This is a genomic window from uncultured Capnocytophaga sp. (genome assembly GCF_938029845.1).
In the GTDB taxonomy this organism is placed as follows: domain Bacteria; phylum Bacteroidota; class Bacteroidia; order Flavobacteriales; family Flavobacteriaceae; genus Capnocytophaga.
The window spans coordinates 1-42,962 of the sequence record NZ_CALHGG010000018.1; the positions used below are offsets into that span (position 1 = coordinate 1).

The window sequence follows — 42,962 nt, forward strand, 5'->3', positions numbered from 1 at the left end:
CTACCCCTGAATCAAACAAACCAATAGGACTTGTCAATTGTTATTTGTTAATTTTTTAATTCATCTATTTCATTACAAACATTTTGAATATGATCTAATCCATAAAGTAATTCTCCTGAATTAATATTCATCCAAGTAAACAACTGTAGAATTAGATTATATCTTTGCCTTGTGTAATTAGTATCAATAATTGAATTATTACTTAGAAAGCAAATAGGCTCATGATGTGCTATTCTATTTCTAAGGTCATTAATCTTAGCTAATTCATTAAAAATGTATGTATGATTATATTGCATTGAGGCTGAACTTCTTGGTTTGGAAGGAAATATCCGCAACAAATTTTGCCCTCCTGCTACAAACTGAGGTTGAGCAAATAAATATCTCCATAAACCAAAATCTAATTCTGCTATTAGTTTTGAATGAGTGTATATTACTCTTTGCCGTTAGAGAATTTGTTTATAACTTTGCACCAGTTTTATTCCCGATAGGTCTCTGAGTAATCAAACTATCGGGTTTTGTTTTTACCTTCCTCTAACAAAAAATCATTATTCTCTTTTCTTATTATTTTCCTTTCGTATGATCTCCCCTATTTGATTGGAAGCTGCGAAAGAAGCTATCATATTGTTCAGCATCTCAGCACCAGCTTGTGGGGAGTTAGGCAAGAGAATGAGGTTGCTCTTAGTATCTTGTCCTACCGCCTGTAGGGTATCATAGTGTTGTGTTACCACAATCAGCGCAGAGGCCTCTTGAGAGGAGATACCTACTTTGTTAAGCACATCCACACTTTCCACTAATCCGCGCGCAATCTCACGACGCTGATCGGCAATACCTTGTCCTTGTAAGCGCTTGCTCTCGGCCTCTGCCTTGGCCTTCTCTACAATAAGAATGCGCTGAGCATCTCCCTCATACTGAGCAGCTACTTTTTCCCTTTCAGCAGCATTAATACGGTTCATGGCTGCTTTTACCTGTGCATCAGGGTCTATATCGGTAACTAAGGTCTTGATAATATCATAACCATAAGTCTCCATGGATTCCTGTACTTCGCGCTTTACCGCAATAGCAATATCATCTTTCTTAACAAAGACATCATCCAACTTCATCTTAGGTACTTCCGCTCGTACTACATCGAACACATAACTAGTAATCTGGTCATGTGGGTATTCGAGCTTATAGATGGCATCATACACTTTATCCTTAATAACCACAAACTGTACTGAAACCTTGATCTTGACAAATACATCGTCCAATGTCTTGGTTTCCACAATCACATCCAGCTGTTGGATCTTCAGGCTGATACGCGCTGCAATCTTGTCTATCACAGGAATTTTCAATTGCAATCCTGAATGACGAATACTTTGAAACTTTCCAAAGCGCTCAATAGAAACGGCTGTTTGCTGCTTCACTGTAAAGAACAAAGAGAAGAGTATGAACAAACCTGCCAATACAAAAATGAAAATGCTATAATCCATAAAAAACTTAGTTTTATTTCGCGCAAAGTTATAACTTTTCTACGAAAAAAACAAGTAAAAATTCATATCCTTAAAGGTTGTACAAATGAAGAAAATTACCTATTTTTGCACTCAATTACACGTACCCATGGAATGGACACAAATGTACATAAAATCATTAGGTGAGATGTCTGCCAGAAGCTATGTCCTCCTTCTGAAAGAAAGTGATGGCATGCGACAAGTACCTATTGTGATAGGTGAGAGGGAAGCCATGGCTATACAATACAGCAATTATGGAAGGTTATTCATAAGCCAACCTCCTATATATAGCGTATTATTCAATATACTGAAAGCCAACAAAATACAAATCACCCAGATACAAATCACTGAGTTCAAGGAAGGAACTTTCTATGCCCATATAATCTACAAAGGTGAAGAGGCAGGTATGCAAACTATATCTATAGGTGATGCCATGGCAATGGCTATTGTTGCCAAAGCACCCCTTTTCATGGCTACTGAATTGGTTGAAAAGTATGGTACAGAAGAGATGCCAAAGGAGGACACCCCTCCCATGGAAGAGACGCCTAACCTTCGTACAAGTGGCAACAAGAACCTAAAACGCTACCTCACCACTGAATTAGAGAAGCTCATGGATTCGGCCATAGCAGAAGAGAACTACGAGTTAGCCGCAGAAATCCAAGAAGAACTCGCCCGAAGAAAAAAAATATAACACTCTATATGAAACTTATATATACTCTTATAGTCCTATTGCTCCCTGCCATAGGCATGGCACAATCCCAGACCGGCATTATCCCAAGTACGGGTATGAGCGTGGAGAGCGTCCTCAGAGGTGTAATGGGCATGTGTGTCCTCCTTATGATTGCTTTCCTCTTTAGCCACAATCGCAAAGCCATTGCTTGGAAAACCGTAGGTATAGGATTGGGTATACAACTCCTTTTAGCCTTTGGTGTACTGAGAGTGGAATGGGTCAGAAAACTCTTTGAAATTGCAGGAGGATTCTTCCTACTTATCTTGGACTTTACCAAAGCAGGAAGTGACTTCCTCTTCGGCAACCTAATGGATATAAATAGCATTGGATATATCTTTGTCTTTCAGATACTTCCTACCATTATCTTCTTTTCTGCTCTTACTTCTATTCTTTTCTATTATGGTATTATTCAAGTATTTACCCGCGCACTAGCTTGGGGATTGAGCAAATCCTTAAAGATATCTGGAGCAGAAAGTCTCTCCGTTACGGGAAATATCTTCTTAGGACAAACAGAAGCCCCACTAATGATCAAGTCCTATCTGGAAAAAATGACTAAGAGCGAAATTCTTCTTGTCATGGTAGGCGGTATGGCGACAGTTGCAGGAGGGGTATTGGCATCGTATATTAACTTCTTAGGAGGAAATGACCCTGTCGCAAAGTTGGAGTTTGCCAAGCACCTCTTGGCAGCTTCCGTAATGGCTGCCCCAGGAGCGGTAGTTATCTCCAAGATGCTCTACCCACAAGAGGAGACTATTCCTACATTATATGAAACCTCCAATGAAAAATTCGGAAGCAACGTTCTTGATGTAATCAGTACAGGTACCAGTGAGGGACTTAAGCTAGCTGCCAATGTGGGGGCTATGCTCTTAGTATTTGTAGCTCTTATTGCTATGGTGAATTATTTCCTCGGTTGGGTAGGTGATATCACTTACCTGAATCCAATTATCAAAGATAGCGGTGTATTACCCTATGAGCGCTTCTCCTTGGAGATGATTTTGGGTTCTATCTTCTCCCCTATCATGTGGCTTATAGGAGTAGCCAAAGAGGATATGATGCTCGTTGGGCAACTCCTAGGAATCAAGCTCGCTGCTTCGGAATTTGTAGGCTATACCCAATTGGCTACACTTAAAAACCCTGATGCTCCTATACACCTCATGTACCAAAAATCCGTAATTATGTCCACTTACCTACTATGTGGATTTGCCAACTTTGCTTCTATCGGGATACAAATAGGGGGAATAGGTTCACTCGCTCCCAATCAGCGTAAGACACTCTCTGAATTTGGTCTTAAGGCGGTATTAGGCGGTACACTTGCCTCACTCATGTCGGCTACTATTGCAGGAATGATTTTAGGATAGTAAGCCATGACTCTCTCAAAGATTCTTATCATATTCTTAGGCGGAGGCTTAGGAAGTGTATTGCGTTATTTGCTGAGTGATAGTATTGCGAGAGGACTTACCCTCAAGCCCTTTTGGGCAACCCTTTTTGTCAATATCATTGGTTGCTTCCTTATTGGAGTGGCTAGCGGGCTTATTAGGCAAGATTCCTTAGCCAAATATCTTTTTATCACAGGGTTTTGCGGAGGGTTCACCACTTTTTCTACTTTTTCAGCAGAAAACGTACACCTTTGGCAACAAGGACAGTATTTTCAACTATTACTATATATTTTCTTAAGTCTTTTCGTGGGATTTTTGGCTGTCATTGCAGGAAAACTAATTATTAGTTACTAATTATCAACGATATAGTTCACTAAAAATATAACAACTAACGACTCATAACAAACAATTAATTATAAAAAATGGAAAGAATTGCAAGTTTTTGTGTAGATCACCTCAAGTTACAACGAGGGATTTACCTCTCTCGCCGAGATGTAGTAGGTAATGAAGTGATTACCTCCTTTGATATTCGTATGAAAGCTCCCTATCGTGAGCCTGTATTGGGAGGGGCTGAGATACACACTATGGAACACTTAGCGGCTACTTGGCTACGCAATAGTGATTGGAAAGACAAAATCATCTATTGGGGGCCTATGGGCTGTATGACAGGAAATTACCTAATCCTCGCAGGCGACTATACCTCCAAGGATATAGCGCCACTGATTACCCGCCTTTTTGAATATATGGCTAATTTCGAAGGTGATATCCCAGGAGCATCAGCGGTAGAATGTGGTAATTACTACAACAACAACCTCCCTATGGCTAAATATGAAGCCAAAAAATACTTGGAAGAGGTGCTATACCACCTCAAAGAGGAAAATTTAAATTATCCTCAGTAGTATATACCAGAAAAGCATCTTAAAGGAGACATTCTTTCACAGAGTGCCTCCTTTAGTTTTTATATACGTAAGTTAGATATAAAAAAGTCTCCCACATATTTAATAGATTTCCTATATTCCCTACAAATAACAGATTTACAATTAGTTAACACAAATCTCTATGCAAAAACCCGTATTTCACGTACCTTGCTATAAGCTCTCGCTGGCCTTTTGGATATAAAGACAGAATGAACTTTAATTTGCTTATGCCGAACTTAGGTTACATTAAGCTAGCAAATTTAGAATACAATAAAAAAGACTATCTAATTTTAACATTAAAAATTTTTTCAGTTTAAGAAAAAATCGTAGTTTTGCCCGATTTATTAGGTGTTTTTTCATAATTAGAAAAATATAGCAAAATAATTTTTTAAAGATATTATAGAATAATTATTATTTAGCTTAATAAAAATCATCTTTTTTTATAACTATCACAGAAAACATTTTTTTAAAAATAGTTCTTATGAATCAAAACAAATTTCTTCGGATTTTTTCCTTCTTTGCTTTTATAGCTTTTATGCTAATTAGCTGTTGGGCAACTGTAGAGAGTTTACACTTATTACTCCCTGACTGGCCTATACCTATCTTTTGGATACTTACAGTTGGAGTATTCGTACTTGCTTCAATGGGTTCAAAGCTCATTGTAGATAGTTTCAATCCTAACGACTATGTCCCTAACAAAGGTTGGCGACTCATAGGAGGAGTCGTGTTGCTTGGCCTTTTCTGGATTCTTTTCAGCTTACCTACCAATACTCATACTTTTTTCTATAAATCGGTAGTTAAAGAGGTACTACAAACAGAATTGGTTTTTGTTAAAGACAAATTAGAAGAATTAGCCGATGGAGGACGAGCCAAAAAAATGGTAGAAACTGAGAAAAATGAGCTTATCTCTAAGGTAGAGGATGCTTTCCAAAGTTTAGAACGTGAGATCTTAGACCCCAATAATAGCGGCTATGGTCCTAAAGCGGAAAAAGCACTACTTGACTTACAAGCTATCTTAGGAAAAAGTTTCCAAAAACCTAAATATGTATCCTCTCGTGAAGGACGTTTAAATTGTTTAGAATCTCTGAAAAAACAAAAAGATGATCTTCTAAAAATTGAGCTTGACAGAAAAGACAGAGAATTAGAAAACAGACTCTCTACCAAAAATATACAAAATGAAATCAAAAGCAATATTGTATATATAAGTCAAGCCTTACAACTCCTTCAGAAAGATTCTAAAGCTTTCTTTACCCCTCAGAAAAACAGCAAAGGAGTAGTTGTTGATAACTTTGAAATAACCAAAAATATTCTTACCAACAGCTTGTCCACTATCCGAAATTATAGTGATTCTTTCGTAGATGTCTATAGTAATGAAAAATCCATATTAGGTGATGACTATCAAACCAATGGAAAGAAAGGACAAGATATCATCTCTAAAACAAAAAGATTGGAGAGTGTAATTGATGTTTGGAAGGATTTCTTTGCTGGGAAATATGCAGGCCGAGGATTTATCTTCTGGATTATTATTGCAGCCCTTGTCGATCTAGGAGGCTTTATTTTCTTTGATATTGCTTTCAAAAAAAGAACTGATTATTAACCCTAACTTATTAAACACAGAATTATGGATGAAGATAAAAACATAGATCTATCAGCCGGTAGCGCAGAGAAAAAAATTGATATAGATCCTGTAGCCCCTCCAGTAAATCCTTCTGCAGGTGCAGCAGGCACCTCCACTAATGCAAATGTAGACGGCAAAGGCTATTCAAACGAAGAACTGCGAGACCCCAACAACATTGTGGTAACAGTCTCTGATCCCTCTCCTGTAGTAGTGCTCTTTGGAGCTGGTTCTTCAGGAAAAACAATGACCCTAGTAAGGCTCACACGCTATCTCAGAAGCAAAGGCTATACCTTAGAACCCGATCGTGCTTTCCGCCCTAGCAGAGATGAACATTACAAGCAGATGTGTGACCAGTTTCATAGCCTTGTCAACGATAGCTATGCTCCCGATCGTACCCGTGTACTGAACTTTATGCTGGTAAAGGTCATGGATTCTTACGGAAATCCCCGTTGCCAAATCTTAGAAGCCCCTGGAGAACATTTCTTTAACGCCGAAGACCCTAACACCCCTTTCCCTACCTATATCAATAATATTACCCAATTACCCAATCGTAAAATTTGGATATTTATTGTAGAGAGAAACTGGAAAGACCAAAAAGATAGGGCTAACTATGCCAAGAAAATAGAAGACCTACAGTCCATTATTAGTACACGAGACCATATCATCTTCGCCTGTCATAAGGCGGATCTGTTCTCTGCCGCTATCAATAATGGTATTCCTAATGAAAAAAGATTCTTTCAGGAAATAAAAAACCAATATCCTGGCATCTTTAGTAGATATAAGAACAAAAACCCTATTACAAGTCTCTTTAACAGCTACAATTTCGAATTTGTTGTCTTCTCGGCTGGTACTTTTAATCCTACTACTGATAAAAGACAGGTATATACCCAAGGAAAAGACTTCTATCCAGAACGCCTATGGAAAGCCATTTCCAAAGGTATCTCAGGCAATATATTTTAACTGTTGAAACCTCAAGAAAATGAACTTCGTATTTAAAATATTTGGCGCTCCTTATACCTTTGATATCTATGGGAGCAACAGAGAGGACACCAATTACTTCCAGCTCTATGATGACGGAAGTAATGAGGAAGTAAAACTCACCGTTCACCGCAAGGCGAACGGTGAAGTTTCCTATTCCTATTTGCGTTATAATATGATTTCAAGTAGCGGACGTACAGGTGCTTTTTTCGGCATGGCTGTCGTCTTTCACAATGAGTATTGTAGGGATGTAGAGAATCTCTACAAGCTCTTCGATGCTGTGTACCAAAACATATTGGAAACAGGAATCCTATTACAAAAAATAGAAAATAGTGGACACCAGGCCAAATATCTTATTGCTCATTTTTCTGATGCCCCTGCGGAGGTTACTCGAATAGAGAATATTATCTACAATAACCTCCAGAAAAACTATAGCCAAGATATACTCCCTATCAACAGCTCGTTTAGTACCAACTCCAAAGAGCTCATAATGCTTCCTATGAACAAAGAAGCCAATGTCTCTTTGCTTACAGAACTACGCAAACGCGCTTGGATCTCTTTCTCTCCGATATACAACTCTCAAGTAATCCTTAGCCGTGAATATATCAATACATTAAAAACAAATACCCGAATAATACGAGATAAGGAACTCTCTGAAATAACCAATTTATTAGTCCGTATCAATCTCCTTTCTGAAGATAAAAAGAAAGAGAAATTACCTAAAGATATTCTTTTACAGATAACTAACTGGAGAGATTCCCTTAAGGAGACACAGAAGACTATCAATGATTATATAAATATACAGCCCGAACCAGGACGCTCTCAGTTAGAAAAGATTAACAACGAAATCATCCCTATTCTTGAAAGCTGTGAAACTAATTACACTGTTGTTAAGAACATTATAGATAAGCCTAAATCTGAACCGTCTAAACAACCTAGACCTGAACCACCCAAACCTGAACCACCTAAACCTGAACCACCTAAACCTAATAATAAAAAAACCTATCTCGTAATAACGCATTGTGGAGATGATGGAGGCGCTGCCACAGGTGGAGGGTATTATTCTGTAGATAGTCTTGTAAAAGTAGTCGCTATCCCCAACCCTGGTTACCGCTTTATCTCTTGGACAGAGAAAGGAAAGATCCTTTCCGAAAACAAGGATTTCTCTTTTCCTATGTACAATAGGACTATTGAACTTGTTGCCCATTTTGAAGCAAAGCAAACCACCGCTTGGGATATCTTTTGGGAACGCCTTCCTAAAAAAGCTATTTTAGCCATAGGCGCTGTCGTGGCTCTTATCCTGCTACTGATATTCCTATTTCCTTCTGAAGACACCTCTAAGGAAGAAGGAAAAAAAGGAGACACCCTAGCACAAATCACCCCAAAAGAAACTCCAAGTCCTAACCTACCGCAGCTGCTTTCTGAAGAAAATGGAAGTGAATTAATCGGAGATTGTGATCTAACTGAACTTAATAATTATGGAAATATAAAGAATATAGATAATTTAGATACAATCAAAGCATATATTAATGAAGCAGAAAAATTAAAGAATAAGAATTGTCCCAATATAGAGAAACTATATATTACTCCCGCTAAAGAACGTGCTGAAAAAATATTGGAAAATGAATTGAAAAATTTATATGATACTAAAGGAAAAAAATGGAAAGAAAAGTATAAAATGGTAGAAGATAAAATAACAAAATATAAACTTTTATTCTCTAATTTAAGTTTTGATGATTATGAAAAATATTATAAAAAAGAAACCATTAAAAATCTTGAGCTTGAATTAGAAAATACAAAATGGTCACCTAGAAAAAAGCTAGAAATTGCTAATGATTTACTTTCCATTGATCCAGATAATAAAAAAGCTAAGGAGGAGATCAGCAAACTCCAAGGAACCCAAGGCAGTGGAACCAAAGGTAGTGAAACCAAAGGTAGTGGAACCAAAGGTAGTGGAAATCAAGGTAATGGAAATCAAGGTAATGGTGTTCAACTAAATGATGGTGTAAACGACGAAAAAAAAGAAGGAAAAAAATAACTAAAAATGAAAAACTTAAAAATAATTTTAGTAAGTTTATTTTGTGTTACAATCCATAATGCACAAGATAAAAAAGACTTTATCACTGATACCTTAACTCTCCGTTGGGACGAAGGACTCTTAAAAGAGTCTCTACAAAAGATAGGTATTAATGACTTTACGATAGATAATGAAAAGCAAATACTGATCCTTAGTTATCCCGATGTGCCTAAGACGATAGCTAAGGTAGCGCGGCTTAAAGGAAAAGTCAATGGGATATTAGTTCCTTATATAGCGCCTAAGGTAGAGACGGCTAAAACAGCTGTGGTAACAGAGGTGATGGTTGAGAAAAAAAAACAGCCCAAATATGACCCTAAGATAGATGAGTGGCTCAATATAGAAGACAGCTCTATTTTCTTAGAGAACTTTATGCCTGAGGTAACCGAAACACAAGTAAACCCTAACCGAAGAGCACAATTTAACCTTATAAAGGATCTTCACACCTGTACTCTACTGCTTGAAGAGGTAGAAAAGACTGCCAATGAGGAGGATAAAAAGAAAAAACTCTCAGAGGCTAAAGAAATATTTAATAAAATATACAATCTTAACAGCAACATTGTAGCACCACTTTCAAGAGAACAAAAAGATTTCTACATACAACAAGCTAAAAAATATGAAACTCTTGCCAACACTATCTACAAATAGCTTCTATAAGCGCTTGCTGCTTCTTCCGCTCTGCTGGACTATGGCTTGCGGAAGTGGGAGTACCTCCTACCAAGAAGAGGAAGATCCCCCTGCGCTCTCCTTAGGAGAAGGGGTAGAGGACTTGTCGTCTTTCTACAATGGAGCGTATGCAGATACACTCTATAATACCGACCCAACCGCTTACAATAGTACAAACGACGGAAGTATCAATGTCCCTTATAACCAAAAGGGGAACGACCTGATCACCCTACCTATAAAGGTCAATAATGTAGGCTTTGAAATGATCTTTGATACAGGGGCTTCTACCACTTGTATTACCCTTGCGGAAGCTCAGTATCTATTCCAAAAAGGAAGTCTTACCAGTGACGACTTGCTCGAAGATGGTCCTGCTCTCTTCCAAACCGCCGATGGAAATATCTCCGTAGGCCTGCGTGTCAATCTCCGTGAAGTAAAAATAGGAGACCAAATCACCCTATACAATGTGGAGGCACTCGTGGTTGATAATATGGATGCCCCCCTACTCTTAGGCCAATCTGTCTTCAAAAAATTCAAAGAAATTTCAGTTGATATGAAAAACAAATGGATCAAATTCTTTAAGGAATAATGAATGTAGACTTCTATATATTTGGCACCCCCAGCGGATACAAGCAATATCCAGCGGGGGGCAAAAGCACTCTTTTTCAAAACTTCTCTCCCAAGGGAAAAGGTAATGCGCAACTAACCATCTCAAGAGAGGGATTACTGGTGTATTACATCTACCATAGGTTTATTCCTTTAGGAAAGAACAACAGCTATATAGGATTCTGCTTGGTGTTCAACAATTGCTATTGCAAAAAAACACAAGAGCTTTTCGACATATTCGAGTTAGCTTATCAGGAAACTGCTCTTAGGGGGGAACTACTACACTTTGAGGATAATGGAAGCATGTCTTTCGTTGTCAATGAGTTCGGAGAGAAAGAAATAGAAATCGCTTATATCAAAAAGTTCTTCCAATCCGAAATAGATAAGTTAAAAGACGATTTTGCCCCTATACTTCCTTCCTTCAGAGTTGGCTATGGAAGCAATATCCTTTCTATAAAACAAGGAAATGATTATATAGAGACGGCCATAGAACAATATGATGAAGTAGTTATTACCAATGGCACCAAAAAGGCTTCTGCTTTAGAGCAAATCCAGAAAAAATACACACAACTCTACAGAGAAAAGAAAGAGCTTGATGGTGAATATGCCAAACTCCTAAGACAAAAGAAACAATATCGTGCCATATTCTTTCTCTGCCTACTATTGATAGCTTGTGGTATTGGACTGTTTATCTTTAACGACAATCTGAAAAGCCGTGATAGTATGATCCATGGTTTAACGGATGACCTATGGGAAAAAAGAGAAACGATAGATAGTTTATCCCAGCAAAATATATACCTAACCTCAGAGCAAGAAAAACTTAAGAACACCAATTCTGAGATATCTGAACAACTAAAAGGAGTTAAGAAAGAAAGAGAGTACTTTATAAGGTATAGCGATAGCTTATACAGAGAATATACTCTCTTACAGGAGGAAAAAGAACAAGTAGAGAGATCCTACAAAGAATATTCCCGTCCCGAAAATTGCTATACTCTTTATAAAGTAATTGCAGAAGAGGCTTATTGTTATACTAAGTGTGGAGATAATTATAACAAACAGAACTGTGTCTATAGGTATAATCAATTAGTTCGTGTATACATAGTTACTGATGGCTATGGGCTAACACTTGGTGGTTATGTAAAAATGAGCGATTTGAAACGATAAAAATCAATCCCCTTTGAAAAGAATAATCAAAGGGGATTTGCTTTATTTCTCGATCTTTTATTAACTAGTTAGGTGTAATTCTAATAGCACAATAGTTCCTTTCATTAGTGCCGCCTTGTGCTCTAGTAAGTAGGTATATAACCTTTCCTTGAGCGTCTATATCTGCGCTACTTAGGGTAATTGTCTCTGTAATTTCATATATCCCTGACTGATAAGGCTTTCCTTCTTCATCTATAGGCCTATTGCAGAAATTATCATATTTAACAAAGAATCTTCCGCCTCGTAAGAATGTACTACCATCTGTTTTGCGTACTCTGAGGGTTATACGCAGATTCCCCCCGTTATCCACTTGTACAGTTGTTGCTGCACCTGTAATTTTATCTATAACCGTTTCTTGATTTACACGACAAGTCCCAGCAGGGAGATAAGGTACCTCTTCAGGACTTACAGAATAAGTCTGCTGTGGCTCAGGATCAGGTGTTGGATTGGGATCAGGTGTTGGATTGGGATTAGGTTTGGGATCTGGCTGAGGCGATGGGTCGGGCGTAGGATCGGGTGTTGGTGATGGATCCGGCGTAGGATCCGGCTGAGGCGATGGGTCGGGTGTTGGCGCAGGATCTGGTTTCGGGTCAGGGTTAGGATCAGGTGCTGGGTCAGGCTTGGGTGCTGGATCTGGCGCTGGCTTAGGGTCTGGTGCAGGATCAGGCGTAGGTTTTGGATCAGGATCAGGTATAGGATTAGGATCGGGCTTGGGTTCTTCGTCAAAGGGAGCATATTTGTCATAAAGCCCATCGATGACAAAGGCCTCATCTATCATGCTTCCTATAAGAGCTGCATCTATCTCTACATAGCCTGTGCCCTTGTAACCACCTCTACCCCAACTGTTCAACACTTTTATCACTCCGTTTTCTCCTTTAGTAGCGTCATAGCCCACCACAACCATGGCATGCCTACCCAATATCTTGTGATCCTCCCTATAATCACGCACGGTATAGATATACTCCCCTGCCTGCTTGAAAAGGCTCATAAAGGTAGCGGGTATATTAGCCCCTATAATGATAGGCATATCTTCCTTAATAGCAGCTCTAAAACTATAATAATCTAGCTTAATGGTAGCAAAAGAACGTATCTTGCTGCGTGCTGCTATTGTATAATGCGCCTTAGAGGGCTGGGTGTTACAACCACTTTCTGTATTATATGGAAAGAGGGAAATAGGAGGTACTCCTTTACTTTCTACTAATGCAAGTGTGTGCCCTATGGTAGCCCCTCCCTTGAGGCAGTCCTTAGGATCCAATCGCGTCTGGTTAAAGAGATAGCTGGGAGAAAAGAAAAAATCAGCATCAGAGAAAGACATGCCTCTTTTATTAAAATTGATAGCATAAGAAAGCACTACCGAACAGGCAAAGGCAGGAGCGCTGCCCATGTTCAACTGGTTATAATAAGGGATCGCGCTTACATCCTGTGGGAAATTTAGCGTGAGAGAGAAAGGCAATTGGTTTCCCCTCTCAAAAAGATGTTCAGGGTAGGAAGCATTTGCCTTGCTATTGGTTATCAGTCCCATCGGATATTGTGGTGATTCAGGGACTACGGGCGTGTCTTCAGGCTTCTCTTGCTTCTGACAAGAGAGAAACACCCCTATACTCATAAGAACTAAAATTAGAAATCTTTTCATATATAAAAGTTATTAATTGTTTCATGGCTATAGTCATTCTCTAACTACTGATCACTGAACCCTGATTTTATTTTCCTCAGCTCTTCTTTCGCATCAAACCTATTTTCTATAAGGTTATCCTTGATGATATTACCATCCTTAAGTACTACGGTACGTTTGCTGAATTGGGCAATGTCATCCTCATGGGTTACAAAGCCTATGGTGCTACCCTTATCATTAAGTTCTTGGAATAACTCCATGACCTCATAGGAAGTGCGGGTATCAAGGTTTCCCGTAGCCTCATCGGCCAAGAGAATCACAGGGTCATTCACCAAGGAACGTGCGATGGCCACACGTTGCTGTTGCCCTCCTGAGAGTTCACTAGGCATATGGTGCAGGCGGGATTCCAAACCTACTTTCTTGAGCGCTTCTATGGCGCGCTCACGGCGTTCTTTGGCGGATATCTTAGGGTTGTACATCAGCGGTAGCTCTACATTCTCTATAGCAGAGGTGCGCGCCAAGAGGTTATAAGCCTGAAAGATAAAGCCTATCTTGGTATTACGCACATGGGCTAATTCATTCTTAGACATATTCCTAACGGATATACCGTCCAATATATAATCTCCGGAAGTAGGCCTATCCAAGCAGCCTAATATGTTGAGCAAGGTCGACTTGCCCGAACCACTAGGCCCCATGATGGTAACAAACTCTCCCTCATAAATATTCAAGTGTATTCCCTTGAGTACCTGTAGGATCTCCCCTCCCATCTTAAACTCCCTTCTTAGGTCATTTATCTCAATGATTGTTTTTGCCATGATTCCCCTATTTTGCTTTAGAGTTCTGTCTTCTATGAGGTGGCTTAGGCATAAATGGACTACTACCATCTTGTTGATTATCCGTTGCCTTAGCCGAAGGATTGAAGCTATTGAGTGAAGTGACTACCTCTTCTCCTTGGCTAATGCCACTGACGACCTCTACATGGATACCGTCATTGCTACCTATCACAATAGCTTTTTGAGAGAGACTACCATCGGGATTTTCTACCCATACATGTTTGTTCTTTCCTTTGCTACGCTCCACCTGTGGCATGGAAGCATTGATTCCCTTCTGCACGTAATATTCAGCCAAGAGCGCAAGGTCTGGGGAGAAATTAATTGCTTTATTATTAACTATGGTAACGCCCTTGAGTTCATTGGTATAGATAACAATCGTTGCGGTAAGACCTGGTTTTAGTTTCTCTTCTGGATTCTGAGCATCTACTATTACGGTATAGGTAACCACATTGGAAGTGGTAGTCGGTGAAAGCCTTACTTGGGAGACCTCTCCTTGGAACTCTTCCAAAGGATACGCATCCACGGTAAAGGTAACTCGCTGACCTACTTTCACTTGTCCTATATCTGCCTCATCTACATTGGCCTCCACTTGCATTTTCTTAATATCCTTAGCTATCTTAAAAAGGGTTGGTGCACTGATGGAAGCAGCTACAGTCTGTCCTACCTCTACCTCCCTACTCAAGACCACCCCATCGATAGGCGCATAGATATTGGCATAACCCAGATTGGTCTTTGCCTGATTGAGCAACGTAAGGCGCTGAGTTACTGCTGCCTTGGCGTTATGCAGTTGGTAATACGCTTGTTCGTAATCCGCTTTGCTAATGATTTGGTTATCATACATATTTTTCTTCCTATCATAGTTTTGTTGGTAATAGGAAACTTCGTTCAGTGCTGCGTTGTAATTAGCCTGAGCGTTGATGACATTCTCCTGCAGATTGGTTTTGTCCAACTCGGCAATAAGCTCCCCCTTTTTCACTTGGGAATTGTAATCCACATATATTTTGCTGACCAAACCAGATACTTGTGTACCTACCTCTATTTCATCAACAGGTTGCACACTTCCTGTGGCTGTTACCTCTGTGGTTACATCCCCTTTTTCTACCTTTTCTTTTTGTAGGACTATTATGGCAGGTTTCTCCTTAAAGAAAAAGTGATATCCTGCATAGCCTATACCCACAAGCAATACGGCAAATATAGTTGTTCTTAATATCTTCTTCATTCTTTTATTTTTCTATGATAATACGTATTTTAATATTTTCTATAATTAGGTACAAGCCAGTGTCGTTGAATACTTGCAAGCGAGTATATGATTCTCACCAACGAGGGTTTTATCACTAAGGGCGAATGACCATTCGCCCCTACTGGTCATTGGTCTCTAGTCATTAATCGCTATCTCTTTTCCTTGATAGAAATTCAACAATTGTTGGTAGAGCAACACCATATATTTGTTCTGCAAATAGGTCTGTTCTGCATTGAGATAGGTATTCCTACTAACTAGGAGTTCGGTATTGGTTAGGTTACCAAACTCATGTTTTTTCTCAGCCAACTCGTAAGCCAACTTAGCATTATCACGTGCTTTTTTGGAGGCTACTTCCTGTGCCTGACGGGTAGTAGCATTGTGCCAAGCGGTCTCTATCTTGGTATAGAGATCCTTCTCGGCTTGCTTGCGATCTAGCTCTGCTTGGGATTCAGAGAGTCGAGCCAAGGCTACATTGTTCTTGTTTTGGTAACGGGAAAAGATAGGAATATTAAGAGAAAGCCCTATGGTCTGTCCAAAGTTATTTTTCAGCTGTGTCATATATTTCTCTGTATCTCTATCCGAATAGCCCGTATTGATTCCCCCACTGAGGGAGAGTGAAGGGCGAAAACCTGCCTTAGCAATTTGGATGTCTTTCTGAGCGAGTTCCTTTTGCTTGTCATATATTTTGGTAGTCGGTAGCTGCTCCAATGCCTGTCTGTATACCTCTTCCTTATTGGCTATAGGAGCGCTAACGTCCTCTTTTCGGATAATCTCAATACCAAATTCCGTGCCTGGAGGAAGTTCCAAGAGCTGCTTAAGGGTCAGTACTTGGTTCTCGTATTGGTTTTTAGCCAATACTACATTGTACTGATTATTTGCATGTTGCGTTTCTATCTCAATAAGATCAATCTTAGCTATAGCACCATTCTCATATTTCTGTTGTGCTTGAGTCAATTGTTCTTCAGAGGAAAGAGCCGTATTCTTAGCCACTGTGATATTTTCATATTGGTAGAGTGCTTGCAGGTAAGCCTCCAAGACACTTAGGGTGATGTTATTCTGTGCCTCTTTTACATATAAGTCATTTTGTTCTAGGGCAAGCGTAGCACGCTCTATTTGTAGATTGAGTTTGTTTCCTTCATAGAGTGGCATGGAGGCACTCACTCCCATACTATTGGTTATAGTGGTTTGGTTCACCCTATTGTTGGTAATCTGATTAATTACGGAACCATTATTAGCATTGGCCGAGATATTCCCACTAACAGCAGGTAGGCGATTGCTCTTGGCTTGGTCTAAGTTAATAGCAGCGGTCTGCTGTCCCAACTGCGTTTTCTTAACGGTTATATTGTTATTTACAGCATAGTTGATACAGTCAGCAAGTGACCACAACTTTTGTTGTCCCCACATAGGCAAAGATAGGAGGGAAGCAAAGAGTATTTTGTATTTCATTTTCAATAATTGGTTTTAAGCCACAAAAATACTCATTTTTTTTCAATCAAAGAAATAATAATCGAGAAAATACACAACTTTTTCTATATGCTTTCTTTTTGTTAAAGAAATATCTGTTTTAAAAATATATTGCTTTTCTAAATTATTTTCCTTATCTTTGTCAAGCAAATTACCCCATTCCATCAAAATCACATGAAGAACTTTGCCTGTATTCTTTTTTGTAGCTTAGTAATCAATCTGTATGCACAGGCAGATAGCACAAGTGTTAGCTATACGAAAGATAGCATATTTATCAAAAGCTATGTACACGACAGCCTCTATCAGACATTAAAGATAAAAAAACACCAGCATCGCTTCTATATGAATGTGGGGCTGAGCTTTATAAACAAAGAGGCGTTATACGTACAAGGGTACTATCGTTACCTATCTCTACCAAAAAAGTGGCATTACCAACTTTCATTGGGAGGATATGCCCTATTTAAGAATGGGCTACACACGGTTATTCCTGAGATCGGCGGAGAGATGGGTTGGAGAGGCGTGTCATTAGGCGGATATCTTACTCCTCAATCGGTAGAGCCTCGCCTAAGTGCAAGGATAAAAGAAATGGGAAGCACCTCCCTATACATAGGATATGCTTTTGCTAAAGACAAAAATCAGGAATACCTCAATGGGATTACTACAGGGGTTCACATGGGGTTACCTTTGCTTTATTCTATACAATTTGGGTATAACTATATAGGGAGAAATACATTCTACTCTGAGTTGAATTTCCCCAATAATTACTTATGTCCTTACTTGGGCTTACATCTTACCTCTTACCAAGGTGATTTCAAGGCAATTGTGGAGCCTGGGCTGAAGTGTTTCCTAACACGAGATGGAAGAAGATACTTAGCGGTAGGATACACTTCTTATGGCATTTTGGGCAAGGTAGGGTTATTGAACACTGATTATATAGATATTTATGCAGGTTATGCTTTCTCTACTGATGATAGGGATATTGTAAAAGGCGTTTCAGGAGGTATATGCTTAAAGGGAGAATTTTTTGAGATCTTTTTGGGCTTGCTTTCCACAGGAGGAAGAATCTTTTAGAAACAGCCTATAGAATCTGACTTAACATGAGCTTTCGTTATATCGAACGCTCTTTAAATGAGGTATTGACAGAAGAAACTATTATGAAAAAAGTTATAGATACCTATAAAAGTAAAAAAATCTTCAAAGATAGAACGGTGCAAATACCTTTCTTATTATTAATATTATTTGCCATAAAAGGCTGTAACCCAACTGTAAAAGACCCAACCGATAGGGAAATGATAAATCATTTTAACAGCCATAAGACTGATTTTGAGATGATTCAGCAAATCATGGCAGAGGATACTATTTCCGCTTTTGATTATCCTCCTGTTTTGTTGAATGGAAAATTTAAAAATGTAAAGGATTCTATTTATTTCAATCAATTGAGTATTGACAAAAGAAGAAAGTTGGATTCTTTACTACAAAACATACAATGCAGCGGAATATTTGTACGCTCCAATGATGAAATTACTTTTAATTATTATTCCTATGGGGGAATAGGTTGGGGCGTTGATAAAAATTTCATTTATACAAAAAGAAATTTCAACAAGACAAGCGATGTGGAAGTCTGTCCACCAGAGACAGATATGTCCGAAAAGCGTTATAACTCAATGAAAAATTGTCATTTAGTCAAGGAATTAGGCAATCATTGGTACATAGAACTAAACTATGACAGATAATGACCCAATAGAAGTGTTTCTCCCCACTGAATTTAAGTGACCACTCTTTTTTACAAAGACAATTCTGTTCTCCATTGGGCTTTTTGAGATATTCTTATCTAATGATACTTTGGGAATCACCCCCAAATAACTACCTCGTTAAAAACTTAATGGCTAAGATTTGCACATTTGAAAAATTATATTTAACTTTGCGCCCGCTAAGTAACCTCTGGCGAGGGACGTGTATGTTGCTTAGGTAATACTTAATTTTTATACTTTTATGGAGTCTTTATTAAAGTACGTACAAGACAATTTCATCGCTAAGAAAGATTTCCCTGAATTCTCCACAGGGGACACTATTACAGTGTATTATGAAATCAAGGAAGGAGAAAAATCCCGCGTTCAGTTCTTCAGAGGTGTGGTAATCCAACGCCGTGGTACAGGAGCTACTGAGACTTTTACCATTCGTAAAATGTCCGGTGAGGTAGGTGTAGAGCGTATCTTCCCTATCAACATGCCTGCTATCCAAAAAATCGAAGTGAACAAATACGGTAAAGTACGTCGTGCGCGTATCTTCTACTACCGTGAATTGCGTGGTAAGAAAGCTCGTATCAAAGAAATACGAAAATAATTTTTTAGCTTACACAAAGTATGAAGAAAGGTTGTCTTGGGACAGCCTTTTTTTATAAAACCACTCTCCAAAAACGTCCGCTTATGAGCAGAACTTTTATCAACGGCCTCTCATGTATCTCCGCCCAACCTTCCTTCTCAGGAGAATTCCCCAACAGTTTTTGCGAAAATGCTAAGGAAAATATCCTCTATGCTATGGAACCTCCATACAAAGACTATATTCCTCCTGCAGCCATTAGGCGTATGTCCAAAAGTGTGAAAATGGGCATGGTTGCCGCTTCTGAAGCCTTAAAGCAAGCACAACTTCCCTTGCCCCAAGCTATTCTCGTAGGCACAGGTATGGGCTGCTTACAGGACTCTGAAAAATTCCTAAAAACACTCTTGGATAACCAAGAGCAGCACCTCACTCCAACAGCTTTTATCCAATCCACCCACAATACAGTAGCAGGACAAATTGCCATCAACTTGCAGTGCAAGGGCATGAACCTGACGTATGTCAATGGAGCTTGTTCCTTCGAAAGCGCGCTATTGGAAGCCAAGATGCACATGGAGCAAGACCAACTACAACATATCTTAGTCGGAGGGATTGATGAGCATAGCCCACATACCACCTACCTATATGAATTAGCAGGGATTATCAAGGACAAAGCAACGCTCCCCTGCCCTATCTTGCAACCCAACACTTCTGGGATTCGCCTAGGGGAAGGGGCTACTTTCTTTGCACTCTCTGATACCTGTTCGGAGCAAACGGTAGCAGAACTGCTCAATGTGGAGATTCGTTACAGCCTAGCTCCCAACGAGATCGAAGCCTTCGTTAGCCACTTCCTTACCCAAAGCGGCCGTACCTTGACGGACATTGACCTTGTTATCTCTGGACGAAGTGAAAACCAAGAGGACAGACCTTTTTTTGATAGCTTTGATAACCTTTTCCCTTCCACTCCTATACTCATCTACAAGCACTTAAGCGGAGAGTTCTTCACAGCTTCTGCCATAGGAATGTATTTAGCTTGTAAGTATAACACCCTTGAGGGATTACCCTTTATATTACAGAGCTATCCTGAAAGGCAGCTACCAAGACCAGTCCAATATATATTACTATACAACCAATACTTAGGGAAAGAACACAGCTTAGTGTTATTAAGAAAAAAATAACAGCCCTTGTTGAAGAAATTCTTCGTTTGTATTGCTTTTTTTTATACTTTTGTACTTTATTACTAAAAAATAAATTTTTATGTCATTTAATTTACCTCAACTTCCTTACGCCTATGATGCTTTGGAGCCTCATATAGATGCGCGTACTATGGAAATTCACTACACCAAACACCACAAAGCCTATACTGATAATCTAAATAATGCTATCAAGGGGACTCCCCTTGAAGGAAAAACAATTGAGGAGATTTTACAGAACTTAGACCCAGAGAACAAAGCGGTTCGCAATAATGGGGGCGGGTATTACAACCACAATTTGTTCTGGCAAATCCTTACACCTAAGAAAACTACCCCTTCTGAAGAGCTCTCCAAAGCCATAGAAGCTGCCTTTGGTTCCTTTGAGGCTTTCAAGGAGGCTTTCTCCAAAGCTGCTGCTACCCAATTTGGTTCAGGTTGGGCATGGCTTGCGGTAGAAAAAGGAGGGAAAGTAGCTGTTTGTGCTACCCCTAACCAAGATAATCCGCTTATGTCCCACATCAAGTGTGGTACTCCTATCTTAGGATTGGACGTATGGGAACATGCCTATTACCTAAATTACCAAAATCGCCGTGCTGACTATATTGAAGCCTTCTTCAATGTTATCAATTGGGATAAAGTAAGTGAGCTGTATCACCAATATAAATAATTTTTTGCCAAAAAAATAAAATTGGCACAATTATTGATTATCACTTAAACACACGAAACCCCTAAAAAACTACCTATGAAACCCAAAAAAAACCCCAATGTAGACCTCAAGAAACGCGTAGGTTTATTTTTCTCTATCGGGCTTGCCATAGCTACTTTTGCCAGCCTCTATGCGATTAACTACAAATCCGTAGAAGAGGGCAAAAAGAAAATAGAATTTGACAAGCTGGAAGACCTTTCTGAAAACGTGCAAGACGTTGTCATGGAAGAGAATACACCTCCGCCACCACCTCCTCCTGAACCTGAAAAAAAAGTAGAAATTCCACCCGATGTGCTTAAGCGAGTAGATGATGATCAAAAGGTAGATACTGATTTCAAGTCCACCGATACTAATAAGGAAGAAGCTAGCAATGTAGCACCACCTAAAATCAACACCACGGGTGTACCAGGAGGTACAGGTACTGGTGATGACGATATTCAGGATGATGTACAGTTCTTCGCTATTGAGCAAAAACCTATGTTCGAGGAATGCAAGAATGTACCTAAGGAAGAACAAGAAAGATGCTTCAAAAAAGCCTTAGACGCTTTTGTAAGTAAAACCCTTGTATATCCTGAGACAGCTATGCAAATGGGCTCTCAAGGACGTGTTGTGGTACAGTTCCGTATCAAAAAGGACGGAAATGTAGAGGTAATCAATGCCCAAGGTAAAGATAAAATCTTAGAGAAAGAAGCCCGACGTGTGATTGAGAAGCTCCCAAGACTTATCCCTGGAAAACAACGTGAAAGACCCGTTGCGGTAATCTTCTCTTATCCTATCGTATTTAGACTAAACTAAGTAATAATTTCATCAGATAAGTGAATAGTGGAGGGCTCGCCTTTCACTATTCGCTTTTCATTTTTTTCAGTCATGGGGAAAAAACTAACCACTGTTTTATACATCTGCCTTACCATAGCCCTTTTAGCAGGTAGTGCATGGGGAATCCACGCTTTGAGAAAGCAAGAGACTCATGGGTTGTTTGTTGTGGGAAAAGCGCCTTCTTTCTGCTTCACTGACCAGCATAATCAGCCTTTCTGCGATCGAGATTTTAAGGGGAAAATATGGGTAGCGGACTTCTTCTTTACCTCCTGCCCCACCATTTGTCCTATCATGACCACGCACATGGTAGCCGTACAGAACGCCTTCCCTGACAACTCCATCGGTATTGCTTCTTTCTCCATAGACCCTGAAACTGATACCCCTGAAGTATTACAAGCCTATGCCCAAGAAAAAGGTGTACATTCGCCTCATTGGCATCTGCTTACAGGGAAAGAAGAAGACATCTATCGTACAGCCAATGAGGGGTTCAATATCTACGCCAAAGCAGGCAATACCCCCGAAAATTTTGAACATTCTGGACTCTTTGCCTTAGTAGATACCAAAGGGAATATCGTTTGCCGAAAAGAAAACGGCAAACCCATTCTTTTCTATAATGGCATGACCCAAGAAGGTATCACTATGCTCATAGAAGATATACACAAATTAATGACTAAAGACTAATGGATTAATGAAAAATATTTACTATCTTTGCCTACTAATAGCGGATTAACCCTCAATTTTTATTCGTATGGAAACTTTAGCCTTTATTTTTAAAAATGACTACACGCCTAAAACGACAGATGAAACACGTTTGCGCCTAAAAAATATCTTGCAGCATGACACTGCCATCACTTACGAAGATGGAGAGAAAGTATATGCGCTCATTTTTCAAGCCCTTACTGAGGAAAAGAAAGTTATCTTAGACTTCCAAGGCATTACTTTGGTGATTCCTGCTTTCCTACATGCTGCTATTGGTGAGCTTTATAAGGATTTTGATAGTGATTTTCTAAACAATCATTTGATATTAAAAAACATAGAAGGCACAAACAAAGTCCTTCTTGATATGGTAATAAAATATACAAAACAATATATCGCTGATCCTGAAGCCTTCGAAAGAGCTATTAAAAATACTTTTTAGCAATGTCTAATACTATTTACACTCAATTTGAATTTGAATCTGAATTCAAAAGTAACCAAACTTATTTCTTTGATAATAATATTTGGATTTCCTTATGTTCTCCCATTAACAATAACCCTAAGAAGCAAAGAAAAGTAAGTAATTTTCTATCAAAAATAGAACATCATAATTCTCAAATAGCTTTAGTCAGTCTTGTCATTAGTGAATTTACCAATACAACTATACGCTTTTACTTCAATTTATGGAAAGACCGTACTCAGAACTATGGGGCTGATTATAAGAGAGATTATAAACCAACTACAGATTTTCAGGATAAACTAACAGAGGTAAAATCATTGGTTAGATTTATATACCAACTGGATATTGTTGAAAAATACCCCGATAGCTTCAATGCTATAGCCCTTGATCCTATTATGGAGAACTTTCATATTGACTTCAATGACGCTTACTACCTTGAACTCTGTGCCAGAAATAATTGGATTTTAGTAACTTCAGATAATGATTTTGATAGTATAGACAAAGGGATTACCATTGTCAAAATTTAAAGCAGAAATAATATATGTCCCAAAAATCCTCCGTACAGCCCAAAAAACACTTAGGACAACACTTCCTCACAGACCTAAATATTGCCCAACAAATAGCGCAAACCCTCTCTCTGAATGGTTATGAGCGGATATTGGAGATAGGGCCAGGTACGGGAGTACTTACCCAATTCCTTTTAGAGAAAGATACAGAAACTTTTGTTATTGAGATTGATAAGGAATCGGTAGCTTACCTAGAAGCTTATTTCCCTAAGTTAAGAGGACATATCCTCTCCGAAGACTTTCTAAAGTTTGACATTGTCAATTATTTTGACAAGAAACCCTTTGCCATTATAGGGAATTTCCCTTACAATATTTCTTCTCAGATTGTATTTAAGCTTTTGGAGATTCGTTTTTTTGTACCTGAGTTTGCAGGTATGTTCCAGAAAGAAGTAGCAGAACGTATCTGTGAGGGACCTGGAAGCAAGTCCTATGGTATCCTCTCTGTCCTTACTCAGGCCTTTTATGAGACAGAATACCTATTCACCGTACCTGAACATGTATTTAACCCTCCTCCAAAAGTAAAAAGTGGGGTTATTCGCCTCAGGCGCAAGGAGGATTATAGCCTCCCTTGTGATGAAAAGACCTTTTTCTTAGTAGTAAAAACAGCCTTCGGTCAGCGCCGCAAGACTTTGCGCAACAGTCTCAAATCCTTCCTCTTGGAGCGCGAAGCCCTCAAGACAGAACCTCTGTTTGACAAGCGTCCTGAGATGCTCTCTGTTGCTGAATTTATCACCCTCACCCAGTGGTTGAGTGCGCCCCTTTCTTAAGAATAAATGCCTCCGTTGATATGGATTACCTCCCCTGTGATGTAACTTGCTTTCTCTGAGGCCAAGAAACTTACCAATTCGGCGACTTCTTGTGCCTTGCCAAAGCGCCCCATAGGAATAAGTTTACAGAGTTCTTTTTCATCCAATTCAGCGGTCATATCCGTCTGTATAAAACCAGGAGCTACAGCATTCACTGTGATATTGCGCTTGGCTACCTCTTGTGCCAGCGCCTTAGTTGCCGCCACTAAAGCTCCCTTCGCTGCAGAATAATTCACCTGCCCTGCTGTTCCTTTCACTCCTGATACGGAAGCCACATTGATGATTCGCCCTGTGCGTTGGCGTAGCATTTTTTGTAAGAAAAAGTGAGTTACATGGTAAAACCCGTCTAAGGTAGTTTTCAGTACTTTATCCCACTCCTCATAAGGCATCCACATAAATAACCCATCTCGGGTAATTCCCGCATTATTGACAATCACCTCTACTTGTGCTTCCTTATTAGCCTCTTGCCACTGGGAAAGTACTTGTTCGGTTTGCTCTTTATCTGTCACATCAAAACGAAGCAACTCACCTGTTCCTCCCAAGCGTTGAACACTTTCAAGCGTCTCTTGGGCGGCTTGCTCATTGCTTTGGTAGTTAATCAATATATGATAGGGGCTATCTACGGCTAATTTCTCACAAATAGCTCGTCCTATCCCTCTGGAACCTCCTGTAATAATTGCACACTTCATAAATAATTAATGATTAATGATTAATGCCAATAAAATTAATGGCATTAATCATTAATCATTATTGGCATTAACTGTTACCTTTTACTTTTTAACTGTTACCTATTACCTAAATTCAGGGTATTTAATAGGATTGATCTCATTCATAATCGCATATACCTTTTCAAACACATCCTCTACATTGGGTTTAGAGAAATAATCCCCATCGGAGGCATAGGCAGGTCGGTGCGATTTAGCAGTAAGTGTTTGTGGCTTGCTATCCAAATAGCGATAAGCATTCTGTTTTTCCACAATCTCCTGCATCAGATAAGCCGAAGCCCCTCCTTCCACATCTTCATCTACGATGAGTAGGTTATTCGTTTTCTGAACACTCTTCACTGTATCGTGGTTGATGTCGAAAGGAATCAGTGATTGAGCATCTATAATCTCAACGCTGATATCTACTTTATCAAGTTCTTTGGCTGCTTGCTCTACTATACGCAAAGTAGACCCATAGGAAACTACCGTTATATCACGTCCTTCACGGATGGTCTCCACTACCCCTATAGGTGTAGTGAATTCGCCCAAATTGCTAGGCATAAGCTCTTTTGTACGATAACCATTGAGACATTCCACTACGAAAGCAGGTTGGTTCCCCTTGAGCAAAGTATTATAGAAACCTGCTGCCTTAGTCATATTACGAGGCACTAGGAAATACACCCCGCGAAGGAAGTTAAGCAATCCTGCCATAGGTGATCCGGAGTGCCAGATACCTTCCAAACGATGACCTCGCGTACGTACAATCAAAGGGGCTTTCTGGTAGCCGCAAGTACGGTAGCTTAGTGTGGCCAAATCATCCGTAAGAGTCTGCAAGGCATAGGGGGTATAGTCTAGATATTGGATTTCTGCAATAGGTCTTAGCCCACGCATAGCCATACCTACTCCTTGCCCTATGATAGAGGACTCTCGGATACTGGTGTCATCTATACGGGTTACCCCATATTTTTCTTGCAGGCCTTCCAATCCTTGATTCACATCTCCTATCTTTCCTGTATCTTCACCAAAGGTAAGTAGGTTAGGATATTTGGCAAAAAGGGCGTCAAAGTTATCCCTAAGCACAATACGAGCATCTACCTCTGGAGCATCAGGAGCATACTCAGGGGCTACCTGTTGCACAAAAAGTGGATTCTTATCATCCTCACTATACAAATGGGAACTATAACGCTCTTGTAGCTTTTCAAGGATATCTCTGAGCCATTTCTTTAGATTCTCTGTAGGTGTATTCTCCTCACCTGCTGCATAGCGCAATACCTTGCGAGCGGTACTGACAATATCACGATACAGCGGCACTTCTATTTCAGCAAGCGCATCTTTCAGTTGAGAGATTTCAAGGCTATAGAAGCACTCTTTTTCCATCTCATAGATCAGATTAATCAGCTCTCGCTTGGCCGCTTTGATAGGAGTTATATATTCATTCCAAGCCTTATCTCTGGCATCTTTCACTTCTTTTTTAGCCTCTTCCTCTATGGCTTGTAGCTCGTTTTCGGAAGCGAAGCCTGTATCTATAAGCCACTTACGGAATTGTACATTACAGTCATATTCTCTTTCCCACTCAAGGCGTTCTTGAGATTTGTAGCGCTCATGAGAGCCTGAAGTGGAGTGACCTTGGGGCTGTGTAAGTTCAGTAACATGGATTAGGGAAGGTACATGTTCGGTACGTGCGAGGTTTCCTGCCTTGGCGTAAATCTCCATTAGGGAAGGATAATCCCACCCTTTCACTGTGTATATATCAAAGCCCTTATGATTGGAATCACGCTGGAATCCTTTGAGTGCCTCGGAGATACTTTCCTTAACGGTATGGTAGGAAGCCGGCACAGAAATACCGTAATTATCATCCCATACACTCATCACTACAGGCACCTGTAACACTCCTATTGCATTGAAGGCTTCAAAGAAAAGACCTTCGCTAGTACTTGCATTACCTATAGTTCCCCAAGCCACCTCATTTCCATTATTGGAAAAATTCTCACTATTGGGAATAGAAAGACTGCGGTATATCTTGGAGGCTTGAGCAAGTCCTACCAAGCGCGGGATCTGCCCTGCAGTACAAGACACATCACTGGCTGTATTGTATTGATCTACCAACCTCTTCCAGTTTCCTTGCTCATCAAGGCTATGGGTAGCAAAGTGCCCCCCCATTTGTCGCCCACCACTATGAGGTTCATGGGTGACATCATTATCTGCATAGATTCCTGCAAAAAACTGCTTAGGTGTGTATTCACCTATGGCTATCATAAAAGTTTGGTCTCGGTAGTAGCCACTGCGGAAATCTCCTTTTTGGAAAGCACGTGCCATAGCTATCTGTGGCAATTCCTTTCCATCTCCAAAGATACCAAATTTAGCCTTTCCTGTAAGCACTTCTCTTCGCCCAGCAAGACTACATTCGCGGCTGAGAACAGCTATCATATAATCCTCCAAGGCTTGTTTTCTAAGATCCTCAAGGGGCATACTTTTTAAAAAAGGGGTTGTTGTATCCATAAAAAATTAATTTTGTAAAACAAAGTCCAAAAGCTGGGTAAAATAATCAAAGTACCCTATCACACCTTAAGGATTTCTGCTTCCTTCTTAGCGAGAATTTCATCTATCTGCTTGATATACTTATCAGTAAGTTTCTGTACGCGTTCTTCTGCGTCTTTTTTAATATCATCAGAAGATTCTGTTTTCTTAATCTCCTTATTGGCCTCTTGGCGTGCATTACGCACCCCTATTTTTGCTTCTTCACTTTCGCCTTTGGCTTGTTTGACTAACTCCTTACGGCGTTCCTCTGTCAATGGCGGCACACTGATGATGATCACTTCCCCATTATTCATAGGATTAAAGCCCAGATTGGCAACCATGATGGCTTTTTCTATGACCGATAGCATGTTTTTCTCCCATGGCTGTATGCTAATGGTTCGTGAGTCAGGGGTATTTACATTGGCCACTTGCGCCAAAGGCGTCTGTGAACCATAGTAATCCACAAATATGCTTCCAAGCATCTGAGGAGAGGCCTTACCTGCACGGATATTGAGTAATGATTTTTCTAAGTGTGCTACAGAATCCTGCATAGCCTCTTTGGTGGTCTCTAAAATGAGATCTATTTCTTCGTTCATATCTGAGTTATTTTTTCACCTGTTTCAGCTGGCAAAGATACAAAATTAAAATCAAAAAGTTGTCAGTTTTTAGTTTTTAGTTTTCAGGTGTTTTCCGAAACTCAAAACTCAAAATTACATTTGGCTTTCAGGCGTTTACAAAAAAATTCTTTTTTTAAATAAAAAACACTAAAAAATTTATTTATTACAAAAAAATAATTACCTTTGACACAGCATAGCGCCTATCTCTGAAAAGACATATTTCCTCTTTAATTACAATACTATGAGAAAAAGTTTCTTATATAGTTCTTTTTCCTTATTAGCGCTGACGGCCTGCGACAATAAGGATAGCCTTATAATAGAAGATTTTGAATCTGGTTCTTTTGAAAATTGGACTATGGAGGGCGATGCCTTTGGTGGAACTCCTGAAAAAGGAGCACTTCCTGGACAACAGCCCCTAGTAGGCCTTGAAGGAAAGTTCCTCGCCAATAGCTTCCACAATGGGGATGACTCTCGTGGAACGCTCACCAGCAAGCCCTTCCGTATAGAGCGAGATTATATCAATTTCCTTATAGGAGGCGGCATGTCCCAAGACACCTATATAGAACTGCTTGTAAATGGACAGAGCGTCCATAAGACTCACAATCTTATAGAGAGTGAAACCTTACAGCTAATGAGCTGGGATGTAAGGGCTTACAAAGGTCAAGAAGCCACCCTACGTATCGTGGATAACCAGCGTGGCAGCTGGGGACATATCCTTGTAGATGCGATTGAACAAAGTAATCAATACAAAAGTAACATCATGGAAAACTATACCCTTTCTTATGATATTTCCAAGAAATATCTACTACTCCCTATTGAAGATAATGCCCCAGAAACCACAGTACAACTTCTAGTCAATGGGGAGAAAATAGGAATTGCACAGAATATCCGCCTTGCCAAAACTCATATCCAATATTGGCTTCCCTTATCGGTAGAGGCTTACAAAGGCAAAAAAATCAGCCTTGTCTTCGGGCAAGCTACCAAAAGTGATATAGGTATCAACCAGATAAAACCTTCAGATACTTTTGACTACAACTACCAAGAGACTTATCGCCCCAATTACCACTTTACGCCCCCCTATGGTTGGATGAATGACCCCAATGGCATGGTATATCACAACGGAGAATATCACCTCTTCTACCAATACAATCCCTATGGAGCACGCTGGGGCAATATGCATTGGGGGCATGCCGTAAGTGAGGATATGATTCACTGGAAGCACCTACCTGTGGCGATTGCTCCCGACGAATTAGGCGCTATTTTTTCGGGTAGTGCCGTGGTAGATAAGCACAATACCGCAGGCTTCGGCAAAGGGGCTATTGTAGCCTTCTACACTTCGGCTGGTCAGCAACAAACGCAATCCATCGCTTATAGCTTGGACAACGGACGCACCTTCACCAAGTATGCCCACAACCCTGTAATCCCGAACCCTGGTATAGAAGACTTCCGAGATCCTAAGGTATTTTGGTACGCTCCTCAGAACAAATGGATTATGTCCTTGGCTACTTCCCAGACTATCACTTTCTATACTTCCAAGAATCTCAAACAGTGGGAAAAACTCAGTGAATTTGGAGAAAATATAGGCGCCCATACAGGCGTATGGGAATGTCCTGACCTCTTCCCTCTTGTCTATGAGGGAAAAACCAAATGGGTGCTCTTTGTCAGCATCAACCCTGGTGGACCCAATGGAGGAAATGCTACCCAGTACTTTATAGGTGATTTTGACGGCACCACCTTTACCCCTGACTCACTCCCCTATCCACTATGGATTGATTACGGTCGTGACAACTATGCAGGAGTTACTTGGAGTAATATTCCTGAAAGTGACGGACGTAGGCTTTTCCTTGGCTGGATGAATAACTGGGATTATGGAAATGTCGTACCTACCCATAATTTCCGCAGTGCAATGACTCTCCCTAGAGAACTCCGATTAGCCCATAATGGCGAGCACTTGGTAGTGGCTAGCTTCCCTGTGAAAGAGGTAGGAGAGGAGAGAGAAGGGGCTTCTATCATTATGGACAAACTCACCGAAGACACCTTACATATAGGATCTGACTATTATAACAATGGCTATGTATTGAGCTTTACTATCAAACCTAATGGACTTTCAATATTTGATTTTACTTTGCAAAACAACAAAGGAGAAAAAATCATTTACACCTTTGATACTAATAAGAAGACTTTTATAGTGGATAGAACCCAAAGCGGACTCGCTGACTTTAGCAGCAACTTTGCTACCCCTCTTATCAAAGCTCCTCTTACCAAAAAGGACAGCTATACTATACATATATGGGTAGACAAGGCTTCTACTGAGGTGTTTGTCAATGGAGGAGAATTAGCTCAGACCAATATTGCCTTCCCTACTGAACCTTATAATCAATTAAAGTTCGATTTGAGGGGAAATATAGCCATCAGCGTAGATAATATCACCCTTTATAAGGTAAAACATGACTAAGTAATCACTTCAATTTATTCAATTATGAAAAATATTATCGTAGGATTGGGAGAAATCCTCTGGGATGTGTTTCCTGAAAGAAAGATACTAGGCGGAGCTCCTGCCAATTTTGCCTATCATATCTCCCAATTTGGGTTCAATGGCTATGCTGTAAGCGCCATAGGGAAAGACCTCTTGGGCAAGGAAATTTTGGATAGTTTAGAACAAAAAGGACTTAACCACTTAATCGAGAGCACCGATTTTCCCACAGGAGAAGTCAAAGTAAATGTAGATAACTGGGGAGTTCCCCAATACAAGATCTGCGAAGGAGTGGCATGGGACAATATCCCCTTTACTCCTGCCTTGGCGAATCTTGCCAAAGAAACACAAGTGGTATGTTTCGGTTCTTTAGCACAACGCAATGAAGTGTCTCGCGCTACTATTCATGCCTTTTTGGATGCTATGCCTAAGGATAGTCTCAAAATCTTTGACATTAACCTAAGACTCCATTATTACACTAAAGAAGTTATTGAATTCTCGCTTGAAAAAGCCCATATCCTCAAAATAAATGACGAAGAAGTAGTAAAAATAGCGCAACTCTTCGGATGGGAAGGTACAGAAAAGGAGATTTGCAAGCAATTACTTAGCAAATACCAACTTGATATTCTAATCCTTACCAAGGGAACCGAAGGTAGTTGGGTATTAACCCCCAAAGAAGAATCTTTCTTGCCTACTCCAAAGATTACCATTGCTGATACGGTAGGGGCTGGAGATTCCTTTACTGCTGCCTTTATTGCTTCTCATCTTCATGGACGCTGCCTAGTAGCCTCCCACCAATTAGCGGTAGAGGTTTCCGCTTATGTATGCCAGCAACATGGTGCCATGCCTCGCCTTGCTGATGCTCACTTGGAATTATTCAAATAAGCACCTTATTTTTTACCTTTTTTTATTCGAACAAGAATAAGAATCACAGATAGGAGAAAGGTAAAAATAGCCGTGCCTATAATCCAATATTGCAAGCGGAGAGAACTTTCCTCCATTTGCTGTAGAGAATAAGGTATGCCAAAAATGATTTCTTCGGCTGAGAAGAAAAGCAACCCAAAAAGTAGGAATACCACTTGCGACCGCTTGAGTATCTCTATCACTTCTTTCTGTAACAGCATATCATAAAGAAGAAATAGGAGTACAGAAAAGAGAATAGGCGCTGTAAAAATAGAAAAATTATGGGTAAGTATCGCAAACAGATAAGCGGCAAAGATAAGATAATTAACGACTCTTGGGATTTTCAGGTACCAGAGAAATATCAAGAAAGCAAATATTATATAGTAGAATGGGAATAGTATAATGAGCACCTCTTGGTAATTCTCTCCTAGATCTTGTTCCATGTATCCCAAAAAATCATTGCTGTATAGGAAAAGATACCAAGAAAGCATAGCCAAAAAGGCAAATATTACTTGTATTCTATATTTTCGCTTTAAGGATACATCCTCTATATGTGGAACTGGAAGTTTCATTGCTTATCTAAAAGGTAGTGATAGAATTTTTCAAAGATAATCTTGAACCAGGCTGTATATTGCTCTGGTGCCTGCAGAATATCCTCTTTGATAGCTTCTAAGGAAAGCCATTTCCAAGAAGCTACTTCTTCAGGATTTATCTGAGGTTGAGCATCACTATAACCCACCAATACATGGTCATATTCATGCTCAGTAAGCCCATTGTCAAAAGGGGCTTTGTATATAAAAGAAAAGACCTCCTCAAGAGGAACCTGCATCCCCATTTCCTCCTGTAAGCGTCTCTCCCCTGCTTGCAGATTCGTCTCGCCTGCTCTAGGATGGCTACAGCAGGTGTTTGTCCAGAGATTGGGAGAATGGTATTTGCAAGAGGCTCGTTGTTGCAAGAGTACTTCTTGTTTGGAATTGAATATAAAAACTGAAAACGCTCGATGCAGGAGTCCCTTCTCGTGCGCTTCCATTTTCCCCATAAGCCCTATAGGCTCATCCCTTTCATTGACTAAGATAACTTGTTCTTCCATAAGTATCAATCAATGAGTGATTCAAAAGTCATATGATCTCCCTTGGCAAGTCCTAGTTTATCGGATAGCCCTCCATTGATCTCCAGCACATACATGGCATCTCCTTCCGAAGGGCGTGAAGTCTCTGAAAGAGGCTCTGCATTCTTAGCAATACTTACGATTTCTTTTTCCTTATTCAAATAGATGATATCCAAAGGAATATAAGTGTTGTGCATCCAGAACGAACGTGGTTTCTCCTCGTGGAAGACAAAGAGCATCCCTTGGTTCTCTTTCATTGATTTTCGGTACATCAGTCCCAATTCTGTTTCCTGTGCAGTACGAGCAAACTCTATTTCAAAAGTTTTGATAAGGGTACCATCTTCCTTGTAAAAAGAAAGATTCCCTTCATGCTCAAAAGGAGGTTCATATTCCTTTATTTCTTCTGGTGTAATGATTTGTTGAGGAAGGTTATCTGAACTTCCTTGTCCAAAAAAATAGGGAAGTATCATGGCTAAAGCAACCAATACAAGCCCCCCCATAAGGATATTAGTAAAATGTTTTCTAAAAAAATCCACTTATAATAATTATTAATTGTTAATTGTCAATGGTTAATGCACTGTGTCATTAGTCATTATATAAGTTTTCCCACAAAGAATAAAACACTCATCAGAAAAGTAGAGAGTGCGACTACCTTCAGTTGGGAATCAAAAGCCCTAGGCTCTTTTACAGCTCTTACATAGAAAAGATGAAACACCAAGGGCACAAAAGCTATGATATACAATGCCTTATAACGAAACTCAAAGGAGAGTATTGTATAGAGCATCATAAGACACATAGCTACAATAATAAGCAAATAATGATAATACTTGGCTAAAGAAAAGCCTATTTTTACAGGAATAGTATGCTTACCCATCTGCTTGTCGTTCTCTATATCACGCATATTATTGAGGTTCAAAACCCCCATACTAAGCATACCACAAGCAGAAGCAGGAAGCAATACAAGGGCATCAAAACACTGCGTATAAAGCATATAAGACCCCATTACGCTTACCCAGCCAAAAAAAATGAATACAAACACATCGCCTAAGCCCTTATACCCATAAGCCGACTTGCCTACTGTGTAACGAATAGCGGCAAAAATAGCAGCTCCACCCAACAGGGTAAAAATAAGCGCCAATCCCCATTGCTCCCTAAAAGAGAGCACAATGAGTGCAAGTGCTGAAATAGCCGAGAGTACAGCCGTTACCACTACCACTCGCTTCATTTCCTCAAGTGACATAGCTCCCGTTTGTATAGCTCGTTTGGGACCTATACGATGCTCATTGTCTGTTCCTTTTTGAGCATCTCCGTAGTCGTTAGCATAGTCAGAAAGCACTTGGAACAACACAGTAGTAAGCAAGGCTAAGAGAAAGATATCCCAGCGAAAAGCTCCTTGCCCATAAGCAATAGCTGAGCCTAGTATAATCCCAGACATGGAAAGCGGCAGCGAGCGCAAGCGAGCTGACTGATATAAGCTATGGAATGTAATCACAATAATGTTATTATCTTTCAGTACAGTTACAACCACCGATACCTTGGAACATGTCTATACCGAGGGTAATCATGTGGGTACCTGAGTTATAGGAGCGTATAGCGTTTAGGTTAAGACCGTAGCCATAAGCGAAGTAAAATACGCCTTTCTTAAGCCCTAACATAGGTCCCACACTCAGTGGCTTGAACACCTGATCATTGATAAGACGAACCGTAGCTCCTGCCCAGTAATAGTCCTCATAATCAAACCAACGGAACTTCAGATTCACATCCGTTATAGAACGACCATCCCCCTCTAAGTATTGCGCAAAAACTGAAGGTTCCAACTCCCAGTTGCTACTAGGATTCTTCTTATAACGATAACCCGCATAAAGGTTGTAATTCCTCAAGTTCGTAGGCTCCTTGATATCAAACATCTCCTTGCTCTTATTTAGGATATTAGTAGCCGAAAGACTCGCAAATATCCCCTTATAGCGGTAGAGTACACCCACCTCAAAGTTATGGTTGATCGTAGAACGGTTATCCGTTACCCCCAAGTCCGCCATAGGACGTCCCGCATCGGTGAACTTGTCTATGTCTATACGAAAAGAATTCACTATATATGAGATACCAAACGACACAAAATGACTGTCATAACTATCCAATGTCAAGTGGTGAGAGAAAGTGAACTTACCACCCATCTGCTTGGTGTAGCCATTACGGTCGTTATACAAGGACAAGCCCAATCCACTGCGGTTACCCAATCGCATATCTCCCGATAAGCTCTGGTAATCAGGTGCCTCCTTAATACCTACCCATTGGCTAGTAGCCGATAGGCGCACTCGTACATTGTTCCCTATACCCGCATAAGTGGGCATAATCAAAAATTCACTGTCGGCTAAGTACTGATTCCCCGCAGGTAACTGCAATTCTTGCCCAATCACACTCGGCATGCCAAATAGCACACATATGTATAACGCTAGTTTTTTCATTATTCCTTTTTTAATTCTTTTAGTTGTCAGTGGTCAGTGGTTAGTAGCTAGTGGTTAGTTTTTAGTTGTTAGTGGTTAGTTACTAGTGGTTAGATACTAATTACTAACCACTAAGAACTAATCACTCTTTCTATCTAAATAGTGTAAAGTGTCCTTTGAACTCTCTTTGATCATTTTCTTCACCCAAGGTGATGATATACCAGTAGTCGCCCGTTGGTAGTGCCTTACCATTGTAAGTACCATCCCAAGTATCTCTATTGGTGAGTTCCTTGAGCAAGCGACCATAACGGTCATAGATCTGAGTGAGGATATTTGGATACTGCTGGATATTACGTGGTGACCATGTGTCATTCTCTCCATCTCCGTTAGGAGTAAAGAAACGTGGTATTTCTATATCTACATAATCCACATAGAATACCTCTTGAGCCGTACAACCCTTGCTATCCTCTACCTTCGCCTCTATTCGCTTCTTAAGCTTATTATCGCTCGGATCCACTCCCTCTGGGTCTTGTACGCGTACTATATAAGTACTTTCATTACCCTTATGTACCCCATTGAAGTAGAATACATAATCCGGTACCCCATTCTTTCCTAAGAGTCTTAACTCATTAAGTCCTGGTACAGTCGATGGGTCTTTGATCAAGCTTAACTTCTCTACCACTGGTATTACCACCGGATTGGTTTCTCCCTCACATGTGGTGGAAGCATCACTATAATAGAGCTTAATTGTCTGTGGCAAAGACGATGGTTTCACACTGGCATGACTGCGGTTGATTCTCACCTGCGCTCCCTGACCTGAGCCTGTAGCAAAGGCATGGCGCGTAGTGCCTCCATCAAAGGAGTAACGCATCTTAGCATAATCCACCGTAGCATCATCAAAGGTGATCACTACATTACCATCATAAGCATTATCTGAACAGGTATCCTCATAAGCAGCCTTCACAGTTAAGTTCGGTGCTGCCGTCAAGGAGAACAAGTCTGAGGCTCCTGGACACTGCTTACCATCACTAGCTCTTACACGGTAGTTTACCCCTGGGGTGAGTCCATTGATCGTATATGGCAACATGCTTGTCCTTACATCTGGGTAAGTCTTCACTACCACATCCGTATCTGCCTCTACCAATTCTAAGCTATAAATAAGCTCCGCTGGTGTACCCGATGGTGAACCCTTAGGTACTGTTGGCGTTCCTCCAGTTACATTTACCTTCACATGTCCTGTATCTCCATAACATACTAGGGCTGAAGCATCTGTCTTAGTTACTTTCACCTCTGGTGGGTTGGCTATGGTAAATTGTTGTTCCTTAGTACAGTTCCAACGATCTCTTACCACCAAGGTATAGTTACCCGCAGGCAAATTAAAGAACTCATTGCTAGTCTGTAATGGACGTATCGCACCTCGCTCTGAGTGGTACAACTCATAATAGTACGTTGTCTTAGGCTGTGCTGCTGTCGGATCATCATAAGCACCTCCTCGTGTATTCTCTATCTTCAAATAAGCATCTTCCACACCCTTACAAGATACCATCGGTATCACTGGCGGATCATAGTCTATCGGATCTGGCTTAACCACATCTTTCACTACCTGTTGGAAGGTCTGATCACAACCCCAAGCATCTTCTATTCGGAAGTCAAACTTCGCTCCTGGTGCATTCGCTCCCGGTACTCCCGTGAAGAGCCAACGGTTATATACCTCTTGTGCTACCTGCGTATGGCCATTGTCACCTGTCATGGTAATCTTATAAGGTACTACCCCTCCTACAACTTCTATCGATATCTCTCCACTACCTGTCGCACTACAATCATCTGGCACCTTCAACTTCGCTGTTACAGCTATTGGCTGATCTGCCTGACGTATGGTAAAGTTCGCCGGTATCTTCGTTACACAGCCTGTACTGGTTGAGGTAGCCACCGCTGTATAAGCTCCATAAGGCAATGTGCTAAAGTCCACTGTAGCTTGTCCTGTTGGTGCTGTTACTCGTTGGGTATAAGCAGGATCTGTAATACCTGTTATATCCACTACAAAGCCTTGAGTGGCTTGATCCACGCCTCCACTATTTTCCAAGTCTAAGTCCGCCAAAGTGAAGGTGATCTGTCCTGTATTGTCTCCATAACACTTCACCGGTTTCTCTAAGGTCGCTGTCAAGGAGAATGTATTCGGATCTTGTACCTTATATGTATCTCCATACACCACACAACCTGTTTCCTCATTGGTAGCTACCACCGAGTAGTTACCCATAGGTACACCTGTGAAGGTATGACTCACCGTAGCTGTTCCTGATCCCGCTGTAATTATCTGACTCTGGTGAGAGCCATCTGCTACATTTCTTAGCGATAAGCTAATACGTACATCCTTGGTCGGTACTGGAGAGAGGGTAGCTGATACCGCTATATCTTCTCCGGCATTACAAGTGATATCCTTCACCTCCGTAGCGGTTACTTGTGTAACTTTTACAAATGGATCTATCGCTCTATCGGCTGGGAATGCAAAGGTTTTAGGTGAACAACTATATTGTGCATCTGCTACCTGTAGGGTATAAGTTCCTCCGGCTTCATCATCTATACTGAACTTAGGCTCTAGAAGGTCTATATTACCCGTCACTGGAGTACTTCCCTTGAGTAAGGTAAAGCGATACACACCACTACCTCCCGTTACTGCCGTAACTGGTAACTCAAGCTTAGCTACCAACTCCTGATCTGCACTACACTTGAACTGAGTAGCCTGAGATTGCGTCATATCAGCCGTTATTTCCTTCACTCCATAGATCTTCACCTCTGCTGTTGCCTTACATCCGTTGGCTCCTTCCACCTCTATAGTGTAGATCACCCCTCGCACATGTCCGTACAAGCCCTTGAAGGTTACCTTACGACCTGATGGATCTATCGTTACCTTCGCATTGCTAGCAGTAACATTTGTATAATGAGTCAATGAAGCCGCAGCTAAAGTAATCACTGTATTATCATCCGCATAACGGGCTTCCTTCACTGTATATTTCATAGGCAGCTGGGTCTCTGGTGAGGCCAAGAATGTGGCCATACCTCCACCATCTACCTCTCCTAATTCCGCATTTGGATTGAAACACTTAGAATCAGCATAGGTTTGCAAAAGCAATATCGGTAATACCTTCTCCCTTACAGTAACTGTACGAGAGAATGGACAGTCTGGATACTTCACATCCACAATCTCTAACCTATATTTACCTGCCTCACTCACTGGTATAGTAAAGTCTGCAGTAGATCCCAATGATGTATCATTCACTACCACTACATCACTTCCTGTTACCTCTCTTAGAAGTCGGTAGACATAGCTATGTGCTGGGATAGTCACATTGGTTATATTCGTTATCTTTATCTCTCCATTGCCCGCGCTACCTGATTGACAGGTAATAGGCTTACTTACTGACAAGTTAAAGGCTGGCTTACCAGTGAAAAGAAGCTGTGCGGTATTGTCTGATGGACATACATTCTGATCATAAACCTTGATCTCACGAGCTGAAGCATCAGCATATGCCCTAAAGATACGTCCTACATACACCCCTGGACTCTCTTCTACAATCGGTAAAGGTTGTTTAGCCGATTCTACGCCTCCGGCAGGCTTGATTGTGTAATAGTGTAAGCCTCGACCTACCTGACTCAATTTCACCAATACGGTATATTCCGTACCTGGTACACATAAGTTCTCTATCTCTACACTGTCTATGTGTGGTGTCTTATCTTCCTTGATATCCACCTGTTGGCTTACATGACAGTCATTGGCATCTCTCACATGTACATACCATGTTTGCTGACCTGGTGGTGATGGGGTTACTACCTTTATCTTCTTATCAGCCGTTTCAAAGGTCTTATCCAACACTAACTCAGGGCTGTTGGTCGTTACTATCTCTGCCTCACCCCAACTTGTCCTCGGATCTGTATTTGATGTGGTGATCGTATAACGATAAGGTGGCGTACCTTCCTTCACCTTGATTCGTACCTGTGCCGTAGCATTACAAGAAGCATTCTTGATAAGCTCTACATCTACCATCGCTAGTGGCTGTGGTGATTTGTTGACCATAAAGTTCTTACTGCCTATCACACAGTTCGGAAGCGCATTGTTCTTTACCAAAAGTACATAACGCTTACCTTCTTGTACCCCTGAGGTTATTGTTTGAAGAATATCTGCCTTACCTGCAGTCACTCCCGCACTTCCGTTGGCTATACGACCTGCAAGTGGTGAATTAGCTATATTCAATGGGTATGGATAGAGTTCCCAATCTATACTTGTCACTCCTGTCAATCCTGTTACGGTGTAATCCAATCTCAATTCCGTTCCACAAAGGTTCGGTTTGCGATTCTCTGTAATTGGAGCCGTAAATACAGGGTGGTTCTCTGGCTTAACTATGGTTATACAACCTCTATAGTTAGCTACAACAGAGTAATCTATACCTGCTTGTAAATCTATCTCTACCGTTACCTTCTTATTGTTTCCTGTTCCTGAGGTCTGATAAGAAGCCGTAGGTACCCACTGCTGTGCTCCATGTGCAAGCCCTGCATCATAAATAGCCAATCGTAATTGGGTCTCATCTATGGCAGCTCCGTCTTCTCTGAACTCGAATTTTACTCTATTCGTGTTACAGTTTATTACGGTCTGTGATACACGCTTCACCTTCAAGGACGTACCATCAATACGTATCTTAGCGCCTTCTACCATACAGCCTGTGCTGAGGTTTACCACCGCTGGATAGTAATCTCCCTCAAGAAGGTTTTCAAAAAGGAATGTTCCTGAAGTACTATTAGTAAAGTCCTCCTTAGCTGCCTTGGCACCACTGTTAGGATGCATCTGTGCCAAACCTATCAGATTACCACCATTATCCTTTCTATATAAGCCCAAACGATAGTTGCTTAACAAAGTAGTGCTAAAGGTAAGTCTTACTTCCCCTAACTTACTAACCAAAGTCTCACAACGAACATCTTTCTTATCTGAAACATTAAGTGTTGGAGCTGGCTTCTCTGTTACCTCTACCAATTGGTATGCCTTACAATCCTTCGCATCTGAAAGCTCTACTAAGTAGTAACCCTTGGCAAGTCCTTGACCATTCCATTTGGCGGCTGCAAGCGCATTTCCCTTAGTGCCTGATGCATCTGATTCGTATATCTTTATCGTATAAGGGGCTACCCCTTTGGTTCTATCTATCGCAGTCTCTATAGGTAGGTATACTGAGCCATTGAATACTCCTATTACCCCATCTGATGAGCCCGCACAGTTGATCTCACTGCCCGATAACCCTGGTGAGGCTATAAAGGATGGTATCTCAGCTACCACTTCCTCTGAGGTGATTTGCTCACAGCCTCTAGCATCTGTCACACGGAAGTGATATACCCCTTGTGTCTTTATCGTAACTCCATACTTGGTTATTGCTCCCACATTAGGCGTACCAAAGACTACATTACCTCCATCATTGTCCGACATCGGATTATAACCCATTGGATCAGAGGCTTGACCTCCACGTTTCCACTCTACTGTATATCCTCCCGATATCTTCGTTCCTCCTTTGACTGCTATCTCTATAAATTCTTGTGCATTTTGTGCACATTTAAATTGGTTATCTGAGGTATGTCCTACTTCCAATGCATCACTAATGGTGATTTCTATCGGTGCAGGTAACTTACATCCTAAGCGGTCTCTTACTTGTATCTTATAAGCGTTCGCTCTTGGTGCCAAACCATCAAACTCATATTGAGTCGGGTTGGCTGGATCACTTAACCAATTATTATTTCCATCAAGCTCAAATTCATAGCCTCCATTACCTGTAAGCGCCTCTACCATAATGGTTCCTGTACCACTCGGTGCCAAGCACAACGTACCATTGGCAGTAGCAGTCACCTCTATCTTCGCTGGTACATAATAGGATACCTCTGGAGTCAAACAGCCATTGGCGTCTTTTACTCTGAATCGGTAAGTCATGTTATCTACCAAACCTTTACCTTCCCCTACATTACCTGTCCAATCAGCAGCAGTTGTTATATCCACAAAGTCTGGATCCGATGGCTTCTTCGCCTGCAAGGTGTATGACCCATTTCCATTGATTACCTTCACCGTAGCTCCCGCTGTAAGATAAGGTGCCACACAACCCTTAGGATTGATCGTAAGGTCTTCTATCTCCATCTGTGGTATATCCACTACCGTAGCCCTATCACTGGTACTTACCTGACAATAGCTACCATCCGTATCTATCATACGTATATTTAAGGTATGAACACCTATGGGAGCTTCTATCTCTAACTTATCAGTGCCTACCAATGGCGTGGTTCTAAAGGCTCCTCCTGAAAGCTGGTAGGTATAGGTACTACCTGCCTTAGGATTGCTTAGCTTCACATAAATCTTTCCATTGCCTCCATGACACTTAGGTGGTTCTACTTGAGTGATCGTAGCCGAGAAACCTCGGTTAGGAACTACCTGTACCGAAATAGATTCTCCTACCTGGCAGGTCTCCGTAGGCTGGGTTGCCTTGATGTTATCCAAGCCCACTACCGCATTGTTCACCATCGATTCTATGATCAAACGTACCTTATCCTTCTGGTTGAATCCTATAAGCTCGTCAAAGGTCACCTCGCCTTCCTTCCAGCCTTCTGACTGTGTCGCCGCTGGTAAGGTCTTAGAAAAACGTGTCGCTCCTCCTCCCGATGGATTCTCTACCTCTAAGGTTACCTTAAGTGGTACACTAGAGGCTGCCAGATGGTTCTTTCCTAAGTTGATGTATCTGAACTTCACCGTCATGGTGCGCAACTTCACTACATTCTCTATGTCTTTTACATACAACTGCATGTTGCCCGGAGCTGCATGTATCGCATAGTAACGACCTGTACCCGCTTCACTGCGGTATGTCGCACTGCTTGGCAATTGCTTGGTCAATACATGGGTACCCGCTACCAAAACTCCTGTTGCCTTGGCTGATCCTATACCCACTGGCGCTCCATCACTATCATCCAATCGTTCCAAATCACCAAAGGTGGCATTGTACAATTCATTAATAGGATGTGTACTTGGCTCTTTATAGAAAGCACGTACCACATAAGGTGCTGCCTTGCCTGTCAAACCTGTATAGCGGATGCCATCTCCTGCATTTGGAGTCTGGCGTGCGCCTCCATCTAAACTATATTCATAGGTATAAGTCTTGCCCGTTGGTGTAGTTGGCGTTACCGTAAAGCTACCATTACCTCCACAGTCATAGGTAACTGGTGTAGCCGTAAGTGTTGGCTTCACTAACGCTTTCTTAGCCATTACCTCAAACTCTGCTATACATCCATTGCCATCCTTTACATATACCTTTATCTTAGGATTCGCTTCACTACCTCCATCCACATAGAATTCTCTAGTGGTAACATAACCGTTTGCTCCAGAAGTAGACATAAAGCTATATCCAGGTCTACCTCCTCTGACCCAGTTCACTCGCAAGAGGAACTTGCCATTGTTGGTACAACTGTTGTCCTTCACCACTCCTATAGATGCTTCTATAGGCTCTGGAGAGGTTACCTCTACATCTCGCTTCACCACACAACGTATGTTACCCACTCTGGAATGCTCATAGCTAAGCTCTACCCTATACTTTCCTGCTGCTAAGTTGTTGAACTCTCCTGTAGCATTCGTCTTCGTTGGGAAGCTAGTATCCTCCGTACCATCTGTCTTGTACTTGAAGAGTTGTATCTTCGGATTTGGTACCGTAGGATCCAAGAACTTAGCGGTAATCTTTCCTGCAGGCTGACTCGCACAAGTAAGCGCAGTGGCTTGTACCTCTACCGCAAACTTCGAGGTCTGACCTACCAATACTTCATTGGTAAGCG

36 protein-coding genes are annotated in these 42,962 nt (G+C 40.8%); 22 read left to right on the forward strand and 14 right to left on the reverse strand.

The annotated features are described in order from the left end of the window. Nucleotides 1-545 precede the first annotated feature (545 nt). Nucleotides 546-1,469 (reverse strand): SPFH domain-containing protein, encoded by a 924-nt coding sequence (locus Q0625_RS01080; protein WP_298823060.1) that lies wholly within the window; start codon nucleotides 1,467-1,469, stop codon nucleotides 546-548. Between the two features lie 85 nt (nucleotides 1,470-1,554). On the opposite strand from Q0625_RS01080, the gene Q0625_RS01085 reads away from it, so the two are divergent. The 10 genes from Q0625_RS01085 (at nucleotide 1,555) to Q0625_RS01130 (ending at nucleotide 11,613) form a co-directional block, all read left to right on the forward strand. After that, nucleotides 1,555-2,178 carry a bifunctional nuclease domain-containing protein gene (locus tag Q0625_RS01085; protein WP_298823061.1) on the forward strand — a complete coding sequence of 208 codons (624 nt, stop codon included), beginning with the start codon at nucleotides 1,555-1,557 and terminating at the stop codon, nucleotides 2,176-2,178. A gap of 56 nt (nucleotides 2,179-2,234) precedes the next feature. After that, nucleotides 2,235-3,575, forward strand: a complete 1,341-nt coding sequence (locus Q0625_RS01090; RefSeq protein ID WP_298823094.1) for a nucleoside transporter C-terminal domain-containing protein — start codon at nucleotides 2,235-2,237, stop codon at nucleotides 3,573-3,575. A 6-nt stretch (nucleotides 3,576-3,581) separates the two neighbouring features. Next, on the forward strand, nucleotides 3,582-3,947 hold the full coding sequence (crcB, locus tag Q0625_RS01095) for a fluoride efflux transporter CrcB (RefSeq protein WP_298823062.1): 366 nt from the start codon (nucleotides 3,582-3,584) through the stop codon (nucleotides 3,945-3,947). A 68-nt stretch (nucleotides 3,948-4,015) separates the two neighbouring features. Next, the gene (locus tag Q0625_RS01100) at nucleotides 4,016-4,492 is read left to right on the forward strand and encodes an S-ribosylhomocysteine lyase (RefSeq protein ID WP_298823063.1); all 477 of its coding nucleotides are present in this window, start codon (nucleotides 4,016-4,018) and stop codon (nucleotides 4,490-4,492) included. Between the two features lie 499 nt (nucleotides 4,493-4,991). Beyond that, entirely contained in the window at nucleotides 4,992-6,107 is a 1,116-nt protein-coding gene (locus Q0625_RS01105) for a hypothetical protein (protein WP_298823064.1), read from the forward strand. A 24-nt stretch (nucleotides 6,108-6,131) separates the two neighbouring features. Next, a complete protein-coding gene (locus tag Q0625_RS01110; protein ID WP_298823065.1) occupies nucleotides 6,132-7,088 on the forward strand; it encodes a hypothetical protein in 957 nt (318 codons plus the stop codon). A 19-nt stretch (nucleotides 7,089-7,107) separates the two neighbouring features. After that, nucleotides 7,108-9,144: a hypothetical protein gene (locus Q0625_RS01115; protein ID WP_298823066.1), complete on the forward strand. Its 2,037-nt coding sequence runs from the start codon at nucleotides 7,108-7,110 to the stop codon at nucleotides 9,142-9,144. 6 nt (nucleotides 9,145-9,150) lie between these two features. Then, nucleotides 9,151-9,828 (forward strand): hypothetical protein, encoded by a 678-nt coding sequence (locus tag Q0625_RS01120; RefSeq protein ID WP_298823067.1) that lies wholly within the window; start codon nucleotides 9,151-9,153, stop codon nucleotides 9,826-9,828. Then, nucleotides 9,797-10,432 carry a retropepsin-like aspartic protease gene (locus Q0625_RS01125; protein ID WP_298823068.1) on the forward strand — a complete coding sequence of 212 codons (636 nt, stop codon included), beginning with the start codon at nucleotides 9,797-9,799 and terminating at the stop codon, nucleotides 10,430-10,432. Before Q0625_RS01120 ends, Q0625_RS01125 begins: the two co-directional genes overlap by 32 nt. Continuing rightward, entirely contained in the window at nucleotides 10,432-11,613 is a 1,182-nt protein-coding gene (locus Q0625_RS01130) for a hypothetical protein (RefSeq protein WP_298823069.1), read from the forward strand. Before Q0625_RS01125 ends, Q0625_RS01130 begins: the two co-directional genes overlap by 1 nt. A gap of 64 nt (nucleotides 11,614-11,677) precedes the next feature. Here the strand turns inward: Q0625_RS01130 and Q0625_RS01135 are convergent, their stop codons facing one another. From Q0625_RS01135 to Q0625_RS01150, 4 genes are all read right to left on the reverse strand, one after another. Further along, a complete protein-coding gene (locus Q0625_RS01135; protein ID WP_298823070.1) occupies nucleotides 11,678-13,285 on the reverse strand; it encodes a C1 family peptidase in 1,608 nt (535 codons plus the stop codon). A gap of 44 nt (nucleotides 13,286-13,329) precedes the next feature. Further along, nucleotides 13,330-14,079, reverse strand: a complete 750-nt coding sequence (locus Q0625_RS01140) for an ABC transporter ATP-binding protein (protein ID WP_298823071.1) — start codon at nucleotides 14,077-14,079, stop codon at nucleotides 13,330-13,332. A 7-nt stretch (nucleotides 14,080-14,086) separates the two neighbouring features. Beyond that, nucleotides 14,087-15,316: an efflux RND transporter periplasmic adaptor subunit gene (locus Q0625_RS01145; protein ID WP_298823072.1), complete on the reverse strand. Its 1,230-nt coding sequence runs from the start codon at nucleotides 15,314-15,316 to the stop codon at nucleotides 14,087-14,089. A 156-nt stretch (nucleotides 15,317-15,472) separates the two neighbouring features. After that, nucleotides 15,473-16,783 carry a TolC family protein gene (locus Q0625_RS01150; RefSeq protein WP_298823073.1) on the reverse strand — a complete coding sequence of 437 codons (1,311 nt, stop codon included), beginning with the start codon at nucleotides 16,781-16,783 and terminating at the stop codon, nucleotides 15,473-15,475. A gap of 192 nt (nucleotides 16,784-16,975) precedes the next feature. Between Q0625_RS01150 and Q0625_RS01155 the strand changes: the two genes are divergently transcribed. The 10 genes from Q0625_RS01155 (at nucleotide 16,976) to rsmA (ending at nucleotide 24,321) form a co-directional block, all read left to right on the forward strand. Further along, the gene (locus Q0625_RS01155; RefSeq protein ID WP_298823074.1) at nucleotides 16,976-17,872 is read left to right on the forward strand and encodes a hypothetical protein; all 897 of its coding nucleotides are present in this window, start codon (nucleotides 16,976-16,978) and stop codon (nucleotides 17,870-17,872) included. Nucleotides 17,873-17,955: 83 nt separating this feature from the next. Further along, nucleotides 17,956-18,534 (forward strand): DUF4948 family protein, encoded by a 579-nt coding sequence (locus Q0625_RS01160; RefSeq protein ID WP_298823075.1) that lies wholly within the window; start codon nucleotides 17,956-17,958, stop codon nucleotides 18,532-18,534. Nucleotides 18,535-18,793: 259 nt separating this feature from the next. Beyond that, nucleotides 18,794-19,144, forward strand: a complete 351-nt coding sequence (gene rplS, locus Q0625_RS01165; RefSeq protein WP_298823076.1) for a 50S ribosomal protein L19 — start codon at nucleotides 18,794-18,796, stop codon at nucleotides 19,142-19,144. An 83-nt stretch (nucleotides 19,145-19,227) separates the two neighbouring features. Further along, a complete protein-coding gene (locus Q0625_RS01170) occupies nucleotides 19,228-20,295 on the forward strand; it encodes a beta-ketoacyl synthase N-terminal-like domain-containing protein (protein WP_298823077.1) in 1,068 nt (355 codons plus the stop codon). 79 nt (nucleotides 20,296-20,374) lie between these two features. Next, a complete protein-coding gene (locus tag Q0625_RS01175; RefSeq protein WP_298823078.1) occupies nucleotides 20,375-20,977 on the forward strand; it encodes a superoxide dismutase in 603 nt (200 codons plus the stop codon). 75 nt (nucleotides 20,978-21,052) lie between these two features. Further along, a complete protein-coding gene (locus Q0625_RS01180) occupies nucleotides 21,053-21,811 on the forward strand; it encodes an energy transducer TonB (RefSeq protein ID WP_297973243.1) in 759 nt (252 codons plus the stop codon). A gap of 72 nt (nucleotides 21,812-21,883) precedes the next feature. Then, nucleotides 21,884-22,513 (forward strand): SCO family protein, encoded by a 630-nt coding sequence (locus Q0625_RS01185; RefSeq protein WP_298823079.1) that lies wholly within the window; start codon nucleotides 21,884-21,886, stop codon nucleotides 22,511-22,513. 67 nt (nucleotides 22,514-22,580) lie between these two features. Further along, nucleotides 22,581-22,970 (forward strand): STAS-like domain-containing protein, encoded by a 390-nt coding sequence (locus Q0625_RS01190; RefSeq protein WP_298823080.1) that lies wholly within the window; start codon nucleotides 22,581-22,583, stop codon nucleotides 22,968-22,970. Nucleotides 22,971-22,972: 2 nt separating this feature from the next. Continuing rightward, on the forward strand, nucleotides 22,973-23,515 hold the full coding sequence (locus Q0625_RS01195) for a PIN domain-containing protein (protein ID WP_298823081.1): 543 nt from the start codon (nucleotides 22,973-22,975) through the stop codon (nucleotides 23,513-23,515). A gap of 14 nt (nucleotides 23,516-23,529) precedes the next feature. Beyond that, entirely contained in the window at nucleotides 23,530-24,321 is a 792-nt protein-coding gene (rsmA, locus tag Q0625_RS01200) for a 16S rRNA (adenine(1518)-N(6)/adenine(1519)-N(6))-dimethyltransferase RsmA (protein WP_298823082.1), read from the forward strand. On the opposite strand, the gene fabG is transcribed toward rsmA, so the two are convergent. From fabG to frr, 3 genes are all read right to left on the reverse strand, one after another. After that, nucleotides 24,318-25,049, reverse strand: a complete 732-nt coding sequence (fabG, locus tag Q0625_RS01205) for a 3-oxoacyl-ACP reductase FabG (RefSeq protein WP_298823083.1) — start codon at nucleotides 25,047-25,049, stop codon at nucleotides 24,318-24,320. The genes rsmA and fabG overlap by 4 nt on opposite strands. Nucleotides 25,050-25,151: 102 nt before the next feature. Then, nucleotides 25,152-27,563: an alpha-ketoacid dehydrogenase subunit alpha/beta gene (locus Q0625_RS01210; RefSeq protein WP_298823084.1), complete on the reverse strand. Its 2,412-nt coding sequence runs from the start codon at nucleotides 27,561-27,563 to the stop codon at nucleotides 25,152-25,154. 59 nt (nucleotides 27,564-27,622) lie between these two features. Beyond that, on the reverse strand, nucleotides 27,623-28,177 hold the full coding sequence (gene frr, locus Q0625_RS01215; RefSeq protein WP_298823085.1) for a ribosome recycling factor: 555 nt from the start codon (nucleotides 28,175-28,177) through the stop codon (nucleotides 27,623-27,625). A gap of 262 nt (nucleotides 28,178-28,439) precedes the next feature. On the opposite strand from frr, the gene Q0625_RS01220 reads away from it, so the two are divergent. Together Q0625_RS01220 and Q0625_RS01225 are read left to right on the forward strand one after the other, a co-directional pair. Next, nucleotides 28,440-30,653, forward strand: a complete 2,214-nt coding sequence (locus Q0625_RS01220; protein ID WP_298823086.1) for a GH32 C-terminal domain-containing protein — start codon at nucleotides 28,440-28,442, stop codon at nucleotides 30,651-30,653. A 24-nt stretch (nucleotides 30,654-30,677) separates the two neighbouring features. After that, nucleotides 30,678-31,556 (forward strand): carbohydrate kinase, encoded by an 879-nt coding sequence (locus tag Q0625_RS01225; protein ID WP_298823087.1) that lies wholly within the window; start codon nucleotides 30,678-30,680, stop codon nucleotides 31,554-31,556. A gap of 5 nt (nucleotides 31,557-31,561) precedes the next feature. Here the strand turns inward: Q0625_RS01225 and Q0625_RS01230 are convergent, their stop codons facing one another. From Q0625_RS01230 to Q0625_RS01255, 6 genes are all read right to left on the reverse strand, one after another. Further along, on the reverse strand, nucleotides 31,562-32,146 hold the full coding sequence (locus tag Q0625_RS01230) for a hypothetical protein (protein WP_298823088.1): 585 nt from the start codon (nucleotides 32,144-32,146) through the stop codon (nucleotides 31,562-31,564). After that, nucleotides 32,143-32,664 (reverse strand): isopentenyl-diphosphate Delta-isomerase, encoded by a 522-nt coding sequence (idi, locus tag Q0625_RS01235; protein WP_298823089.1) that lies wholly within the window; start codon nucleotides 32,662-32,664, stop codon nucleotides 32,143-32,145. The genes Q0625_RS01230 and idi overlap by 4 nt, the downstream gene beginning before the upstream one ends. Nucleotides 32,665-32,669: 5 nt before the next feature. Continuing rightward, a complete protein-coding gene (locus Q0625_RS01240; protein ID WP_298823090.1) occupies nucleotides 32,670-33,218 on the reverse strand; it encodes a DUF192 domain-containing protein in 549 nt (182 codons plus the stop codon). Between the two features lie 56 nt (nucleotides 33,219-33,274). Further along, a complete protein-coding gene (gene menA, locus Q0625_RS01245) occupies nucleotides 33,275-34,174 on the reverse strand; it encodes a 1,4-dihydroxy-2-naphthoate octaprenyltransferase (protein WP_298823091.1) in 900 nt (299 codons plus the stop codon). A 10-nt stretch (nucleotides 34,175-34,184) separates the two neighbouring features. Further along, entirely contained in the window at nucleotides 34,185-35,144 is a 960-nt protein-coding gene (locus Q0625_RS01250) for a type IX secretion system membrane protein PorP/SprF (protein WP_298823092.1), read from the reverse strand. 130 nt (nucleotides 35,145-35,274) lie between these two features. Beyond that, on the reverse strand, nucleotides 35,275-42,945 hold the full coding sequence (locus tag Q0625_RS01255; protein ID WP_298823093.1) for a T9SS type B sorting domain-containing protein: 7,671 nt from the start codon (nucleotides 42,943-42,945) through the stop codon (nucleotides 35,275-35,277). Between the last annotated feature and the right edge of the window lie 17 nt (nucleotides 42,946-42,962).

Coding starts and splice junctions, on each gene's coding strand:
- frr (WP_298823085.1), bottom strand. CDS start 28,177: ATGAACGAAGAAATAGATCTCATTTTAGAGACCACCAAAGAGGCTATG.
- crcB (WP_298823062.1), top strand. CDS start 3,582: ATGACTCTCTCAAAGATTCTTATCATATTCTTAGGCGGAGGCTTAGGA.
- Q0625_RS01155 (WP_298823074.1), top strand. CDS start 16,976: ATGAAGAACTTTGCCTGTATTCTTTTTTGTAGCTTAGTAATCAATCTG.
- Q0625_RS01125 (WP_298823068.1), top strand. CDS start 9,797: ATGAAACTCTTGCCAACACTATCTACAAATAGCTTCTATAAGCGCTTG.
- Q0625_RS01180 (WP_297973243.1), top strand. CDS start 21,053: ATGAAACCCAAAAAAAACCCCAATGTAGACCTCAAGAAACGCGTAGGT.
- Q0625_RS01185 (WP_298823079.1), top strand. CDS start 21,884: ATGGGGAAAAAACTAACCACTGTTTTATACATCTGCCTTACCATAGCC.
- Q0625_RS01210 (WP_298823084.1), bottom strand. CDS start 27,563: ATGGATACAACAACCCCTTTTTTAAAAAGTATGCCCCTTGAGGATCTT.
- rsmA (WP_298823082.1), top strand. CDS start 23,530: ATGTCCCAAAAATCCTCCGTACAGCCCAAAAAACACTTAGGACAACAC.
- Q0625_RS01140 (WP_298823071.1), bottom strand. CDS start 14,079: ATGGCAAAAACAATCATTGAGATAAATGACCTAAGAAGGGAGTTTAAG.
- Q0625_RS01135 (WP_298823070.1), bottom strand. CDS start 13,285: ATGAAAAGATTTCTAATTTTAGTTCTTATGAGTATAGGGGTGTTTCTC.
- Q0625_RS01190 (WP_298823080.1), top strand. CDS start 22,581: ATGGAAACTTTAGCCTTTATTTTTAAAAATGACTACACGCCTAAAACG.
- Q0625_RS01225 (WP_298823087.1), top strand. CDS start 30,678: ATGAAAAATATTATCGTAGGATTGGGAGAAATCCTCTGGGATGTGTTT.
- Q0625_RS01170 (WP_298823077.1), top strand. CDS start 19,228: ATGAGCAGAACTTTTATCAACGGCCTCTCATGTATCTCCGCCCAACCT.
- Q0625_RS01120 (WP_298823067.1), top strand. CDS start 9,151: ATGAAAAACTTAAAAATAATTTTAGTAAGTTTATTTTGTGTTACAATC.
- Q0625_RS01220 (WP_298823086.1), top strand. CDS start 28,440: ATGAGAAAAAGTTTCTTATATAGTTCTTTTTCCTTATTAGCGCTGACG.
- Q0625_RS01110 (WP_298823065.1), top strand. CDS start 6,132: ATGGATGAAGATAAAAACATAGATCTATCAGCCGGTAGCGCAGAGAAA.
- Q0625_RS01230 (WP_298823088.1), bottom strand. CDS start 32,146: ATGAAACTTCCAGTTCCACATATAGAGGATGTATCCTTAAAGCGAAAA.
- Q0625_RS01090 (WP_298823094.1), top strand. CDS start 2,235: ATGGCACAATCCCAGACCGGCATTATCCCAAGTACGGGTATGAGCGTG.
- Q0625_RS01085 (WP_298823061.1), top strand. CDS start 1,555: ATGAAGAAAATTACCTATTTTTGCACTCAATTACACGTACCCATGGAA.
- Q0625_RS01250 (WP_298823092.1), bottom strand. CDS start 35,144: ATGAAAAAACTAGCGTTATACATATGTGTGCTATTTGGCATGCCGAGT.
- Q0625_RS01150 (WP_298823073.1), bottom strand. CDS start 16,783: ATGAAATACAAAATACTCTTTGCTTCCCTCCTATCTTTGCCTATGTGG.
- Q0625_RS01130 (WP_298823069.1), top strand. CDS start 10,432: ATGAATGTAGACTTCTATATATTTGGCACCCCCAGCGGATACAAGCAA.
- Q0625_RS01100 (WP_298823063.1), top strand. CDS start 4,016: ATGGAAAGAATTGCAAGTTTTTGTGTAGATCACCTCAAGTTACAACGA.
- Q0625_RS01160 (WP_298823075.1), top strand. CDS start 17,956: ATGAAAAAAGTTATAGATACCTATAAAAGTAAAAAAATCTTCAAAGAT.
- Q0625_RS01080 (WP_298823060.1), bottom strand. CDS start 1,469: ATGGATTATAGCATTTTCATTTTTGTATTGGCAGGTTTGTTCATACTC.
- Q0625_RS01195 (WP_298823081.1), top strand. CDS start 22,973: ATGTCTAATACTATTTACACTCAATTTGAATTTGAATCTGAATTCAAA.
- fabG (WP_298823083.1), bottom strand. CDS start 25,049: ATGAAGTGTGCAATTATTACAGGAGGTTCCAGAGGGATAGGACGAGCT.
- Q0625_RS01105 (WP_298823064.1), top strand. CDS start 4,992: ATGAATCAAAACAAATTTCTTCGGATTTTTTCCTTCTTTGCTTTTATA.
- Q0625_RS01175 (WP_298823078.1), top strand. CDS start 20,375: ATGTCATTTAATTTACCTCAACTTCCTTACGCCTATGATGCTTTGGAG.
- Q0625_RS01115 (WP_298823066.1), top strand. CDS start 7,108: ATGAACTTCGTATTTAAAATATTTGGCGCTCCTTATACCTTTGATATC.
- idi (WP_298823089.1), bottom strand. CDS start 32,664: ATGGAAGAACAAGTTATCTTAGTCAATGAAAGGGATGAGCCTATAGGG.
- Q0625_RS01145 (WP_298823072.1), bottom strand. CDS start 15,316: ATGAAGAAGATATTAAGAACAACTATATTTGCCGTATTGCTTGTGGGT.
- rplS (WP_298823076.1), top strand. CDS start 18,794: ATGGAGTCTTTATTAAAGTACGTACAAGACAATTTCATCGCTAAGAAA.